We start from the raw sequence: 57,671 nt of genomic DNA, 5'->3' as shown, positions 1-57,671 counted from the left end.
GGCAACGCCGCTGCGGCAATGAAGGACGATGTCGTGCCCGGCTTGCGCCAGGCGCAACGCAATGGCGCGGCCGATGCCACGGCTGGAGCCGGTGACCAGTACGGATTCAGTCATCGTTCGACGCCTTTTTCTGTTCAAGATAATCAGCCGCCGCAGGTGGGCGGAATACATTCAGCCGGGCGCTGGCGTGGATGCCGTCAGCGTTGATATGGCATTCGAACACGCCCATGCCGTTGTCGTCTTCCAGCGAGCGGATGCCGTGAACGGTCAACTCGCTGCCAGCGGCGAACGCGGCGACGTTGCACTCGAACTTGCGCGTGCCGAGCAGGAAGCCCAGTTCCACCGGATTGCCTTTCAATCGTGCATGGCAACCGGCGAAGGCAGCGACGCTTTGCGCCATCAGTTCGATGCCCACCCACGCGGGCAGGCTACCGTCGGGCAGGCTGAACAGGCTGTCAGGTTTGACCGTGAGCCGGGTGTAAATCTGCTCTTCATCGAAGCTGATGATTTGGTCGATCAGGATCATGTCGCCGGCGTGCGGCAGTAATTCGGCGAGCGGCCAGTCGGTCATGGGGCGTCTCCGATAATCAGGCTGACGTTGTTGCCCCCGAAGGCAAACGAGTTGCTCATCAGGTAGCGCGGTGCAATGGACGTCAGGCGTGCGTTCGCAGTCACCCATTTGAGCGGCGGCAGCGCGGGATCGGCCTGGCCATCCCAGACGTGCGGTGGTAGTGCGTGTTCGTGATTGTCGGCACTCAGGCTCAGCCAGCAGAAAGCGGCTTCCAGCGCACCGGCCGCACCAAGGGTGTGACCGGTCATCGGTTTGGTCGATGAGCAGGCCACGCCGTCGGGAAACAGCGTGGCGACGGCCAGGCTTTCCATGGCGTCGTTGTGTTGGGTCGCGGTGCCGTGCAGGTTCAGATAGTTGATCTGCGCGGCTTGCAGGTGGGCGCGACTCAAGGCTTTGTGCATCGCTTGCAGTGCACCGCGGCCGCTCGGTTCCGGGGCGGAAATGTGATGCGCGTCAGAGCTGGCACCCGCCCCGAGCAAGGCGATGGCCGGGCCGTCGCCCCGTTGCTTGCTCATGACGAACAGCACCGCTGCTTCACCGATGTTGATGCCGTTGCGGTTGGCCGAGAACGGATTGCAGCGCTCGTCGGACATGGCTTCCAGCGACGAGAAACCGTTGAGGGTCAGTTTGCACAGGCTGTCGACACCGCCGCACAGCACCGCGTCGCACAGGCCCAGATCAAGCAGGCGCTGTGCGCTCATCAAGGCGCGGGCGCTGGAGGTGCAGGCGGTCGAAATCACATAAGCCGGGCCGCTCAATTGCAGCCAGTCGGCGAGGAAGTTGGCCGGGGCGCCGAGTTCCTGTTGCCGATAGTCATACTCGACCGGGAACTGCTGCTCGCGAATGAAGTGCGCCAGGCCACGACTGGCCTCGTCGATGCCCGAGGTGCTGGTGCCGAGCACCACGCCGATGCGCTCGCGGCCAAAGGTCTGGATCGCCTGATCGATGTCTTCGCGGATCTGCAGCGCGGCTTCCAGCAACAGTTGATTGTTGCGGCTGCTCTGGTCATGAAGCGCTGCGGGAATCGGCGCCAGTTCACCGTGTACCGCCGCTACCGGCAACACACGCTCGGGCACCCAGCCGGATTCACTGCACATGCCCGAGCAATCGCCGGCAAACAGCTTGCGGGCCACTTCTTGCTTGTCGCGACCCAGGGCGCAGATCACGCCGAGGGCATTCAGGTAGGCAGTCATGGCGTCGGTTCACCGAGTGGGGACACGCGATAGTGCGGGCCTTGAGGCAGGTTCACATCGAAGCTCAACGGTTGTGAATAACGAATGTTCCAGCGCGGCGCCAGGGAACGTTGCCCGTCGTGCTGCAGCGCGGCGGGGTAATTGCGTAGCAGTTCGCCGGACGGGGTCAGGGCAAACAACAGCGCGGCGAACAGCTCCCGGGCCTGCGGGTTGGGCGGCAGCAGACCATCGGGCTGCCAATGACCGTCGATCAATTGCTGGCGCGCCTGAGGAATGCCCAGCGGGTCCATCATCGACCAGCGAATGCCGGGGCCCTCGCGCTGGATCACCAAGAGCCAGTCTTGACGCTGATCGCCCTGGAGTTGCTCGATGTGCAATTGCAGCGGCAGTGGCAAAGCAGGGTTGCCCGCCGGCAGTGGCGCCTGGCTGGCGCAACCACTCAACAGGGCCGATACCAACAATACCAGCCACACCACAACCCCTGTGGGAGCGGGCTTGCTCGCGAAGGCGTCGGCACATCCGGCATCAATGCAAGCTGATCCACCGCTTTCGCGAGCAAGCCCGCTCCCACAGGTCAGGTGTTGCATCAGCACGCCCCTGCTAATGGTTTTCGGGCGACAACGTTCACCAACGTTTCCTCCCGCTGGCCAAACGGCTTGGGCTTGCGCAATCCAAACCGTTCCAGCAAGCCAAAATCTTTCGAGCGGCTCCACCACAAATACGGGTACGAAACATTGCGCTCGCCAAACTCGAAACCTTGTTCACGAATCATCTGCAGATACTGCGCTGCACTCTTCTGCACATGCATCGGATGGCGGAACAGCCAACGAATCACCCACGTATCAATGTAGGCCTCGGTTGACTCGGCGAACAGCAGATAGCCACCCGGTTTGAGCACGCGATAGAACTCGGCCAGGGCTTTTTCCTGTTCGACCAGGTGATGGAACGTCTGGTGACAGAACAGCAGATCAACGCTGGCATCCGGCACGTTGAGGGTTGCGCAATCACTGCCGATCAACTCGACGTCCAAACCCTGCCGCGCCGCTTCTTCACCGCTCAATTGAAGGCTGTGCGGATCGGCGTCGATACCGATCAAACGTTGCGGGGCGAAGGTCTGGCTCAGGTGGCGGAACGACTTGCCCTGGCCGCAGCCGGCGTCCAGCAGCACCGGGTTCGCGGGCAGCGTTTCGCTGAACAGGCTGCGTAGATCGTTGATCGCTACACGTAACACATGGTGCTGCCAGGTGTGGCTGCGCAGGAACCAGAAACCGAAGCGGGTTTCTTCGACATAGTTGTCGCTCAGGTAACTCATGGGGCGTCCTTTGCACAAAGTTCGGAAATCATCTTCAACCGGCGGCGCGCTTCGCTGACGAACGGGTTGCGCTCATCCCAGGCGTAGCCGGCGAGGATCGAGCAGATCATCCGGCGAATCTCCGCCTGACTGTCTTCATAGAAAATCACGTCCTGAAAGGTGCCGGCGTACCAGCCCTCGACGTAGCAGCGGAAGGTGTCGACGCCGCGTTTGAGCGGCTCGGCGAATTCGCGCTGCCAATCGACGGTTTCGCCTTGCAACTGACGGTGCAGCACGGCGGCGGCCATGCTCGCCGAACGCATGGCGATGGTCACGCCGGAAGAGAACACCGGGTCGAGAAACTCAGCGGCATTACCGAGCAACGCGAAGCCCGGCCCGTGCAGGGTTTTGACGTTGGCCGCATAACCACCGAGGGTTCGCGCCGGGGTGTCCCACACCGCGTTGTTCAGCACACGGGCGAGGCTGGGCGTTTCGGCGATGAAACCGCGCAGGCAGGCATCGAGATCTGCATCGCGACCCGCGAAATGTTCTGCGGCGGCGACCACGCCCACCGAGCAACGGCCGTGGCTGAACGGGATCGTCCAGAACCAGATATCGCGATGTTGCGGGTGGGTGGTGACGAGAATTTTTTCGCGGTCGAAGGCCGGGTGGTCGATGTGGTCTTCGACGTGGGTGAACACCGCTTGGCGCACCGGGAAATTCGACGGCGCTTCGAGATCGAGCAAACGTGACAGCACGCGCCCGTAACCACTGGCATCGAGCACGAAATCCGCCTCGAGGCGGTACTCACTGCCGTCTTCGCGGCGCACATCGAGCTGCGGTTTCGCCCGGTCGAAATCGACGCCGACGATGGCATCGCCATAGCGGATTTCAGCACCTTGCAGCGCCGCTTGGTCGGCCAGCAGTTTGTCGAAATCGGCGCGTTGCACCTGGAATGTCGTCGGTTTTCCGTCGGTGAAGGTGTCGCTGAAATCGAACGCGCTGTAGCGCTCGCCCCAGGCAAACGCCGCGCCGGTCTTGCGCTGGAAGCCAGCGGCGTTGACGGCGTCGAGCATGCCAGCCTCTTCGACGAAATCCAGGCAATGACTGAGCAGGCTTTCACCGATGGAAAAGCGTGGGAAGTGCTGGCGCTCGATCACCAGCACATCGTGGCCCTTGCGCTTGAGCAGCGCGGCGGCGATGGCGCCGGAGGGGCCAGCGCCGATAATGACGACCTGGCGACGCTGCGTTTCAATGATGGGCATGTGAACTCTCGGGCGCGATGGCGGTGGTATTCAGGGGCGTGTGGACATGACGCCCGGCCCAAGGGGCAAGAATGAAGCTGAAGGCCAGTCCGAGGCTCACTGACAGACCGAAGTTGCTCACCGCCGGTGTACTCGACACCGCCAGCAGACCGAACGACAGCCACGTCGTCACGGCGGCCAGCAACGTGCCGAGCAGGCTGACCGCCGCGCCGCCAACCTGCTCACGCATGAGGATCGCGTAATCGACGCTGATGGCCGTGACCAGCAACAAGCCGAACAGACTGAACAGGGTCAGCGGCTGGCCGAGCCAGCCAAGGCTGGCCAGGCTGCACAGCGCCGCGAGCAATGGCAGGGCCACGATGCGCAATGCGCCGCCTAAACCGAACGGCACGATCAGCACCAGTACGATCAACACGCAGGAGGCGAGTTTCAGTTCGGCGGCGCTGATCTGGGTCGCGGCGAAAACATCATTGAGCTTGCCGAGACGATCCACCAGGACAACGCCCGGCAGGTCTTGCGTCTGCACCCGCAACAGCGCCGGGTTGTTCAGGCCTTGCAGGCTGGTCATTGCCGCAACGCCGTGCTCGGTCGGACCGAGCCACAGCGTGCGATAGGGTTCGCCAAGCGGGCCGGCCAGCGCGGCGTCGATGTCCTTGGCGGGTAGATTTTTTAGCTGTTGCAGCTCGTTTTGCAGCGCGGCGAGGGGCACGCCGAGGTCGAGCAGTGGTTGCCAGTGCTGCGACAGTTTGCTCAACGCATCACGCACTGTCTGCTGCTGACCTGGCGGGCTGACCAGTTGATCGAGCGCCAGATACCCTTGCAGCTTGTCGAGGTTGACCAGTTGTTGCAGGCGCCCGCTCAGTGCGGCCTGACGTTCGAGCAATTGCTGCTGATTGGCGGCGCGAATCAGGAAGAACTGGCTGGTCGGTTGATAGCCGGTGATGCGTGCAATGGTCTGCGCTTCATCGGTCAGGCGTTGTGGCGTGCCGACCCATTGGCGGATGTCGTTTTTGCTTTGCAGTTGCACCAGGCCGCCGATGCAGAAGGCGATCAGCAGTGCCAACAGTACCGGTGTGCAGATGTGTTCAAGCAGTCGTTCTCGCAGATTCACCAGACGCTCGGCCAGATGCAGTGGCCATTGTGCCGGGCGCAGTTCGACATTGCGCAACAGCGCCGGCAGCAGGCACACCGCCGAGAGGTAGGCACCGAGCAACCCGGCGGCGGAGAACACGGCAATTTGCGTCAGCGCCGGGAAGGGCGTCCACGCCAGTGCCAGATAACCGATGACGCTGGTGATCAGGCTCAATGTCAGCCCAGGCAGGGTCAGACGCAAGGCCGGCCAACTGCGCCAGGGCTTGAAACTCCAGCTCTTGGACAGGTAGTGCAGCGGGTAATCCACCGCCACGCCAATCAGGCTGGAGCCCAATACCAGGGTCATCACATGCATATGGCCGAACAGCGCCACACACGTCACCGCACCAAACAACATGCCGACCAGCACCGGCATAAATGCCAGCAACACCTGCCATCGGCGGAAGGCGAGCAATAGCAGCAACAGAATACCGAGGGTGGCACCGCCGCCGACCCAGGTCATCTCGCGAGTGGCTTGCTGTTGACCATTGGCCGCGTACAGCAGACCGCTGGCGGCCAGCAGTTGCACACCTGATTCAGCCGCTTGCTCGCGGCTGTTTTGCAGCAGGGCGGCGACTTGCAGCGGCAGGTTCATGTCGAAGGCGTTGCCGGTGGTGCGCGCGCGCAGCATGACCCAGTTCTTGCCGTCGGCATCAGCGACCAATGCACCGCTGCCGATGTCCAGTTGCACTGCGCCGTGCTTGGGCTGGCTGTTCTGGATGCGCCCGGTCAGGCCCAGCCAGTCATCCTGACTGGGGACCAGACTGAAGCCGGTAAAGGGGTCGTACAGCGCCTGCACCCGTTGCTGGATGAAGGCGTCGGGATGTTCACTCAGCAATTGCCGATCATCCGCCGAGAGCATCGCCAGCCGACCGTCCAGCAGTTGTTTGCGCAGGGCCGGCAGGTCTGCTTGCAGGTTCCACTGCACGGTTTCAAACAGTCCGCTGGCTTGCCACTGCTCGCCCAGGGTCTGGGCCATGGCCAACGCCTTCTGACGATCAGTGTGGCCGACCAGCACCAGCATTTCGCGGTTGAGCGGTTCCTGCATGCGTTGTTCGGCGCGCAATTGGAGGGCGTCCGGGTTTGTGCCCGGCACCAGTTCCATCAGGTTGGCCGACAACGGCGCACCGTCGCGCCACTGCCAACCGGCCAGTGCGATCACCGCCAGCAGCAGGATCAGAAACAGCCACGGCAGCTTGCGTTCACTCGGCAAAGTCATGTTGCTCCGCGTCGCTCAGCGGTTGGTCGGCGGTGCTGTCCTGCATGCGCAGTACAGTGCTGTCGCCCTGGGTTTCCAGCAGTTCGATGGTTTGCACCAGTGCGCCGCCGTTGATGTTGATCTGGTTGAACACTTGCTTGAGCAATAACGAGCGCGGGGTCAGGGTCAGTGTCCACTTCTGCGCATCGCCGCTCAGGGCCAGTTCGAAATCCCGTTGCAGACCACTGCTATCACCTTGCAATACAGCGAGGAACAAACGGTTCTGTTCGGCCCCGGCGCTTTTGTTCGGCAGCCATTGCCAGCCACTGGCGTCACGCCGGGCAATGCCTTTGGCGCTGATGCGGTAGTCCTGCTGCAGCGGGGTTTTCAGTCGCCAGAGCAGGCCAAGGTTTTTGGCGAGGACGAAACGGCCCTTGCTGACCAGCGGCTGAGGCAGGGCGCGCAGGTGTTTTTCCTGAATGAACTGGCCGTGGATTACGTCCGGTTTGGCCAGTTGCTCGCTGAGCTGTTGCAGGTCGAAGGCGTTGGCCAACGTCGACACGGCCAGCAGCGCCAGCGCGCCGAGACTTCCAAGAAGCAGGTTCATCGCAGCATCCTTTCCACGGCATCGGTGAAGACTTTCGGCGAGGCCAGTTGCATCTCGCGACTGCAGACCTCGACCGCGACCTGCACCGAGCTGGCGCGGGTCAGGCGTTCGCCGGTTTGCAGATCGGTGATCAGGTAGTTGATCTTCAGACGGTTTTCCCACTCGACCAGGCTGGCGCGCACGTTCAGCTTCTGGCCGAACACCGCGCCACGCACATAGCGCAGTTGCAGGTCGATGATCGGCCAGGCGTAACCGGACTCGACCATGTGTGTGTAGTTGTGGCCGATCTTGTCCAGCAGCGCGCAACGCGCCACTTCGAGGTATTTGACGTAATGGCCGTGCCAGACCACGTGCAGGGTATCGACGTCAAAGAACGGTACGAGGATTTCCGTATCGGCGTGAAGCACTCCGGCACTACGCATGCAACCTCCAGTGTTGCGCGGCGATGCGTTGCAGGCACAGGCGCAGTTCGCCTTCCAGTGCACGGTCTTCGATGACCGGCGGGAAGTCATGGGCAAGTTCCTCGTGCATCGCGGCCAGTGCGGGTGGCAGTGGCCGAGCGTCTGCGGCCTGACCTCGCAGCCACACGCCTTGGTTCGCGGCCAGCAGCGTGGCGGCGGCAACCTGTTCGGTCAGTTCCAGCACGCGGATCGCGTCGCGGGCAGCGATGGTGCCCATGCTCACCTTGTCCTGGTTGTGGCACTCGGTGGAGCGCGAGAAGACGCTGGCCGGCATGGTGTTTTTCAACGCTTCGGCGGTCCAGGCGCTGGTGCCGATCTGCACAGCCTTGAAGCCATGGTTGAGCATCGCCCGATCAGCCGTAGCGCCGGACAGGTTGCTCGGCAAACCGTGGTTGTAACGCTCGTCCACCAGCAACGCCAGTTGACGGTCGAGCAGGTCGGCCACGTTGGCCACGAGGTTTTTCAGGCTGTCCATGGCGAACGCAATGTGCCCGCCGTAGAAGTGCCCACCGTGCAAGACACGTTCGGCTTCGGCGTCGATGATCGGGTTGTCGTTGGCGCTGTTGAGTTCGGTCTCGATGAACGAACGCAGCCAGTTCAGGCTGTCGGCCAGTACGCCGAGCACGTGCGGGGCGCAGCGCAGCGAATAGCGATCCTGCAAGCGATGCAGCGGCGCAGTCGGCGCGTCGATGGCCAGATCCTTGCGCAGCCACGCGGCGACCTGCATTTGCCCCGGATGCGGCTTGGCGGCGAACAGACGCTCGTCGAAGTGTTCCGGATTGCCTTGCAGCGCCACCACGTTGAGCGCGGTGATGCGCGTGGCCAGTTGCAGCAGGTAATTGGCGCGGGCGTAGGCCAGGCAGGCGAGGCCTGTCATCACAGCGGTGCCGTTCATCAATGCCAGCGCTTCTTTGGGGCGCAACACCAGCGGCGTCCAGCCGAGTTCGCGATGCACATCGGCAGCCTGACGGCGCTCGCCACGAAACATCACTTCGCGCTCGCCGGACAGCGTTGCCGCGACGTAGGACAGCGGCGTCAGGTCGCCGCTGGCGCCGACGGAACCCTCTTCGGGGATCAGCGGCAGGATGTCGTATTCGAGGAAGGCGTGCAGACGCTCCAGCAGTTCAATCCGCACCCCGGAAACACCGTGGCACAGCGACTGCAAACGCGCCGCCAGCACGGCGCGGGTGGCCTGGGCGTCGAGCAGTTTGCCGAGGCCGCAACCGTGGAAGGTGTAGAGATGACGCGGCAACGCTTCGACGTGATGCAGCGGCACCGCGACCACGCAGGAATCGCCGTAACCGGTGGTTACGCCGTAGATCACGCCTTCCTTGTCCAGCAGCGAATCGAGGAACCGTGCGCCTTTGGCGATGCGTTCACGGTAAACCGCGTCGCTCTGCAACTGCACGGGCGCCTGACGGTTGGCCAGGGCCAGCACGTCTTCGATGCGCAAAGGGCGTTCGCCGAAGGTTACCGGCTCATGGGTTGGCGTCGTCATCGGTCTTCCAGAAAGGGTAAAAGTTGAACCATTGTTGCGGCGCTTCGAGGCAATAGTGACTCAGGCGCTGCGCATAGCGGGTCGCCCACTGATGAATGACCTGCTCGCGCTCGCTGCGCTTCCACACTACGGCGTCGGCGAACGGTTCGAGGGTCAGGCGGTAGTGGCCGTCGGGTTGTTTGAGGCACATCAGCAGGTTGACCGGGCATTTGAGCAGACCGGCCAGCAGCCATGGCCCTTGCGGGAACGGCGCCGGGTGGCCAAGGAAATCGACGGTCACGCTGCGCCCGCCATGCAGCGGCACGCGGTCGCCGGCAATCGCCAGCCACTCACCGCGCTCCAGGCGTTCGTGCAGTTGCAGCATGATCACCGGGTCGAGTTCGCTGACCTGAATCAGGCGCAGATTGGTCGCCCCGGCCTCGCCGAGCAAACGGTTGAACTGCTCGGCGTGCTTGGTGTGTACCAGCACATTCATGGTGACTTTTTCGCCGATCTCCGCCAGTGCGCGGCACACTTCGAGATTGCCCAGGTGCGCGCCGACCAGCAGTTGCCCGCGACTGCCGCGCAACTGATTGCGCAGCAGCGCCGGGTCGATGATTTCGATCTGCTCGATTTTGAGTTTGCCGTTCCACACGTCGAGCTTGTCGAGCATCGAATCGGCGAAGGCCATGAACTGGCCGAACACCTGCCAATGGTTCGGCTGCAAGTCTTCGCGCTGGCTCCAGTCGGCCAGGCGTTGCTGGTATTGCCAGGCACTGCGCCGCGCGACTCGCCCAAACAGGAAAAAGTACAGGACGATGCCGTACAGCAATGGGCTCAGCAGCCGACGTCCAAGGACTTTGGCGGCGAGCGCGGTGAATTTCATCAACAGGAAACTGCCGCGTTCCTCGCGGTCGGCCCAGTGTTTTTTGTCGGTCTCGGTATTCATGCGCGCCACCGCCGCCAGAGGATCAGCGGAAAGCGCAGCAACATGCCGAAGAACAACCGGGTGTGCATGCTGGAAATCAGTGCGTTGTCGTGGAACAGACGGAAGTGCGAGACTCCATCCAACGGGTAATGCACGCTGGTTTGCAGCCAGCGCATCGGCTGATTGCGCCACGACAGGCGTACCAGAATGTCCGAGTCGAAATCCATGCGTTTGCCGACTTTCGCCGAGTTGATCAACGCCAGCGTCGAGGCCAGCGGGTACACCCGAAAACCGCACATCGAATCGCGGATCTGCAGCGACAGCGTGTTGATCCACACCATCACGTGGGTCAGGTAGCGGGCATACAAACGGCCCTTGGGCACGCTTTCATCGAACAGCGGATAACCGCAGATCATCGCGTGTGGATGCGCTCGGGATTCTTCGACGAAACGAGCGACGTCGTGCAAGTCATGCTGGCCGTCGGCATCGACCTGCAGTGCATGGCTGAAACCCAGTCTTGCGGCTTCGCGCAGGCCGGTCATCACCGCGCCGCCCTTGCCCTGATTGGCGGTCAGGCGCACCAGAAAAACGTTGTCGCGTTCGGCCAGCCCCTCAAGTACGCGCGCGCAGGATTGCGTGCTGGCGTCGTCCACCAGAATGCACGGCAGGCCTTGGGCGAGCAGGGCGTCGACCACGGTGGTGATCGCGGTTTCGTGGTTGTAGACCGGGATCACAGCGCAAGGGTTATGCATGAGCGGTCTCCAGCAAGATCCGGCCGCTGGAGCAGGTGGCGGTGTCGTTGCGATAGGCGAAATACAGCTTGTTGCGTTCGGGATCGAAGCGCAGGTGCAGTTGAATTTCATCGCCAGGGCGCACCAGTTGCTGAAACTTCAACACTTCCATGCCGGCAAACGTACCGCGCAGGTTCAGCCGTTGGCGGCCGAGGTTCAGCGCCCATTCCACTTGCACCACGCCCGGCAACACCGGGGCTTTGGGGAAGTGGCCGCTGAAATAGGCCAGGTCCGGTGGAACACTGAGTTGCAGGCTCCATTCACCGTCGGTTTCAAGCTGATCCAGCACATCGGGGGCTTTCGGCCGGGGCGCCAGCAGTAGCGCTTCGACATCGGCCTGCGGCAGCTTGCCTTGGCTGTTCAGCGGTAATTGACGCAGCAGACGCCAGCGACGCGGCAGCGCGAGGGCTTCGCAATGCTCGCTGAGGTGCTTGCGCAGGGCTTCGGTGAGGCTGCGGCGGCCATGTTCACGCAGGGCAAACAGGCCCGACTCGCTGAGCACCAGCAAGGCGCCCAACGACGCACGGTTTTCCTGCACCACACCCAGACGCGCTTCCGCGACCCAATCATGGGCGATCAGGGCGTGCTCGAGCATTGGCAGCGAGATGCGTTTTTCTTCCAGTTTGACGATCCGGTCCAGTCGCCCGAGCAGTTCGAAACGACCATCGGCGCCGATGCGCGCAGCGTCGGCGGTGTGTTCGACATGCCCGGCGGGCAGATAGGGTGAGGCAATCAGCAGTGCGCCGTCGTTGTCCTGAGTCAGTTCGACGTCGGCGAAGGGTTGCCACAGCGTTGCGCCCTGACGCCAGGCGATGCCACCGGTTTCGGAGCTGCCGAGGATTTCCGTCGGCCACTGTTGCAGGCGTTGATGCAGGCTCTGTGCGGCTTCTGCCGGCAGCGCGCCACCGGAGGAAAATACCCGGCGCACTGCGCTCAGGGCCGGCCAGTCGAGGTTGTCACCCATGCGCTTGAGCAGCGCCGGGCTGGCGACCCAGGCAAAGGTCGAGTGCTCGCGGCTGGCGCGTTGCAAATCTTCGGAGAAGGCCAGTTGCTTGCGCACGAACGTTCGACCGGCGCACAGCGGCCAGAGCACACGGAACAGCAAACCGTAGATGTGCTGAGTCGCGACACTGCCGATGATGCAGGCTTCACCGAGATCCGCCCCCCAGAGCTGCTCCAGCGCGTGGACTTCATTGGCCAGTTGGCGCAGGGATTTGTCGATGCGCTTGGGCTCGCCGCTGGAACCGGAAGTACACAGGCTCAAGCGGCACTCATCCAGATCCAGTTCCGCGCCGGGCAATGGCGGCTGATCGAAGTCCCCTAAATGGCTGTCACCGCTTTGATCGGTCAGCCACAGGTCGACTTCATCTGACCAGCGCTGACGGGTCTGCGCTTGCAGATCCGAGGGCAGCAACACTTGGACACCTGCGCGCCAGGCGCCTAACAGGGCGATGGCCAGATCGGCGGCGTCTTCCAGATGCACGGCCAAGCGCCGTACACCCTGAGCTTGCAGGCCGGCGGCAACGCGTAGCGCTTGCTCGCGCAGTTGCGCGTGATCGAGTGCAGGTGCGTGGCTGATCGCCCGCGTCGGCAGCGCCTTGAGCAATAACTGCTCAAGTTTTATCCAGTTCATGTACGGCCTCTTACCCGTTGTCGTATCAGCCATTCAATGGCAAACATCAGGCCGATCAATCCGTAGGAAATCAGGCCGGTGTACAACATCCACCAATTCAGCGGCGCCCACAGGGTGAGGAGGGCGGCGCACAAACCGTTGCAGAAGAAAAAGATGCTCCACGCTACGGTGACCTTGCGGGTGTAGCGAATCGCGTTGGCGGGCAACTGCGGCTCACGCAGCCGCGCCAGCCGTTCGACCATCGGTGGGCCGAATTTCAGGCTCAGGCTGAACAGCGCCAGCATGAAACCGCTGATCAGCACGGGGTACCAGCGCAGCAGCATTGGGCTATCGAACACCGCCAGCAGCAGGCAGAACACGATGGCCACGCTGGCCATCCACAGGCTGCCTGGCTTGCGCTCGCCGGTCAGTGCCCGCGCCAGCCACAGGCTGCCCAGCAGCAGTCCGAACTGCCACGGGGCGAAGTGCTCCATGCCGAAATACACCGCAAAGGGGTACAGCAGGCCGGCCAGTAACAGGCCGAGGCCGATCAATCGGCTCATGCGGCCGGTTGAACCAGACGGTAGACCGCCTCGACCACGTCACCCACGGTACGCACCGATTTGAACTCTTCAGCGGCGATTTTCTTGCCGGTCTGGCGTTTGATGTGATCGATCAGATCGACCGCATCGATGCTGTCGATTTCCAGATCCTGATACAGGTTGGAGTCCAGGCTCACACGGGCCGGGTCCAGTTCGAACAGCTCGACCAGGGCATCGCGCAGGGTGTTGAAAATGTCATCACGAGTTTGCATGGTCCGGTCTCAAGCTGCCTGTTTTGCCGTGACGAATGCCGCAAGGCTCGCCACGTTGGAGAAATGGTTACGGGTGTCTTTGGCATCAGCATCGATCTTGATGCCGTATTTTTTCTGGATCGCCAGGCCCAGTTCCAGTGCGTCGACGGAGTCCAGGCCCAGGCCTTCGCCGAACAGTGTCTGATCGTCGTCAATGTCTTCAACGCTGATGTCTTCGAGGCCGAGGGCGTCGATGATCAGCTCTTTAATGTCCCGATGCAGATCGCTCATCTTGGGCGAGCTCCTTAATAAAGTAAGAGTGCAAATAATCGTTGAGCTTGCGTGAGGCCTGCGGTGCAGGCCCTTGCGCTGCGAATGTCTGTGGGTCTATATCGGCGCCGACACGAAAACTGAAGTGCACACGGCGACTGGGGATCCGATACCAGGGTTCGGCTTTGGTCAAAGTGGTCGGGCTGACGGTGATGATCACCGGCGTTAGGATCTTCGCACCCCGCAGGGCAATGGCTGCGGCGCCCCGATGAAAGGCGGGTGCCTGTCCCGGTTGAGTGCGCGTGCCTTCGGGGAAAATGATCAGGGTCTGGCCGTTTTGCAGAGACTCGGCGGCGGCATCGAGCATGTCCATGCTGCCGTCGTTGCTGATGTATTCGGTGCTGCGCAGCGGACCCCGGGTGAAGGGGTTTTCCCACAGGCTTTTCTTCACCACGCAATTGGCTTGACGCACGAGGCCGATGAGAAACACCACATCGATCAGCGACGGGTGGTTGGCGATGATCATTTGCCCCGGTCGGCCCAAACGTTCGGCACCTTGAATGTCGTAGGTCAGCACGCCGGAGCGGGCCATGAACCGTACGAAAAACCAGAACAGCCGACTGACGGTCTGCCTCGCACGCTGGCGGTGGGCCAAGGCATCGCCGGGCAGGCAGGCGAGCAGCGGAAACACCAGTACGCGCAGGCACAGTCCACCGAGACCGAACAGCGCGAAACTGGCGGCGGTGGCGAGCAGGCGCCAGTAATAGGCGTCACGTTTTTTCTCGGTCATGGGTTGCGTTGCCAGGTCCATAGACGATTTTTCCAGGCATGCTGGCAAAGGGGTTGCTGGCCGAGCAGGGTGCGCAACAGACTCAGTGCGTGGGGCCATTGTGCTTTGGACAGTGCTTGCGAGGTGCTGTTCAGGCTCAGCCGCCAGTCGGTACCGGGGGTCAGCAACAGACCGAGTGCGTACGGAAACGGCACATCGTCGATCCACTGCCAATAGGCTTCGGGCGGCTGTTCTTCGGTGATCACCAGCAACACCGCCGGGGCGCCTTCGTTCAGCAGAGCGGCGGCTTCAAGCATGCCGTGTTCGAGGCCGTCGCCCGCAGCGGCGAGGGCCGTCATTTCGCTGGTTTCGCCACGCATGATCGACCACAGGCCGATGATCGCGTTGTGCACCGACAGGCTGAACTGGGTCGGTGACAGCGGTTCGTCTTTGGCAAGATCACTGAGAATTTCGTAGGTGCGCGGGGTTTCGCCGTGGCGGGAGACGAACACCAGTGGCAGGTGTTCCCGTCCGTCGGCCAGCGGCCAGCCAACACTGAAGGCCATTCGGGCGAGGCGACTGAGTCGGCGCCGCTGCATGGCCGGCAAGAACGATACATCGGGCGCGGCATCACTGCTCTGGAGCTCGACCGGTTGTCGGCTCCAGGCCTGCCAGGCGTCCACGCTGTCGAGCCCCGGGGCCCACGCGCGCCATTGGGCGATGTTGAAGTTGATCACGGACGCTCATCCCGCCCCTGCGGGCTTCTGTTGACGCATTTTGAGTCGCCAAAGCCGCGGCGCAGATGAACCGACTGCGCTGGAGGTGGCGTGGCGCTTGGCGCCGGGTGGCGCGCATTATCCCGGTGCAAGGAGTGTGTAGCAAATGTTGGTTACATTTTGTGCAATGAAATGTACCGAGTGGTTCGCGACAAAACTGTCACTTGGCCATTATTCACATTGAATGCAGTCTGTCTGTCGGACATGTTGGTGTTTGATGGCGGTTTTTACTCTGCCTGTCGCCGGATATTGATGTATGACCTTGTAGTCCGTGTCGGTGAAGGTAGCGAAGCACGGTCGCCCGCATCTACACTCGGTCATTCTTTGATACACGGAGGTTTTGTCATGCGGCGCGTGGTGTTCAATCAGAAAGGTGGTGTAGGCAAATCCAGCATTGCCTGCAATCTGGCGGCGGTCAGCGCCAGCGAGGGTTATCGCACGCTGTTGGTGGATCTCGATGCCCAGGCCAACTCCACTCAGTATCTGACGGGGCTCACTGGCAACGACATCCCGATGGGTATTGCCGATTTCTTCAAGCAGACCCTGTCCTCGGGGCCCTTCTCGAAAAAGAATCAGGCGGATATCTACGAAACGCCGTTCGACAACCTGCACATCATCACCGCGACCGCCGAACTCGCGGACTTGCAGCCCAAGCTCGAAGCCAAACACAAGATCAACAAACTGCGTAAGTTGCTCGATGAGCTGTCGGAAGATTACGACCGGATCTACCTCGATACGCCGCCGGCGCTGAATTTTTATGCGGTATCGGCGCTGATTGCCGCAGATCGCGTACTGATTCCCTTCGATTGCGACAGCTTCTCGCGTCAGGCCCTGTACGGCTTGCTCGCGGAAATCCAGGAGTTGAAGGAAGACCACAACGAAGGGCTGGAAGTCGAGGGCATCGTGGTCAATCAGTTCCAGGCCCGGGCGAGTCTGCCGCAGCAGATGCTTGATGAACTGATCGCAGAAGGATTGCCGGTGCTGCCGGTGTATCTGAGCAGTTCGGTGCGCATGCGCGAGTCGCATCAGGCCAGCACACCGCTGATCCACCTCGATCCGCGACACAAGCTGACCCAGCAATTTGTTGAACTGCACAACCTGCTCGAAGACGCCTGAGGTTCTGAGACACACTTAGTCCCTGGTGCGGGCGAGCTTGCTCGCGAAAGGGCCGTCACATTCAATACTTTAGTTGACGGATCCGACGCCTTCGCGAGCAAACCCGCTCCCACATGGGGTGTTGGGGTGTGTCAGATCCCTTGGCTGCGCAGCCAGCTCATCAACTGCGGCAGCGCAAACGCGCCACTCTGACGCGCCACTTCCCGGCCGTTCCTGAACAGAATCAGACTCGGAATCGAGCGAATCCCCAACTGCGCCGACAACTGCTGATTCGCCTCGCTATCAAGCTTGGCCAGCCGGCACTTGCCCGCCAACTGCGCCGCCGCCTGCTCGAACACCGGCGCAAACGACTTGCACGGCCCGCACCAGTCGGCCCATACGTCAACCAATAGCGGCAGATCGCCCTTGATCTGGCTGGCGTAGTCGCCTTGCTTGAGTTCGAACGGTTTGCTCAACAGCACCGCGGATTTGCAGCGGCCGCACTTCGGCTGGTCGGCGAGGCGCTCGGCGGGGATGCGGTTAAGGCCGTTGCAGGAGGGGCAGGGGATCAGGAGTGGGTTGGTCATGTTCGGCTCGGAGAAGGTTTACGATGCGTACGCCTTATCTGGAGACGCACGAATCGCTTATCAAGATGGAGTCCAGCCCTTTAAGAAGAACAACTGATCTCCAAATGCTTGCCCCACTCCGGCGGCCGCTCTGCATAACTCTCCATCCCCGGCTGCTCCTCGAACGGCTTGCTCAGCACCGCATGCAAACGGCGCACCTCTGAGTAATCCCCTTGCTCAGCCGCATCGATGGCTTTCTGCGCCAGATAATTGCGCAGGATGTACAGCGGATTCACCGCGTGCATCCGCGCCCGGCGCTGTTCCTGATCACGCGTGCCTTCGCGGGCAACCCGCGCCACGTAACGCTCGCCCCAGGCATCGAAACCCTTGATATCGACGAAGTCGTCACGCAAGCGGGCGAGGGCCTGTTCCGGTGAGGTTTCACCCAAATGGCGGAAGAACAGCGTGTAATCGACGCCGCTGTTCTGCATCAGTTGCAGCAGGTTTTCCAGCAGCAATTGATCGTCATCTTCAGCGGTGGTGAAACCGAGTCGACGGCGCATCAGGTCCAGGTAATGCGCTTGAAACAGCGGCAGGTACAGGCCCAGGGTTTCGCGCAGGGCTTCGACGCTGATGAACGGCGTCAGCGCCTGAGCCAGTGCGCTGAGGTTCCACTGGCCGACGGGCACTTGATTGCTGAACGAGTAGCGGCCCTGATCGTCGGAGTGGTTGCAGATGAAGTTGGCGTCGAAATCATCAAGGAAGGCGAACGGGCCGAAGTCGAAGGTGATGCCAAGGATCGACATGTTGTCGGTGTTCATCACGCCGTGGCAGAAGCCGTAGGCCTGCCATTGGGCGATCAGTTCGGCGTTGCGCTCGACGATTTCGCGGAACATCGCCAGATACGGTTCCGGTTGTTCCAGGCATTCGGGGAAATGCATCGCCAGTACGTGCTCGCCGAGTTGCTTCTGCTGCTCGGGGCGCTTGGTGTAGTAGAAATATTCGAAGTGGCCAAAGCGGATGTGGCTCGGCGCCAGACGCAGCACCATCGCCGCGCGCTCCTGCTTTTCGCGCCAGACCGGTGTGTCGGAACCGATCACGCAGGCTGCCCGCGACGAAGGAATGTTCAATGCGTACAGCGCTTCGGAAGCGAGGAACTCACGGATCGACGAACGCAGTACCGCACGGCCATCGCCCATGCGCGAAAACGGCGTCTGCCCGGCGCCCTTGAGGTGCAGGTCCCAGTGTTCGCCCGCCGCGTTGCAGACCTCGCCCAACAGCAAACCGCGCCCATCGCCCAGTTGCGGCGTATAGCCGCCGAACTGATGCCCGGAATAGATCATCGCCCGAGGTTCAGCGTCGGCCCACAGTTTGTGGCCGCCAAACAATTGGGCGAATTCCTCGGTTTCAGCCGTTGCCGGGTCGAGGTCCAGCAATGCCATGGCCGCGGCACTGGCGACGACCAGACGCGGATTGTCGATCGGCTCAGGCAGCACGTGGGCTGAGAACGCATCGCCCAGGCGGGCGAAGCGATTGTCGAAGGTCAGTTCGTCGAGGGCTTTCAAGGGCCGGCTCCAGCAGAATGTCCGAGCATTCTGCTGGGATTAGACCGGTTAGTCGAGTTTGGCCGGCGGCGGCTCTTGCAGTGGTTTTTCCCCGCCGACACCCGGCAAGGCGGTTTTGGTTTCCGGCTCGGCCGGCACCAGCTTGTATTCCTGGCCCTGGAGATTCTTCAGGTAAATCTCCATCTGGCGGAACGAGATGTTGATGTGATGCGTCTTGAACTCGCGGTTGATGAAGCGGTTGACCTCATCGATCACCGGGTTGCGGTCACCGAGATCGCGCACATGCATGCGCAGTTCATGGTCGAGGGTGCTTTCACCGAAGTTGAGGAAGTACACGTGCGGCTCGGGTTCTTTGAGCACTCGCGGGTTTTCCCGGGCGGCCTTGAGGAGCAGTTCCTTGACCAGGTCCAGGTCCGAACCGTAATCCACCCCCAGCTTGAGTGTGACCCGGGTAATGGTGTCGGTCAGCGACCAGTTGATCAGTTGCCCGGTGATGAACGTCTTGTTCGGGACAATGATGTCCTTGCGGTCGAAGTCGGTGATGGTCGTGGCGCGGATGCGGATTTTGCTCACCGTGCCCGACAGGTTGCCGATGGTGATGGTGTCGCCGATCCGGACCGGTCGTTCGAACAGGATCATGATGCCGGAGATGAAGTTGGCGAAGATCTCCTGCATGCCGAAACCGAGGCCGACCGACAGCGCCGCCACCAGCCACTGCAACTTGTCCCAGCTCACGCCGAGGGTCGACAGGGTCGAGACGAAGCCGACACCCGCGATCACATACGACAGCAGCGTCGTCGTCGCGTAGGCGCTGCCCTGGGCCAGATTGAGTTTCGACAGCACGAACACTTCAAGCAGGCCCGGCAGGTTGCGCGCCAGCGCGAAAGTGATGCCGATGATGATCAGTGCGCCGAGCATGTCGCCGATGCTGATCGGCACCATGCTCATGTTCGAGCCGGTGCCGCTGGTGTATTCGTAGAGGGTGATGTTGTCCAGGTACGAGAACACCGAGATCAGGTCCGACCAGACCCAGTACAGCGCGGCGATGAAACCGCCCAGCAGCGCCAGACGGATCAGGCGCAGCGACTGTTCGTTGACCTTTTCGATGTCCAGGGTCGGCTCTTCGATCACCGCTTCGCCTTCGCCGGCTTCTTTTGCGGCCTGGCGTTTGGCCAAGGCGCGCTGGTAAGCCAGACGCCTTGCTGCAACCGCCAGGCCACGGACGAAGGTGGCTTCGATCACCAGCCAGAACATCAGCAGATAGAGGGTGTTGATCAGGCGATCACTGAGTTTCAGGGCGGTGTAGTAGTAGCCGAAGCACACGGCGGTGAACAGGGCGATCGGCAGCAGGGTGAACATCACGCCGAGGGCTTTGCGAAACAGCGAGGTGTTTTCGTGGGCCGGGCTGCTGATCAGCAGACGACTGAGCAGCCATGCCATCAGGGCGTAGCAAATCAACACCACCGGCATGCCGAGTACGTCGTCGGCCAATGCTGCCGGTTGCAATTCGGCCACGGCGACCACCGCGACCAGCGCCAGGACCACCAGCCCCAGTCGCCGTACCCAGCCTTGAAGGAATTCGACCTGCGGTTTTTCCCAGCGAAAGTGCAGCTCCGCCACGCCGCCCGGCGCAAGAATCCGGTAAGCGGTGTAGAACACCAGCCACGCCTGCCCCATTTGTATCAACGCCGCGCCCATGTTGGTGTTCTGTCCGCGTGCATCGATCTGCAAGGCCAGACCGCACAGTGCCAGACCGAGCGCCACCGGCATCGCCAGCAGAATATTGATCAGAATCGCCTGCGGGGTATGCCATTGGCTGTCGCGTTTGAAGTGACCGATGTCCTGGTGAACCTTGTTCAGGCGCGCATACAGGTTTTTGCGGCGCAACAGCAGCGCGCCGATCAGCAGCGCCAGCGGCAGGAACAGCAACGGTCGCTGGGTCAGGCCGTCGGCCAGTTCGCTCAGGCTGGAAGCCCACGGCAGGGTGTCGACCTGACGCTTGAGGCGCTCCGGCACGCCGCGCATCCATTCCAGATCCAGCGGTTTGTTGCTCGGGATCCAGAACATCTGCTCGTCGAGCGTCGCGCGCAGGCTTTGCGCGGTGCTCAGCAGTTGCTTCTGATTGAGTTGCAGGGTGATCGATTCGTTGAGCACCGCGCTCAGTTCACGGTTCAGGCGCTCCAGCAAGTCGGCGCGGGTGTTGGCCAGATCCAGCAGGCTTTTGCGCAGTTGCGGGGTGACTTGTTCCGGCGGCTGGGTGGACAGCAGGTTATCGACGTAGGTCGACGGATTGCTCAGCAGCTCACGCTGTTGGCTGACTTCGAACTGATACAGGCGAATGTCGGCAATCTGGTCCGCCAGATCGCGGTCGACCTTCAAACGCGGCAGCGCCTGTTTCTGCTTGTAGAGAATCTTCGACAGCAACAGGCTGCCCTTGAGCACGTTGATCTGCTCGTCCAGAGCCGAATCGCTTTGGGTAAGGGTGTCGAGTTGCTGTTTGGTTTGCAGGTTCTGCTGGGTGACTTCGTTGAGGCGGTCGGTGCTTTTGAGCAAGTAGTCCGAGAGCTTCAGGTTGGCCGTGCTTTCGCTGGCGAGCAGGCTGCTGCCACCGGCCTTCTGCGCTTCGATCGACTGCTGGGTGACGGTTTCCTGAGACTGCGCCAGACGTTTCTGGTTGATCAGGGTTTGCAGTTCCTGAATCTCGTGGTCCAGGCGGTCGGATTTCTCCGAGAGCAGGTCGTGCCGGGAATTGCCCAGATCCTGCAACTGGCTGTTGCCGGCCAGTTCCTGACGGCGCAGCGGGATCAGCGCGTTCAGCGCCGCCAACTCAGCGTTCAATTGGTCGCGTTGCTCGCCGCTGATGGTTTTACCGCTGTCCTTGCCGGACTTGAGGATGTTGTTGATCTGCTGAATGCGCGTCTGGCTGGCGGAGATTTCCGCCTGGGCGCGCTCGGGACGAGTCTGCGCAGTGATGATCAGGCTGTTGGCGTCGGCCAGGGCTTTTTGCAGATCGCTCTGCTGGGTGGAGCGATCGGTGAGGATCTGTTCCAGTTGCTGAATCGACTCCTTGGGGAAACGCTGCGCCACCGGCACCACGCTACTGGCCTTGAGGCGCGTCAGTTCACGGGCGTTTTCGATGGTCTGTTTTGGCGCGGTCGCTAGTTGTTGCTTGAGGTCGATCAGTTTCTGTTCGTAATCACTTTTGTTGTTGAGTTGGTTGAGCGTGTTCTGCAGAACGGTTTGCAGGGTCTTTTTATCGGCATCCGGCAGTTTGCTGTCGGCGAGTTTATCCAGGCTGGCCTGCACGGCGTCGCTGGACGGCGGTTCGGCGGCGTAAAGCGGGCCGACAGTAAGACTCAGGCCCAGCAGGGCCGCGATAAACAAGGAGCGCAGGGTAGGCATAGAGACCGGTCAAGCAAGTGATAGTGGGCGCAGTTTAGAGGAAGAGTCCGGGACCCGGGCGACTTCCTTCGGGGAATCTGACGCCCACTTTGCCAATCTTGTTCCCGTCCATGACCGCGACGGTCCAGTGGGTGTTGTTCCACTCCACCTGGTCGCCCACGATGGGCGCGCCGCCGACCTTGTGGGCAATGAAGGCACCCAGGGTCATGTCGGGATCGATGCCCTCGGCCGGCAAGCCGTAGAGGGCTGCAACCGCTTTAAGCTGGGCGTCTCCTTCGAGCACGAAGTCGCCGAAGAAACGCAGGTCGAGGCCGCGTTGCGGTGCCTGACTGAAGAGTTTTCCGAGGGCCGGCAAGTTGTGTTCATGGCCGATAACACAGAGCAAATCATCGACCTCCAGCACCGTACTACCCGACGGATGGAGCAGTTGCTGACCACGGAAAAGGGCGGCAATACGCGTGCCTTCGGGCATTTTCAGTTCACGCAGGGGCGAACCGATGCACCATTTCTCCGCACCGAGCTTATAAACGAACAGCTCCCACTCACTGGTGATATGCACTTCCAGCGCGGACCGAGAGATCGGCGCGGGCTCGGGCGGCACCGTGACCTTGAGCCATTTGGCGACCCACGGCAGGCTCGTGCCCTGCACCAGCAGCGACACCAGCACGATGAAAAACGCGAGGTTGAAGTACAACTGCGCATGGGGCAGCCCGGCCATCAGCGGGAACACCGCCAGAATGATCGGCACCGCACCGCGCAGACCAACCCAGGAAATGAACGCTTTTTCGCGGCCATGGAACGCCTTGAACGGCAGCAGACCCACGATCACTGACAGCGGCCGCGCGAACAGAATCATCCACAGCGCCAGGCCCAGCGCGGGCAGGGCAATCGGCAGCAAATCGTGCGGCGTCACCAGCAAACCCAGTACCAGGAACATACCGATCTGTGCCAGCCACGCCATGCCGTCGAGCATGTGCAGGATGCCGTGGCGACTGCGCACCGGACGGTTACCGAGCACCAGGCCGCACAGGTAAACCGCGAGGAAGCCACTGCCGTGCAGCGCGTTGGTCAGGGCGAACACCGCCAGACCACCGGCGATCACCAGAATCGGATACAAGCCGGCGGCGAGGTTGATCCGGTTGACCAGTTGCAGCATCAGCCAGCCACCGCCCAGACCGATCACGCCACCGATGCCGAATTCGCGGATCAGGTGGGTCAGCAGGCTCCAGTGCAAGCCCGTCTGGCCGCTGGCGAGCATGTCGATCAGGGTCACGGTGAGAAACACCGCCATCGGGTCGTTGCTACCGGATTCGATTTCCAGGCTGGCCGACACCCGTTCGTTCAGGCCTTTGCCGCCGAGCAGCGAGAACACGGCGGCGGCGTCGGTTGAGCCGACGATGGCGCCGATCAGCAAGCCCTGGATCAGGTTCAGATCGAACAGCCATGCAGCCGCCATGCCGGTCAGCCCGGTGGTGATCAGCACCCCGACCGTGGCCAGTGACAGCGCCGGCCATAACGCCACGCGGAAACTTGAAACCCGCGTGCGCAAGCCACCGTCGAGCAGGATCACCGCCAGTGCGAGGTTGCCGACCAGATAGGCCGTCGGGTAGTTATCGAAAATGATCCCGGCGCCATCCACCCCGGCGGTCATGCCGACCGCGAGAATAATGACCAGAATCGGGATGCCGAGACGGGATGAAAGTGAGCTGACGAGAATGCTCGCACCTACCAGCAACGCGCCGATCAAGAACAGGCTGTTGATGGTCGTCGCATTCAAAGGCAGTACTCCAGAAGCGTGAAAACGGGCACAAACTGACCATGCAGTCTGCGTGCCAGCGATTCTAACCTGTTGAAATGTGATGCTGTCAAAAAGGTTTTTACACCGAGGATGCCAGATCGTTCCCACGCTCCGCGTGGGGATGCCTCAATGGCCGCTCTGCGTGCGCGTTGGGGCGCGGAGCGTCCCGGGCTGCGTTCCCGCGCAGAGCGTGGGAACGATCAGTGCAGTGACGGCCATTGGCGCCGATCTTGCCGTTAGAGGCTGAAGCGCCCAACCATGTTGTTCAGATCCAGCGCCAATCGCGACAGCTCGTTGCTCGCCGCACTGGTCTGATTCGCCCCGGTGGCCGATTGCACCGACAGATCGCGGATGTTCACCAGGTTGCGATCCACTTCCCGTGCCACTTGCGCCTGTTCTTCGGCGGCGCTGGCGATCACCAGGTTGCGCTCGTTGATCTCGACGATGGCGGTGTTGATGGTGTCCAGCGACATTCCGGCACCACGGGCAATGTTCAGGGTCGATTCGGCGCGTTCAGTGCTGTTACGCATCGAGTCCACGGCGTGTTCGGTACCGCTTTGAATGCTGGCGATCATGCGTTCGATTTCGCTGGTCGACTGCTGAGTGCGATGGGCCAGGGCGCGAACTTCATCAGCCACTACCGCAAAACCACGCCCCGCCTCACCGGCACGCGCCGCTTCAATCGCCGCGTTCAGGGCCAGCAGGTTGGTCTGGTCAGCCAGACCACGGATCACGTCCAGCACTTTGCCGATGTCGCGGGATTCGTTGGCCAGGTCGCCGATCAACGTCGCGGTGCTCTGCACGTCGGCGCTCATGCGTTCGATGGCGCTGACGGTTTCCTGCACCAGGTCACGACCGTCGCCGGCCGAGGTAGTGGCGTTCTTCGAGGCTTCCGAGGTGCTGACCGCGTTGCGGGCAACTTCTTCAACCGCGCTGGTCATCTCGTTGACCGCGGTGGCGGCTTGTTCGATTTCATTGTTCTGCTGAGTCAGGCCACGGGCGCTTTCGTCGGTGACACTGTTGAGCTCTTCAGCGGCGGAGGCCAACTGCGTGGCCGAACCGGAAATCCGCTGCAGGGTGTCGCGCAGCTTGGACTGCATCTTGGCCATGGCCGCCAGCAGGCGCCCGGCTTCGTCGGAGCCGTCAACGTGGATCGGCTGGGTCAGGTTGCCTTCGGCGATGGTTTGCGCCGCTTCCAGAACCTTGGCAATGGGCTTGGTGATGCTGGTGGTCAGCAACCAGGCGAACAGCAAGGTCAGACCGGTAGCGATTACCAGCAGGGCGACCACCAGGTCGAACGCTGTAGCGTACTGCTCGGCCGCTTGCTCGTTGGTGTCGCGCACCTGTTTGTCGTTGATCTGCATCAACGTGTTAAGGGCGGTGTTCATCGCTTCGGAGTTGTTCAGCAACTCGGTGTTGAGCAAGTTGCGCAACTCATCCACCTGATTGTTGCGCGACAGGTTTTTCATCCGCTCTTCGATCTGGCGGTATTGCCCCTGCAACTGCACGTATTGATCATAGGTCGCACGCTCCTGAGCGCTGCCGATCAACGGCTCGTAAGCTGCCTGGGCCTTGCGGATCTGCGCGTTGCGCGTGTCCAGCAACTCCATGGTTTTCTGCTGAACGTCCGGTTCGCGATTCACCAGCAAACGGTACGAGAGCACGCGCAGACGCAGCGTCAGTTGCGTGAACTCATCGAGGTTCTTGATGCTTGGCACGCTGTTGGAGGTGATGTCCTCGGCGGCGCCGCGGATTTTGCTCATCTGGTTCAGGGCGAACACGCCCAGGATCAGCATCAGGCCGCCGATCAAGGCAAAACCGGTGAAGGCCCGAGGGGCGATATTCATATTGCGAAGGGACATGTGCGGATACCGAAAAGGGCCGCATCCATGCGGGCTGAAACTGCTGTATGGATGACTTATCGGTCATGCGACTAAAGTCTTGAACCGGTGTGCGTATTTGTCGCACAGCCCCTCTGGCGACGAAGTGCAGGAACCAGATCGGCAGATCACAGTCTTTTAAACTCGCAGGAACGGTCGCCCACCAGGAAAATCAAGGCTTTGCGCCGGTTTAACCCTGGCATCTGTGGTGACTTTTCTTTATCGTACGCGCCCTTTGAAAAACGCTTGGAAGATCAAAATGTTGGAAGCATCCCTCAGCCAATTGGAACAGCTCGTCAGCGAACTGGTGCAACAGAACCAGACCCTTGCGCAAACCAACCAGACCCTGGCTACGGAACTGGCCCAGGCCAAGGATGAAAACGAGAGCCTGCAACTGAACCTGATGGAGCAGGAAGAGAAGCACGGCGCCACCGCCGCGCGCATCCAGGCACTGGTTGATCGCGTCAACGCAGGTCCCGTCAGCGCATGAACCACCAGACAGCAGGGGTAAAAGTCATCTCCATTCTTGGGGAGGACTATTCGATCAAGGCACCGGCCGGGGAAGAACAGACCCTGCTGGACGCGGCCATGATGCTCAAGGCTGCGCTGGAAGACACCAAACGCAAATACCCGACCCTGATCGGTGATCGTTTGCTGGTGCTGGCGGCAATGAATCTGTGCTCGCAGCAGATTGAAATGAAGAAGCAGCACCAGGAAGAACTCGACCGTTACCAAGAGCAAGTCAGCGCCACGGTCGACACCATCGCCAAGACCATCAATCAGGGCTGATGGCGTTGCGCACAACCAAAGAATAGATTGTCGGTTTAGTTGTATACAATCGGCACGGCTGTTGCATTGTTTCGGCCACTTATTCTTTGGGGGTGCTCCATGCAGTTGTGGCGACGCAGTATTCAATGGCAGCTGATTCTCAGCATGGGCACCGCCCTGCTGGTCAGTATCCTGATCGTGGTTGGCATTTATACCCTGGTTGTCAACCGCCTCGCCCAGAGCTATCTGGTCGAACAAGCGTTGCCGTCGAGCATCGAAGCGACGCGCAACGACATCGAACGTATCCTCGTTCAGCCCCTCACCGCCGCTAAAGACATCGCCAGCAATTCCATGGTCCGCGACTGGCTGGCCAATGGCGAAGACAGCAGCAAAACAGCGGCCTTCGCGCAGTATCTGGAGGGCATCCGCGCCGAACACAAGGCATTTACCGCTTTGATCATCGGCACCGACTCCAATCATTACATCACCGAAAAAGGCCTGGATCGCACCCTCAGTCGCGCCAAACCGGCCGATGCCTGGTTCTATTCCTTCCTCGACAGCACTCAGCCGCGCACCCTGAATATCGACAACGATGGCGCCACCGGAGAGCTGGCACTGTTCATCGATTTGAAGGTCGAGCAGGCCGGCAAAGTGGTCGGCGTCGCCGGACTTGGACTGAGCATGAAAGAGCTGTCGCAGCTGATCCACAACTTCAGCTTTGGTGAGCGCGGCAAGGTCTATCTCGTGCGTTCCGACGGTTTGATCCAGGTCCATCCCGAGGCGCAGTTCAGTGGCAAACGCACCCTCACGGAGCAGATCGGTGCGGCGGCGGCGCAGTCAGTTCTCGGTCAAAAAAATGCGGTCAGCAGCAGCTTCCAGCGCGATGGCGAGGACTTCCTGGCGTTCAGCCTGCCTTTGCGCGATCTGGGCTGGACGTTGGTGGCCGAAGTGCCGCAGTCGCAGATCTACGCTGAAGCCCGGCGGGCGATGTGGCTCAGTGGCGGCATCGGGCTGGCGGTAGCGCTGGTGTGCCTGGCGCTGGTGGTGTGGTTGGCCCAGGGCTTGGTGCGACCGATTCGTCAGGTAACAGCCGCGCTGGTAGCCATCGGTAGCGGTGGTGGAGATTTGACCCACCGGTTAGATTCCAGTCGCGCCGATGAGCTGGGCGATCTTGCTCGCGGTTTCAACCGCTTCCTCGACAGTCAGCGAGGGATGATTGGCGAAGTGCTGGCCACCAGTGAGCGTTTGCGCACCGCCGTCGGCCAAGTAGCCAAGGTTGTGGATAACACCGCCGAGCGCTCTGGTCGTCAGCAGGAGATGACCGACATGGTCGCCACCGCCGTCCATGAAATGGGCCTGACCGTACAGGAAATCGCGCAAAACGCTGGCAACGCAGCGCTCGCCTCGCAAACGGCGCGCGATGAAGCCATGCAAGCGCGAGAAGTGGTCGGCGGCTCCATCCGGCATATAGAAAGCATGTCTGACGAGATCGGCGTGGCAGCGGGCGCTGTGGGAGAACTGGCGCATCAAGTGGCGTCGATCGACTCGGTGCTGGCGGTGATTCGCGGGGTCTCCGAACAGACCAACCTGCTGGCCCTCAACGCCGCCATTGAAGCGGCGCGTGCAGGGGACATGGGCCGTGGCTTTGCGGTGGTGGCGGACGAAGTGCGTACCTTGGCGCGCCGCACGCAGGCATCCACCGACGAGATTCAGCAGATGATCGGCAACCTCAAGCAGGGCGCAGAAAACGCCGTGTCATCGATGCGCACCGGGCAGTCCGCGACCGGCACCGGGGTTGAGTCGAGCCAGCGTACCGGGGCCTCGCTGACCGCGATTACCGGTCAGGTCGAGCGCATCAGCGACATGAACCATCAGGTGGCGACAGCGACGGAAGAGCAATCGACGGTGACCGAAGAGATCAACCGAAACGTACAGGGCATTTCCGATCTGGCCCGGGCCACGGCGGGGGAGGTTCGGGCGTGTCGTGAGGATTGTCAGATGCTGCAGAAGCTGGCGGATGATCTGGCGCGGCAGATGGGTGGGTTCAAGTTGAGCTGAGTTCAGCCTTTTTTCAAAAGGACCGGCGCGCCTGGTATGGCGCGTCGGCGTGACCTTGGATCAGTTGTTTCACGCCAGAAGAATTTCCCGTCCGTAAAAGTCGATGCCACCAATAGTCTCCATGTAGAAAACGCGTTTCTCTTTGACTGTCCGCATGGCTTGATTGACGACATAGCTATCACCCACCGCCAGGGTCCTGAACATGTCGTCCTTGCTGAAGTCCGTCACGCTGACATAGCTGTTGTTCGGAGCGATGACGGTAACTTGATACCGCTCGCCTCTGAGGGTGTAACGTTTTCCGGTGATTCGCACTGCCTGGGGATCTTTCACAACATCATTGATTCTGGCGGAAAGCAGAAACTGGTCTTCAGTGAGATTCACATAAGGATCGATTTCGGTGACGGCCGTTTCATCGTTCAGCCCCGCACCGCCATAGACCACCGACCGCCATTGGTTGGCACTGAGCCGGGTGTAGTCTTTGTAAGAAACCCGGTTGGTGGTTTCGTACCGGTCTTCAGCACAAATGATCTCAAACATTCCTGCCGCCGTTGTTTCAACGCTCGGCGCGCCATTGTCGGGCGAGGTCGTGAGACTGATCTGCGACTTTTCATCCGAGAGGCGGTGATGGTTTTTGCTGATGACAATGGACTCGCTAGAATCCTTGTTCGTCCACACCGTACCGCTGCGCGCAGGCGCTTGGGAGATAGCGGCAAGGACGCAATAGTCCAGTGTCACAAGACCTGAGAGTTTGACGGTTTGGTCTACGAGAACATGTTCGCTCATGGTGTTTACTCGGATGAGGTAAGGGAAGCGGACGTTGATGTCCGTACCTGCCGGGCAACTGCAAACTACATGTCGGGCGAAAACAGCCTATCTCCAGTTCCCGGTCTTCACACCTGTAAAACCTGACAGGTGTGAAGACCGTTGAAGTGTGTTTGGGACATCGCATGGGCGATGATTCAGAACCAGGCGTCCTGCATGCCCAGACACGTTTCATCCCGCGCCTCGAGCAACGTCAGCTCATGGTGGCAGCCCGGCACTTCCCACGTCAGGAAATACCGCGCCGCCTGTAACTTGCCCTTATAAAAATCAGCATCCGCCGCCTGACCTTTGGCCAGGCCTTCCTCGGCGCGAATCGCCTGCTCCAGCCAGCGCCAGCCAATCACCGTGTGCCCGAACACTTTCAGGTACAGCGCCGAATTCGCCAGGCTGCTGTTGACCTTGCCTTGCGCCAGATCGGTCAGCAAGCCAATGGTCACCACTTGCAGGCGCGCGACCAGTTTCTCCAGCGGCTCACGCAATGCGGTTAACGATTCGTACGCGGTGGCGCGTTCGGCGGTGTCGGCGATCAACCGGATCAATTGCTTGAGCCCTGCGCCACCGTTCTGCGCCAGTTTGCGCCCGAGCAAGTCCAGCGACTGAATGCCGTGGGTGCCTTCGTGGATCGGGTTCAAACGGTTGTCGCGGTAGTACTGCTCCACCGGATATTCGCGGGTGTAACCGTGACCGCCGAGGATCTGGATCGCCAGTTCATTGGCCTTCAGGCAGAACTCCGACGGCCAGGATTTGACGATCGGCGTCAGCAAATCCAGTAGCTCATGGGCCTGTTTGCGCTCGGTTTCGGTTTCCAGTGTTGTGGTGTCATCGAACAACCGCGCGGCGTACAGGCCGAGGTCAAAAGCCCCCTCAACGTAGGATTTTTGCGTCAACAGCATGCGTCTGACATCGGCGTGCTGAATGATCGCCACCGGCGCCGTGGTCGGGTCTTTGCTGTCCGGGACGCGACCTTGCGGGCGTTCGCGCGCGTACTCCAGCGAGTAGAGATAGCCGGCGTATCCGAGCATCACTGCGCCCATGCCGACGCCGATCCGCGCTTCGTTCATCATCTGGAACATGTAACTCAAACCGTGATGCGGTTTGCCCACCAGATAGCCGACACACTCCCCGTTATCGCCGAAGTTCAGCGCGGTGGACGTCGTGCCGCGCCAGCCCATCTTGTGAAACAGCCCGGCCAGCAATACGTCGTTGCGTTTACCCAGGCTGCCATCATCGTTGACCAGAAACTTGGGCACGATAAACAGCGAGATGCCTTTCACGCCCGCCGGTGCGTCCGGCAGTTTGGCCAGCACCATGTGCACGATGTTTTCCGACAGCGGGTGGTCGCCGCCAGAAATGAAGATCTTGTTGCCCTTGAGGCGATAAGTGCCGTCGGACGAAGGTTCGGCACGGGTACGAATATCCGACAGCGATGAGCCCGCATGCGGCTCGGTGAGGGCCATGGTGCCGAAGAAACGGCCGTCGATCATTGGCTGCAGGAAGCGCTGTTTCTGTTCTTCGGTGCCGAAGCTCTCGATCAGATTCGCCGCGCCCATGGTCAGGAACGGGTACGAAGTCGAAGCCGCGTTGGCCGACTGGAAGTGCGCAAAGCAGGCTTGGGAAAGCAGGGTCGGCAGTTGCATGCCACCGGCATCGAAACTGCGCGCGGCGTTGAGGAAACCCGCTTCAAGGAAGGCATCCACCGCCGGTTTCACCTCGGGAATCAGAATCGCCTGGCCGTTCTCGTAGCGCGGTTCGTTCTCGTCGCCCTTGCGGTTGTGCGGCGCGAAGTATTTCTCGGCGATGTTGCGAGCCGTACCGATGGCGGCATCGAAGGTCTCGCGGTTGTGCTCGGCAAAACGCTCGCGCCGGGTCAGGCCCTCGGCATCGAGGACTTCGTACAGCTCGAAAGCCAGATTGCGGGAACTGAGCAGCGACTCGGACATGGCGGCCTACCTGAAATTGGGGTTGGGCCGAGTCTAGGCTGGGGAATAAAGGCTGAACAGGATGATTGATGGCAGTGATGCAGGAATGAGGGCAACACTAATCAAATGTGGGAGCGGGCTTGCTCACGAATGCGGTGGGTCAGGCAACATTGATGTCGACTGATCCTCCGCATCCGCGAGCAAGCCCGCTCCCACAGGGGAATGACATTCCAGGCAAGCATTGCAGTTGCCTGGAGTGACAGCGTGTTAACCGATCGTCATCAGGCTGGCGTTACCACCCGCCGCCGCCGTGTTGACGCTCAACGCCCGTTCAATCACCAGACGCTCCAGCGCAATGTTGGTCTCGCCCTGGGACAAGCCCTGAACCCCGACAATCGCGCCGGCGCGCTTGGCGATTTGCTGGCAAACGCCGCGCAACTGATCGGAATGGCCGTGATGCAGAACCGCATCAAACACCACCTCGTCCTTGTTCCAGTCAGCAACCCGGTTGATTCGCGCCTGAATCTCCTTGGGCAGACGTGCGTACAACGCCTTGCTGAAGTCGGATTCCGGCCAAACCGCCGAACCGCCCACCGCCAATACCGCCGCCAGTTGCGTCAGCAGATCGCCTTCGACGTCCGCCAGGCACAGCACGTGCTCGCGTGGCAGGATCGCGTAGCTGTTCTTCTCGCCGGTCGGGCCCGCGAGAGCGCGGGTGATGCCGCTCTGCGATTGTGCGGCGTACTGCGCGCACAGCGTGCTCAGTTGCGCGTACTTGTTGCTTTCAGCCCAGGTTTTAAGGGCGGCCAGCGGCTTGCTCATGGCGTCGCGCAAACGAACGTCCGGCGCGACGACCGCATCACCGCGAGCGAAGGATTGCTCGATGGCGTCGGTAGGACGCGTCGACAGCAAGCGGTACAGATACAGCGGGCCACCAGCCTTCGGACCGGTACCCGACAAGCCTTCGCCGCCGAACGGCTGCACGCCGACCACGGCACCGACAATGTTGCGGTTGACGTAGACGTTACCGGCGTTGACGTTGTCGATCACCTTGGCGATGGTCTCGTCGATGCGGGTGTGCACGCCGAGGGTCAGGCCGTAGCCGGAAGCGTTGATCTGACCGATCAACTGGTCGATCTCTTTACGCTTGTAGCGAACCACGTGCAGCACCGGACCGAAGATCTCGCGCTGCAGTTCGTCGAAGCTTTCCAGTTCGATCAAGGTCGGCATGACGAAGGTGCCGCGTTTGACTTCTTCGGTGTCGGCGATCGCCACCTGGTAAACGTTACGACCTTTGTCGCGCATGCCCTGGATGTGCTTGTCGATGCCAGCCTTGGCTTCGGCGTCGATCACCGGGCCGATGTCCACGGACAGGCGCTCAGGGTTGCCGAGTCGAGCCTCGGCCATCGCGCCTTTGAGCATTTCGATGACACGATCGGCGGAATCTTCCTGCAAGCACAGCACACGCAGGGCCGAGCAACGCTGACCGGCGCTATCGAAGGCCGAGGACACCACATCAATGACGACTTGTTCGGTGAGTGCCGAGGAGTCGACGATCATCGCGTTCTGGCCGCCGGTTTCAGCGATCAGCGGAATCGGGCGGCCCTGGCTGTCGAGACGGCCAGCGATGTTGCGTTGCAGCAGGCGCGCCACTTCGGTGGAGCCAGTGAACATCACGCCTTTGACGCGCTCGTCACCGACCAGACCGGCACCGACGGTTTCACCGCGGCCCGGCAGCAGTTGCAGCACGCCTTCCGGAATACCGGCTTCGAGCAGCAAACGCACGGCTTGCGCGGCGACCAGCGGGGTTTGCTCCGCAGGTTTGGCCAAGACCGGGTTACCCGCAGCCAGTGCCGCAGCGACCTGACCGCTGAAGATCGCCAGCGGGAAGTTCCAAGGGCTGATGCACACCACCGGGCCCAGTGGACGGTGGGCGTCGTTGCTGAAATCGTTGCGCGCCTGCACCGCGTAATAACGCAGGAAGTCGACCGCTTCACGGACTTCGGCGATGGCGTTGGCGAAGGTCTTGCCGGCTTCACGGGCCAGCAGGCCCATCAGCGGCTGAATCTCGCCTTCCATCAGGTCAGCGGCACGTTCCAGAATCGCGGCGCGTTCGGCGGGCGGGGTAGCCTGCCAGATCGGCGCAGCGTTCAGGGCGCATTGAATCGAGTTGTCGACGTCTTCGACGGTGGCTTCCTGCACATGACCGACCACATCGCGGTGATCCGACGGGTTCAGCACCGCTGCCGGCGTTTCGTTGCTGGAAGCGCAGCCGAGCATCGGCGCCGCTTTCCAGTCGTTGTGCGCGGTCGCGAGCAGGGCGCAGGACAGCGACGCCAGACGATGTTCGTTGGCCATGTCGATGCCGCTGGAGTTGGCGCGCTCGGCGCCATACAAGTCACGCGGCAGTGGAATGCGCGGATGCGGCAGGCCGAAACCACCTTCCACGGTTGCCATTTGCTCGATCTGAGCCACTGGATCGGCCACCAGCTCCTGAATCGAGATCGACTGGTCGGCGATGCGGTTGACGAACGAAGTGTTCGCGCCGTTTTCCAGCAGACGACGGACCAGATAAGCCAGCAGCGTTTCGTGGGTACCGACCGGCGCGTACACGCGGCACGGACGGTTCAGCTTGCCGTCGGAAACTTTGCCGACAACCTGCTCGTAGAGCGGTTCGCCCATGCCGTGCAGGCACTGGAACTCGTACTGCCCCGGGTAATAGTTCTGACCGGCAATGTGGTAAATGGCCGACAGGGTGTGGGCGTTGTGCGTGGCGAACTGCGGGTAGATGACTTCCGGCACCGACAGCAGTTTGCGTGCGCAGGCGATGTAGGAAACGTCGGTGTACACCTTGCGGGTGTAGACCGGATAGCCTTCCAGACCTTCGACCTGGGCACGCTTGATTTCGCTGTCCCAGTACGCGCCTTTCACCAGGCGGATCATCAGGCGGTGACGGCTGCGGCGCGCCAGATCGATCACGTAATCAATCACGTACGGGCAACGCTTCTGATACGCCTGGATGACGAAACCGATACCGTTCCAGCCCGTCAGTTGCGGTTCGAAGCACAGGCGCTCGAGCAGATCCAGCGACAGTTCCAGACGGTCGGCTTCTTCGGCGTCGATGTTCAGGCCGATGTCGTATTGCTTGGCCAGCAGGGTCAGCGACAGCAGGCGTGGGTACAACTCTTCCATCACGCGCTCGTACTGCGCACGGCTGTAACGCGGGTGCAGTGCCGACAGCTTGATGGAAATGCCCGGGCCTTCATAAATCCCACGACCGTGGGAGGCTTTGCCGATCGAGTGAATGGCTTGTTCGTACGACGCAAGGTACTTCTGCGCGTCGTGTTCGGTGAGTGCGGCTTCACCGAGCATGTCGTAGGAATAACGGAAGCCCTTGGCTTCGAACTTGCTCGCGTTGGCCAAGGCTTCGGCGATGGTTTCGCCGGTCACGAACTGCTCGCCCATCAGGCGCATGGCCATGTCGACGCCCTTGCGGATCATCGGCTCGCCGCTCTTGCCGATGATGCGGCTCAGGGACGACGTCAGGCCGGCTTCGTTGTGCGTGGACACCAGCTTGCCGGTCAGCAGCAGGCCCCAAGTGGCCGCGTTGACGAACAGCGAAGGGCTGTTGCCCAGATGCGGATGCCAGTTGCCGGTGCTGATCTTGTCGCGGATCAACGCGTCGCGAGTGCCTTTGTCCGGGATGCGCAGCAGCGCTTCGGCCAGGCACATCAGCGCCACGCCTTCCTGGGAGGACAGGGAGAATTCCTGCAGCAGGCCCTGAACAATGCCTGCACGACCGCCGGCACTCTTCTGGTTACGCAGTTTTTCCGCGATGGTCGCGGCGAGCTTATTGGTGGCCTCGGCCATCGTTGCCGGCAGGCGTGCCTGCTCGATCAGCATCGGCACCACTTCCGGCTCAGGGCGACGGTAAGCGGCGGTGATCGAAGCACGCAGTACCGATTGCGGCAGGATGCTTTCAGCGAATTCGAGGAAGCACTGGTGGGCGTGATCGGTGTGGACTTCGCCCGCGTCATCGGCGTCCTTGGCGCTCAGGCCGTTCAGCTCGGTCAGGGTTGCACCACCCTCGAGTTTTTCCAGGTAATTGAAAATTGCCTGCTTGATCAGCCAGTGCGGCGTGCGATCAATCGAGGTTGCGGCCGCCTTCAGGCGCTCGCGGGTTGGGTCATCGAGTTTGACCCCAAGGGTGGTGGTAGCCATATTTTTATCCTCATGGTTGCCACAGTTGCGTGGCATCAGCTGGCGGCAAGATTAGCCGCGCGTTGAAAGAGGTGCAACCGGGTGCAACCCTTTTTTGTCGGAAAAACAGGCAGTTCGTCAGGAATTGGTTTCTGGCACGAAAGGGCTGCCCCTGCTTGGTGCTTTTGCTTCTAGCCAAGCGCCATGACTGCCACAAAAGGGAGCAGAAACGGGGCGATTGTCGATAAATCCGACTAGGTGCAACTTATTCGGTCGAAACTGGTTGCACCTTATTTGATTTGTTGCATAGCATTCGCGCCCAAGGTGCAACCGGGATACCCGGTGTACCGGCTGGTGGCTTTCCTGGGGAAACATCAGTCCTAAATGCGCGGGATACGGAATCGTCTGCCAAACTTAGTCGTTTGCGCACGATTCACCACCGCTGCTACATAAAAACAAAGCCAGGGCGTAACTCAATGAGCGTAAGCAATCCAACCCTGATCACGTTCGTGATCTACATCGCAGCAATGGTGCTGATCGGCTTGATGGCCTATCGCTCCACCAACAACCTTTCTGACTATATTCTTGGCGGCCGCAGCCTGGGCAGTGTCGTAACGGCTCTGTCTGCCGGTGCTTCCGACATGAGTGGCTGGTTGCTGATGGGCCTGCCGGGCGCCATCTACATGTCCGGTCTGTCTGAAGGCTGGATCGCCATCGGTCTGGTGATCGGTGCCTACCTGAACTGGCTGTTCGTCGCCGGCCGTCTGCGTGTGCAGACCGAGCACAACGGCGATGCCTTGACCCTGCCGGACTACTTCGCCAGCCGTTTCGAAGACAAAAGCGGCCTGCTGCGGATCATCTCGGCGATCGTGATTCTGGTGTTCTTCACCATCTACTGCGCTTCCGGCATCGTGGCCGGCGCCCGTCTGTTTGAAAGCACCTTCGGCATGTCCTACGAGACGGCGCTGTGGGCCGGTGCTGCGGCGACGATTGCCTACACCTTTATTGGCGGTTTCCTCGCGGTGAGCTGGACTGACACCGTGCAAGCCACGCTGATGATCTTCGCTCTGATCCTCACGCCGATCATCGTGCTGCTGGCGACCGGTGGCGTCGACACCACGTTCCTGGCCATCGAAGCCAAGGACCCAAGCAACTTCGATATGCTCAAGGGCACCACTTTCATCGGCATCATCTCGTTGATGGGCTGGGGTCTGGGCTACTTCGGTCAGCCTCACATCCTCGCGCGTTTCATGGCCGCTGATTCGGTGAAATCGATTGCCAAGGCTCGCCGCATCTCCATGACCTGGATGATCCTGTGCCTGGCCGGCACCGTGGCGGTTGGCTTCTTCGGTATCGCTTACTTCTCGGCGCACCCGGAAGTGGCGGGCGCCGTCACCGAGAACCCTGAGCGTGTGTTCATCGAACTGACCAAAATCCTGTTCAACCCATGGGTTGCCGGTGTCCTGTTGTCGGCGATCCTGGCGGCAGTGATGAGTACCCTGAGCTGCCAGTTGCTGGTGTGCTCCAGTTCTTTGACTGAAGACTTCTACAAAACCTTCTTGCGTAAATCCGCTTCGCAGAAGGAACTGGTCTGGGTCGGTCGCACCATGGTGCTGCTGGTCGCACTGATCGCTATCGGTCTGGCGTCCAATCCGGATAACCGTGTACTGGGTCTGGTGTCCTACGCCTGGGCCGGTTTCGGTGCCGCGTTTGGTCCGGTTGTACTGATCTCGGTGATCTGGAAAGGCATGACCCGTGACGGCGCACTGGCCGGTATCCTGGTCGGCGCGATCACCGTGGTGGTCTGGAAGCATTTCGAGCTGATGGGTCTGTACGAAATCATCCCGGGCTTCATCTTCGCCAGCCTGGCGATCTACATCGTCAGCAAACTGGGCGAGCCAACCAAAGGCATGGTGCAGCGCTTCGAAGCGGCGGAAAAAGATTTCCACCTGAACAAGTGATTGCACTGAGCTGAGGCTCACAGAAAACGGCCCGACTCCTACAAGAGGCGGGCCGTTTTTTTGTGCCTGCAATTTCTCAAGACCATTGGATAACCCAGTGTTTGAGGGATGAGTCTGTAGTCGGATGCGCCGATATTCGAAGGCTTTTTCGACAAAAAAGGTAGGGTAAATCTGATTTTTCCGTCACCCAGTCCACACCCCTAGCCCCTCATGCAGAATCGCCCGCCCTCATTCTGCAGAGAGACATTGGATGTTCGCGCCTGCCAATCAACCGCGTTTCACGTTGACCCTCGAAGGCGCCCAGCATGACCTCAAGGTTCTTGAGTTCACGGGCAAGGAGGCCATCAGCCAACCCTTTCGTTTTGAGCTGGAACTGGTCAGCGAGCGGCCGGATCTGGACCTGGAAAGCCTGCTGCACTGTCAGGCGTTTCTGAGCTTTGATGCAGACGGTTCCGGCGTCCATGGTCAGATTTATCAGGTCGGGCAGGGCGACTCCGGGAAACGTCTGACGCGCTATCACGTAAGCCTTGTCCCGCGTCTGACATACCTTGGGCAGCGGATCAATCAGCGGATATTCCAGCATCAGAGCGTGCCGCAGATCGTGGCGCAGATCCTCAAGGATCACGCGATCCTGCGCGATGCCTTTGAGTTTCACCTCGGCAGCGACTACCCGCAGCGTGAATATTGCGTGCAATACGCCGAGAGCGATCTGGCGTTCATCCAGCGTCTGTGTGCTGAAGTCGGTATTCATTACCACTTTCAGCACAGTCCCGAAGGCCACTTGCTGGTGTTCGGCGATGATCAAACCGTGTTCCCGCGATTGGCCCGACCGAATCTGTATTTGCCGGGCAGTGGCATGGCGGGCGGAGCGCCAGCGATCAAGCGTTTCAACGTTCGCGTGCAAACCCGCACCAGCGTAGTCACCCGGCGCGACTACAACTTTGAAAAGCCGCGCCTGCAACTGGAAAGCCGCATCGACGGTGAGCAGCGCCCGGTGCTGGAGGACTATCACTTTCCCGGACAATTCGATAATCGTGAAACCGGTAAACACCTGGTTCAGCGGGCACTTGAGCGCCATGCCGCCGATTACCGTCAGGCCGAAGGCATCAGCGATGAGTCGGCACTGGTTAGCGGACATTTCCTGCAACTCACCGAGCATCCGCGTCAGGACTGGAACGATCTCTGGTTGCTGACAGCCATTGAACACCGTGGCCGACAGCCGCAAGTGCTGGAGGAATCGGTGACCGGTGATGGGGAAGAGTTCCAGGGGTACCGTAATACCTTTCTCGCCACACCGTGGGACGCGTTCTTTCGCCCAGCCTTGGGGGCGAAGCCGCAGGTGCGCGGGTATCAACCCGCCGTCGTCACCGGGCCTCAGGACAGCGAAATACATTGCGACGAATACGGTCGGGTCAAGGTGCAACTGGCCTGGGACCGTGACGGCGAGTTCAACGAACATTCCAGTTGCTGGCTGCGGGTCGCCACGGGGTGGGCGCATGACGGCTACGGCAGCGTGCTGATCCCAAGAGTCGGCATGGAAGTGCTGGTCGGTTTCATCGACGCCGATGCCGATAAACCGTTGGTCATGGGCTGCCTGCCCAACGCTGCAACCCCAGTGCCGCTGGAACTGCCGGCCGAGAAAACCCGCAGCCTCTTCCGCAGCCAGAGCAGCCCCGGTGGCGGGGGCTACAACGAGCTGCGCATCGAGGATAAAAAAGGCGCCGAGGAGATCTACCTGCGCGCCCAGCGCAACTGGACGCAGCATGTGCTGCACGATCAACAGGTGCAGGTCGACAACCAGCGCAGCATCGTCGTCACCGGCACCGCCAAACATGAATTGAAGGCCGACGAACAACGCATCACCCACGGCCAGCGCAAGGCCGAAGTGAAGCAGGACGATCATCTGACGGTTGTCGGCGATCGGCATATCCGCGTGAGCAATCAGGCGACCAGCGCCAGCGCGCAATTCCACGTCAGCGCCGGCCAGCAAGTGGTGATCGACGGCGGCGCGAGCGCGACGATTCAGGCGGGCGGGCAGTGGATCAACATCGGCCCCGGCGGGATCTTCAGCAGCGTGCCGATTGTTGTGGGTGGGGCGCCAATGGCGGCGATGAGCGCGGCGCCGAGTGTGCCGGGGTTGCCGGATACATTGGCGGCGGCGCCGGCGGCAATGCTGACGGCCGCGCAAATCATGAGTTTTAAAGGCGATGCGCCGTTCTGCGAAGAGTGCGAGCGCTGCAAGGACGGTGCCTGTGCAGCTTGACTTTCTTGAGCCCCGCGCATGGCTGGCGCATCAGTTGCTGAAGCCGTCGGAGCAGTTGTTCGCGATCTTCAGTAACGCCAGCGATGCCAAACCGCCTCTGGTGAGGTCGAATCCGGTCTGGGCGGACACGATTTACGCCGAGTGGGACGCGGTGATGCCCTATGTGGGAATTGTCGCGGCGGACAGTGAGTTTCTGGATTGGGTGGCGACTACCGAGTCCCGTGACTGGGGCTGGTTGGCGGTGTCTTCGGCGAGCCTGGAAGTGGTGGTCGAGCATTTTCGCAGCCTGACTCAGGTGCTGATGCCGAGCGGTAAAACGGTGTTTTTTCGGTTTTGGGATGGGCGGTTTTTGTTGCCGATCTTGAAGTCCGATGCAGTGGATGCGGCGCAGCTTTTGCCGATGATTTCACGCGGACTGATCAATGGTCAGGCCTTGGAAATCGGGGGGCGGGCGCAGGTTTCGGGGCGTGTGTTTCCTTGGTGGGCGGTGCCTGACTCGGTGTTGGCTTCGGCGGGGGATGAAGTCCGCGTAGGCAACGCGGTGCAATGGCTGAGCGAGGAGCATCCCGCATTGTTCGAGGCGTTTCCCGAGGCGGTTTTGCGTTGCAAGGTCAGGCGGTTTTTTCAGGTTTCAATGTCGGAAGAATCGTCGCAATCGGCGTTGTTGGCGTATTTGCTGGCAGAGCTGGAGTGACATTTCCGGGCGAAGGCTTCGGACGTTTCCTTCGAGTTGCGGCGTTTTTCATGAACTGGTGGGCGGCGGGTTGCAGGGATAGTCTTTTCGTTGTCACTGCGAGAGTGGTGACAGGGTGTAGGAACCCTCGCTTTCATGAGGTTACAGCTCGTTGGATTTCTGCGGCACTTGATTCAAGTCCATAAGATCGTTCACGGCGGCTGTGCGTGGGACACGCTTCGGCGTGACCGAGGTCCATGATTGCTCGGTTCCTACTCTTGCGCACAGCTGCCACCCAAACCTGTAGGAAGGTGCGTTGGCGGCTAACGTTTATCAATCATGGAGATAACAAAATGACGAACATGCACCCCGATCCACCCTACGAAAAAATCATCCCCCATCCCGACAACCGCTTCATGGCCCTCACCGGCAACTGCAGCGACATGCCCACCCTGTTCATCGACACCCACGTCCCCTCCGACATCCTGATGGACGCTGCCAACCACCGCATCCGAACCGTCGTCCAGGTGCTGGAAAACCTGTGCATGCGCGGCTCGATCGAGTGCGACTCGATGATCCTCAGCGACTTCGCCCAGCTCTGCGTGATCCCGTTGCGCGAAGGCTGCGATCTTTTGACGTTGAGGCAACGCTGAGCGCGTAATCAGTCTGAGATATACGCATCCTGCGACTTGATAAATGCTTCGAAGGCAGGTGAGTTGTAAATTTCGAGGCAAGAATAAAACACAACATTTTTGCCCGATTGCTTGCTGGTAGAAGAAGCCTTCGCATATGCGTCAGTCATGAATTTTTCGGTTTCCGCATAAGGGTCATGGATGACTTCAAGCGTATCTTCATTCTGCGATATTGCGTGTTGCCCTTTACCCATTGCGGAGTAGGCGCCAATAGCTAGTCCGATATCCGACTTGATGTCGGACTGATTTTTGAACTGATTCGATATGCAGTTGGCGAGACCGTAATTTTTCAGTGATGTCCTCGCACTGTTCACGTCTACTTCGCTTGCCAGGGCATTGCCAGATGCACCCAAAATGCTGAATGCGATGATTAGCTGGAACTTCATCCCTTTAACTCCCAAAAGTTGATCTTTTCCAGCGTTACGCCTGCCCGGTCGTAAGTGTGGCTATCTGGACGATGGTAGTCACTGTTGTCTCCGGTTGTGCTGCCATTCCACAAAGTCGCATGACCTGTAGCATCGAGCCATCCGGTGATCTCCATGATAATCACGCCTTTCTTGCCATTGATGAAATCCGCCTCACTCATTTTTAGCTCGCGATCCGGAGCGCCCCAGTTGTGTTTCAGGAACGTCAAAAAATCTGCGACTTTCATGATGTAGGGGAGTTGGTCTGCGCCGGCCAGACGATAAATGGACTTGCTCGGAATGATCGTTCCTTTCGGAATTTTGTATCCACCATAATTAAATCCCCTGCTTATCCTCAGTGCGCAAGCGTTCGCGTAAGCGTCAGGCTTTTCTGCTCGGGCTGCCTCAACGTTACCCCCAACAAGCGCATAAACATCAATCGAGCTTTTCAGGCCAACTTCTGCGTAAGCAGTCCACAGAGTGCTGAATTTTGGACGCTTTACGACGATGTTAGTGTTTACGCCACCTGAGCTGATATTGAGCTGAGCCATTAGACCTCACCTTCCATGTCGAAGACTTCACCTTGAAAAGCGTTTGGAATAATCGCTATACCTTTCGCCCCCACGGTGCCGGACAGAGTTTTTTCTGCTGCACCCGTGATCGTCACACTAACGATCTCGCCGGGTGAGTAACCCGAAGTTTTTACATGAATATTCAGGTCGGTGTAGAAGCGAGAAACCGAGTCGACCGGAATCTGGCTCTCCCCATATGAAAGCGTAATGCGTTGAATACTCTTTGGTTTGGGTATCAAAGGGATGATGGCTGAGAAGCTCGCAGCGCTGTGTTCGCCGCCGCCAAAGACGGATGATTGACCAGAGAGAACAGTGTTGGATTTCGGTGGACAACCACACGCTACATAATCGCCCTCTAGCGCAACCGGCCCTGCAGGTAGAGTGACTGTTCTTGGTCCGACAGCGACGATGGGGCCTTTGCCAGGAGGGCATACAGGGCAACTGGCTATGTGGCCGATGGACGAAGTGCTCACGGCGTAATCAATGTTAATTCCGACGTTTCCTTCCAGTACCGAGCCTCCTGTTGAAGTTGGAGCACCGATTCCGATCACCTTTCTACCCATGTAAATTTCCCTCTTTACAGGTTTTAAGTGAGACGGATCTTCGCATTCCCTCTGCGATTGGAACGACGTGAATTCAGTAGGAAGATGTTTCTTTATGTTGCTTTTGTCGCGATGTGGCGTGGACGGTCGCCGCCAACTACCGCATACGCACGGTCGTCCAGGTGCTGGAAAACCTGTGCATGCGCGGCTCGATCGAATGCGATTCCCTCATCCTTAGCGACTTCGCCAAACTCTGCGCCATTCCCTTGCGCGACGGCTGTGATTTGCTCGACGTCATCGGTCGACGCTTGGGCGCCACGCCTTCCTGATACCGCGAGATCAAAAGATCGCATTTGCAAGCATGTTTGTTGGCATGGTTATTTTTGCTGTTAGATCTTTTCCACATTCCCCAGGAGTCTTCCCGCCGGGCCCTCAGATACGGTAAAGCTGACCCTATCGCCCTTTTTCAGATTCGGGTTGGCTGGAGTTGTTACGCTAAGCTCTCCGCTGTTGTCATCGGGCTGAACAGACACAGAATACGTTGGATAAACTCCGTTCGGATCTACGGTATAGGTTCCGCTGACGGTGCCCTTGCCCGGTGTAACTACAATATCCTTTGCCATTTCCAGCCTCCTTCCATCAATAAAAAATACTCGGCAATCGATTCATTCGTGCCTTGGTAACTATCAGTCAGCATTGCTGGCGGCGCTACTGTCAGACCTGACAGGTAGTTGACGGAATAATGACCGTTTGTCTGAGTCGGTCGTACTCTCCACGAAAAATCGCAGCCTTGATACAGACTGCTCGGGATCATCTGTAGTGTCGAAGGCTGCGATCTTTTGACGTTGAGGCCCTCTCGGCTGCCAACCCCTGACTTGCCGCCCGGTAAAAGGTAAACTTTGCGCCCTTCGCAGGAGCAGCCATGAATTATCGTCACGCCTTCCATGCCGGCAATCACGCCGATGTGTTCAAACACCTGACCTTGACCCGCATCATCGCCTTGATGTCGCGCAAGGAGCAGCCGTTTGCCTATCTCGACACGCACGCCGGCATCGGTCTGTATGACTTGCAGGGCGATCAGGCCAACCGTACCGGTGAGTACCTGGAAGGTATCGCGCGCTTATGGGATCAGCCGGATCTGCCGGCGCTGACCGCCGACTATATGAAGGTGCTGCACGAGATGAACCCGGATGGCCAACTGCGCTACTACCCGGGTTCGCCGGAGCTGGCGCGGCGCCTGACCCGGCCGCAGGACCGGGTGATGCTCAACGAGAAACACCCGGAAGACGGCGTGCTGCTCAAGGACAACATGGCCGGTGATCGCCGGGTAAAAGTGCATCTGGGCGAGGGCTGGCACGTTGCGCGGGCGATGTTGCCTGTGCAGGAGAAGCGTGCGGTGATGTTGATTGACCCGCCGTTCGAACAGCTCGATGAAATGCAGCGGTGTGCGGCATCGATGAAAGAGGCGATTGGCCGGATGCGCCAAACCGTGGCGGCGATCTGGTATCCGGTGAAGGATCAGCGTGCATTGCGGCGTTTCTATCAGGACTTGGCTGGCACCGGTGCGCCGAAGTTGTTGCGCGTAGAACTGCTGGTGCATCCGCTGGACACGCCGAACAGCCTGAACGGTTCGGGCATGGCGATCGCCAATCCGCCGTGGGGGCTGGAGGAAGAATTACGTGAGCTGCTGCCGTGGTTGTCGAAGAAGCTGGGGCAGACCCAGGGCGGGTGGCAGATGGACTGGTTGATTGCCGAGAGTTGATCAACGGCAAGATTAAAAGATCGCAGCCTTCGGCAACTCCTACCCAGTTCGGCGTCGTCCACCAATGTGCGTACGACCTTTGATCTCCTGTAGGAGCTGCCGAAGGCTGCGATCTTTTGCTTTAAAGGGTCAGTTACCCGCCAGGCTCGGTGGCATGCACACGCCGGTGCCGCCAATCCCGCAATAACCCTCAGGGTTCTTCGCCAGATACTGCTGGTGATACGCCTCGGCGAAGTACACGGTTGGTGCCTGCTCGATCTCGGTGCTGATCTCACCCAGGCCCGCCTTCGACAACTCGGCCTGGTAGGTCGCTTTGCTCTTCAGCGCCGCGTCCAGTTGTTCAGGTGTGGTCGCGTAGATCACCGAGCGGTACTGGGTGCCGATATCGTTACCCTGGCGCATGCCTTGTGTCGGGTTATGCAGTTCCCAGAACATCGCGAGCAGTGCTTCGTAGCTGACTTGCGCTTTGTCATACACCACCAGCACCACTTCAGCATGGCCGGTCAGGCCTGAGCAGACTTCTTCGTAAGTCGGGTTCGGTGTGAAACCGCCGGCGTAACCGACCACGGTGCTGACCACGCCTTCACGCTGCCAGAAGCGGCGTTCGGCGCCCCAAAAACAGCCCAGACCGAAAATCGCAAAATCGACGTCCTGGAAAAACGGGCCAAGCAGCGGGGTTTCTTCGAAGACGAAGTGTTTTTCCGGCAGGGTCATCGCAGTTTCGCGGCCGGGCAGAGCTTGATCTTTAGTGGGGAGCACGTTTTTGTTCACCAGAATTTCCGAGCGCAGAACCATGATCGTTCCTCTCAGTCAGGATGGGATGTAAAAAATCAGACCGCCAGTGTGCCCAATGATGCCCGATTTCGCACTATTCAAATGTGGGAGCGACGGTGCGACGATTCCACAGGGGAAATTCATCGACAGGGGAGATCTGTGGTGCTCAGAGGCAGAGCGGGCCGCGTGGGTAGCGTTTGAGGGCCTGGATCAGCTCGGCGCCCGGGATTGGCCGATCGAACAGGTAGCCTTGGCCGACATCGCAGCGATGACGACGCAGGAACGCCAGTTGCTCGGCAGTCTCGATACCTTCGGCCACGACTTTGAGTTTCAGGTTGTGGGCCATGGCGATCACCGCGGAGGTGATTTCCATGTCGTCCTGGTTGTCGGGGATTTCGTGGATGAAACTGCGATCGATCTTGATGACGTCGATCGGGAATTTTTTCAGGTAGCTGAGCGATGAATAACCGGTGCCGAAGTCGTCCATGGCCAGGGTCAGGCCCAGGCGCTTGAGCTGATCGAGCTGCAGGTGCGTGTCTTCGGTGGCTTCGAGCAGCAGGCCTTCGGTCAGTTCCAGTTCGAGCAGATTGGCCGGCAACGCTTCTTCCTTGAGGATGTTGGCGATGGAGGAGACCAGGTCCGGATCGGAGAATTGCTTGGGCGACAGGTTGATCGCCACTTGCAGATTGCCCATCCCGGCGGCGGTCAGGGCTTTGCTCATGCGGCAGGCCTGACGGGCGATCCACTTACCGATCGGAATGATCAGACCGGTTTCTTCGGCGACGCTGATGAACTGGTCCGGGCGAATCATCCCGCGTTCCGGATGATTCCAGCGCAAAAGTGCTTCCATGCCCAGCAGGCGACCGCTGCGCAGGCATAGTTTTGGCTGGTAGAACACGTCCAGTTCATTCTGGGTCAGGGCGCGGCGCAGGTTGTTCTCAACGAACAGTTTGTAACTGGCCTCGGCATTCAGCGCTTCGGTAAAGACTTGCACCTGATGTTTGCCGTTGGCCTTGGCCTTGTGCAGGGCCAAACCGGCGTTACGCATCAGGGTTTGTGGATCACGGCCGTGCAGCGGCGCGCAGGCCAGGCCTACGGAGCCGGTGACGCTGATCAGTTGGTTGTCGACGAACATCGGTTTGTCGAGGGTCATCAGCAACTGGCTGGCGATCTGTTGGCCGGCCTCAAGGTCGGTGTTGTCGAGCAACACAGCGAATTCGTTACTGGCGAAACGGGCGAGGCTGCCGCTCGGGCTCAGGCTGTTGCGCAGACGGCGGGCGAGGCTGATCAACAGTTTGTCGCCGGTCTGATGGCCGAGGCTGTCGTTGATCCGTTTGAAATTGTCGATGTCCACCAGCAGCAGGCTGATCGGGGTATCGCTATCCCGGGCGAAGCGTTCGTCCAGATTACGGATAAATGCAGGCCGGTTGCCGAGGTTGGTCAGGTTGTCGGTGTACGCCAAACGCTCGATGCGTTGCTGCGCCAGTTTGGTCTGGGTGATGTCTTCGTAGATGCCGATGTAATGCGTCAGCTCACGGTTGTCGCCGTACACCTTGGAGATCGACAACTGGCCCCAGTACGGTTCGAGGTTTTTGCGGCGGCTCTTGAATTCGCCCTGCCAACTGTTGCTCTTGGCCAGCGCCGAGGGCGCGTCGAACAGCAGTTCGCTGAGGTTTTCCAGGGCCGGCAGTTCCGACAGGCGCTGGCCGTGGACTTCCTCGGTGGTGTACTGGGTGATGGCGGTGAAGCTGGGGTTGACGTACTCGACCACGCCGTCGCAGTTGACCAGCAAAAACGCGTTGGCACTTTGCTCGACCGCACGCTGGAACAGATGCAGGGCGCTGGTGGCGGTGCGGCGATTGTGGTTGTTGATCACTTGTGCGAACTGGTCGGCCAGTTCGCCGGCAAAGGCGATTTCATCGGACTGCCAGGCGCGGGTGACGCCGGTCTGTTCCAGGCACAACACGCCGACTACGTGGCCGTCGACGCGGATGCTGGCGTCGAGCATGGCATTGACGTCACGCGGGCGCAGGGCCTCGGCCATTTCGCGGGTACGCGGGTCACGCATCGCGTTGTGGGCGTCAATGGCGCGGCTACTGTGCAGCGCCTCCATATAGTCGGGGAAGCTGCTCACGTCGATCACGTCGGGCAGGATGTACTCCTGCGTTGCGCGGTGGTAAGCCGAGATCGGCACCAGTTGCTGGCCGTCGAGGTTCCACAGGCTGGCGCAGTCGATTTCGTAGATGTCGCAGGCACTGCGGGTGATCAGTTCGGCGGCTTCTTGCAGCGAGTTGTGCGTGCTGTAGCGCTGACGGGCGAGCAGCAGAATCAAATCTTGCTGGGCACGCACGCGTTCGAGGTGTTGCAGTTGTTCCTGCTGGGCGCGCTGGTTCAGTTCAAGGGCGATTTGCAGTCGGGAATTCTGGGTTTCGAGGTCAACGGAGGGCAGTGCTTGCGCATCGTCAAAGACCTTGTCAACCGCCAGCAGATAGCCGCGCAGCAGATGGCGGTTGTGCTGTTTATACGCCTCGCCGAGTTCGAGGATACTCAACATGCCTGCCATGGTGTGCAACGTATAGCGCACCAGATAGTACGGGCCCACGCTGAGCTGCTGCTGGATCGCGTCGTGCAGTTGATAACGCGCTTCGGGTTCCATCAGGCTGGCGTAAGGCGAGCCGACCAGCGCGCAGAGCTCGACGGCCGGTTGACCGAACTGGCGTTCGCAGTTGGGATCAAGAAACAGCATCGCCCAGCTGGCTTCATTCAAGCGCTCGAAACGCAGCATGCCGAGCCGCGAGGGCACAGGCAACTGCGTCACTACCTCGGCCGCCGTACGGCTGGCGGCATCGGGTTGGCTCTTCATGAAGGAAACTCGCTTGGAAATATGCTGAACGCGCCGGGCTCTCGCCCTCTTTACTGTTGCCTGCGGCAAGGTTGCATCATTGCGGCACTGACTGACAAGAGTGATGAAGGCCAAGTGCTATAAGAATGTGTCGGCTGCTCGGAGCATTTCTGCAGTGGGGGCGATAAAAGAGCCAAAGATCGCAGCTTGCGGCAGTGCCTGCGGGGGGTTGCAACCTATGCAGGCGCCGCCGAAGACTGCGATTTTTTGCGTTTCAGCGCAATTTCAGGCTGATGGTTTGCAGCTTTTTCCCGTTCTGATCGTGGTAATTGACCAAGATTTGATCAGTCTCGACCACAAGGTGGGCGAAGTTGTCCTCGCCGACCACCTCGCTGGTCAATTCATGCACATAGTCGCCCGCCGCCGTGCGCACCAACGGCTGATCAAGGATGAAGGTGGACGCCTTGGCGTACGGCAAGAGTTTGCTGTTGCACAGCGGCGAGGAAACGATGGTGTGGACTTCAAAGTCCGGATCCTGGCTGTGTGTCAGGCGCGACGTCAGCGAGCCGTGTACGTCGCCAGAAACGAACACGACATTTTTGATCTGTCGGGTGCGGATGGTTTCGAGCAGGCGCAGACGCTGTTCCGGAAAGGCTTTCCAGGCGTCATCGCCGTGAAACTTGCGATCCGGGTAAAACATGACACTGGTGACCACGAACTTGACCCGTGCCGGGCTGTTGATCAGCCATTTAAGCAATGCTTGCTCTTGCGCCTCATCGAGAATGCGTCGGTCACTGGCTGACAAGTTGCGGCGAGTGCGACTGTCGGTCACAAACCACTCGATATCGCCGTCACTGAATTGGTACCAATAGTGCTTAAGCGTTGAACGATCAACTTGACCACTCGTTGTCAGTGCGTGTGCCGGGCTGTGACTGACTTGATACAACTCATACGCGGCCATGGCATTGCGATACAACTCATGATCGGATTTACCGGCGTTTGCCGGCCAGTTGTCTTCGATTTCATGATCATCAAGAATCATGTAGGTCGACGTCGTTGACATCAGTCGTTGTATGTTGGGTTGTGAAAACGCTGCGCGGTACTTTGCAAGAATATCTTTATATTCCCGATCCGGTGCAATCAGGTTCAGGTCATCGACATAGATTTGATCTCCGGTCATGAGTGTTGCACTGATCGGCGGCTGTGCGCCTTCGATCAACTGGTTGATAGATGCAAAGATCCGGTCGCCTAAATGGGGCAGCGACGCGATACCTGCCGTCATGCGCAGGTAGCGGCATGAGCCGACGATGTATGCACGAGGTTGCAAGGCTTTGCTGGAGCGGGTGCGAAACCGGTAAATCTCCCTCGGCCACTGCAGCGGCAACTCCGCCACACTGTGAACGGTATGCACGGGATTCATCGGGCTGAACCATACTGCCTGGTACTCATACTCGGTATCAGTGCTCAAGTTGTTGAGTGTCAGTACTTCCGTCATGTCGCGTAGCGCGCTTAACTTGGCGAACGTACCTTTTGACCAGTGTTGTGATCCGGAACTGCGGTAACGGATTGCAGCAAATACTGCTGCATTGCTTTGATAATCGCCGCGAATAAGAACTCGCGCATGGTTAGTTGTGATGTGACCTATGAGTGGGCCAATAGTCGGTTTGAACATGTTCGAATCCATTCGAATTAACGTTTGATTGGGAATAACTAAGGCAAGAATTTTTAGTTAACTTTGCTGTGTCAAGACTAGTTATGTAGGGAATAAAAATATCGTCGCGAAGTGGACGGTGGTCGTAGCTGATGTCAGTACAACCTGTGGGAAAAAACCGCAGCTTGGTTTTCGCGAGACAAAAAAAAGCCCCGTCAAACTGACGGGGTTGAGGTACGAGCGTGTGGCGCTCGAAAACGTGAAACGCAAGCGGCCCTCCATTGCCGGAGGGCCGCTTGGGATTACAGCAGGATGGTGCGGATGTCCGCCAGCAGGCTGCCCAGACGCTGGGTGAAGCGTGCAGCGGCGGCGCCGTTGATCACTCGGTGATCGTAGGACAGCGACAGTGGCAGCATCAGTTTCGGCTGGAAGGCTTTGCCGTCCCAGACTGGCTGGATGGTTGCCTTGGAAACACCGAGAATCGCCACTTCCGGCGCGTTGACGATCGGCGTGAAGCCGGTGCCGCCAATGTGGCCGAGGCTGGAAATGGTGAAGCAGGCGCCTTGCATGTCGTCAGCGGTGAGCTTCTTGTCGCGGGCTTTGGCGGCCAGCGCAGCGGCTTCGGCTGCCAGTTGCAACAGGCTCTTCTGGTCGACGTTCTTGATGACCGGTACCAGCAGGCCATCCGGGGTGTCGACGGCGAAGCCGATGTTCACGTATTTCTTGCGGATGATCGCTTTGCCGCTTGGCGCCAGCGAACTGTTGAAATCCGGCAGTTCCTTGAGCATGTGCGCGCACGACTTGAGCAGCAGCGGCAGGATGGTCAGCTTGACGCCAGCCTTCTCTGCAACGGCTTTCTGGGCAACGCGGAACGCTTCCAGCTCGGTGATATCAGCCGAATCGAACTGGGTCACGTGCGGGATGTTCAGCCAGCTGCGGTGCAGGCTCGACGCGCCGATCTGCATCAGGCGAGTCATCGGCACTTCTTCGATTTCGCCGAAACGGCTGAAGTCGACGACCGGAATCGGCGGGATGCCCGCGCCACCGGTTGCGCCAGCAGCAGCGGCCGGTGCTTCCTTGGCCTTCTGCATCATCGCTTTGACGTAAACCTGAACGTCTTCCTTGAGGATGCGACCGTGTGGGCCGCTGGCGCCGACCGCATTAAGTTCAACACCGAACTCACGGGCCAGTTGACGCACGGCAGGGCCGGCGTGCACTTTGGCGCCCGGTTTGGCCGGCGCCGCAACCGGCGCGGCGGCAGCAGGTGCAGCGACTGCCGGAGCAGCGGCAGGCGCTGGAGCACTTGGCGCAGCAGCGGCTGGAGCCGGGGCTGCCGCAGGGGCCGCGCCTTTGACTTTCAGCTTGAGGATCAGGTCGCCGGTGCCGACTTCGTCGTCCAGCTTGATGGAAACGCTTTCCACCACGCCAGCGGCAGGCGATGGAATTTCCATGCTCGCCTTGTCGGATTCCAGGGTGATCAGCGATTGATCAGCCTCGACGGTGTCACCAGCCTTGACCAACACTTCGATGATCTTGGCCTTGCCGGCCGAACCGATGTCCGGGACATGGATGTCCTGAACGCTGTCGGCCACTGGGGCTGCCGGGGCTGCCGCAGGAGCAGGTGCAGCAGCAGCGGCTGGCGCAGCAGCCTGAGCCGGAGCGGCTGCAGCCGGTGCCGCAGCACCTGCCACTTCCAGGTCCAGAATCAGGTCGCCCGTGCCGACTTCGTCGTTGAGCTTGACGCTGATGGCCTTGACCACGCCCGCAGCAGGCGACGGGATTTCCATGCTCGCCTTGTCGGACTCCAGAGTGATCAGCGATTGATCAGCCTCGACGGTGTCGCCGACCTTGACCTGAATCTCGATGATCTGGGCCTTGCCCGACGAGCCGATGTCCGGCACGTGCACTTGCTGAACCGAAGCGGCAGCCGGGGCCGCGGCTGGTGCGGCAGCAGCAGGTGCGGCGGCCGGTTTTTCTTCGGCTTTGGCGGCAGGCGCGGCGGCAGGCGCAGGGGCCGCTTGCGCAGCGCCCTCGACTTCCAGCTCAAGCAGTTCGTCGCCTTCTTTCAGGCGGTCGCCCAGCTTCACTTTCAGGCTTTTGATGACGCCGGCCTTCGGGGCCGGCACTTCCATGCTGGCCTTGTCCGATTCCAGAGTCAGGATGCTCTGGTCGGCTTCGATGCGGTCGCCGACCTTCACAAACAGTTCAATTACTTCACCTTCACCGCTGCCGATGTCAGGTACGCGAATGAGTTCGCTCACAGGGTTTCTCCTCAGCAGTCCAGTGGGTTGCGTTTTTCCGGGTCGATGCCGAACTTGGTGATGGCTTCAGCCACGACCTTAGGTTCGATATCGCCACGGTCAGCCAGTGCTTCCAGGGCTGCCAGCACCACGAAATGACGGTCGACTTCGAAGAAATGACGCAGTTTCTTGCGGCTGTCGCTGCGGCCGAAACCGTCGGTGCCCAGGACTTTGAATTCCTTGGACGGTACCCACTGACGGATCTGCTCGGCGAACAGCTTCATGTAGTCGGTGGATGCAATGACCGGACCTTTACGGCCGCTCAGGCATTCTTCGACGTAGCTCTGCTTAGGCTTCTGGCCAGGTTTCAGACGGTTGCTGCGCTCTACGGCCAGGCCGTCGCGACGCAGTTCGTTGAAGCTGGTGACGCTCCATACGTCAGCGCCGATGTTGAACTCTTCACGCAGGATCTTCGCCGCTTCACGCACTTCACGCAGGATGGTGCCGGAGCCCATCAGCTGTACGTGGTGGGCTGCTTCGCGGGTGTCTTCTTCAAGCAGGTACATGCCTTTCTTGATGCCTTCTTCGGCACCGGCCGGCATGGCTGGCTGCTGGTACGACTCGTTCATCACGGTGATGTAGTAGAAGATGTCCTGTTGCTCTTCGGTCATCTTCTTCATGCCGTCCTGAATGATCACCGCCAGCTCGTAGCCGTAGGTCGGATCGTAGGTGCGGCAGTTCGGGATGGTGGCAGCCAGCAGGTGGCTGTGACCGTCTTCGTGCTGCAGACCTTCACCGTTCAGGGTGGTACGGCCGGCGGTGCCGCCGATCAGGAAGCCACGGGTACGGCTGTCGCCAGCGGCCCAGGCCAGATCGCCAATACGCTGGAAGCCGAACATCGAGTAGAAGATGTAGAACGGCAGCATCGGCTGGTTGTGGCTGGAGTACGAAGTACCGGCGGCGATGAAGGAACTCATGGCGCCCGCTTCGTTGATGCCTTCCTCAAGGATCTGACCTTTCTGGTCTTCCTTGTAGAACATCACCTGGTCTTTATCGACTGGCTCGTAGAGCTGGCCAACGGACGAGTAGATGCCCAGTTGACGGAACATGCCTTCCATACCGAAGGTACGGGCTTCGTCCGGGATGATCGGTACGATGCGCGGGCCGATTTCCTTGTCCTTGACCAGTTGCGCGAGGATCCGCACGAACGCCATGGTGGTGGAAATTTCGCGGTCGCCGGAACCGTCGAGGATGGCCTTGAGGGTGTCCAGGTCCGGCGTCGGTACGCTGAAGCTCTTTGCGCGGCGCTGAGGCACGAAACCGCCCAGTGCAGTGCGACGCTCGCTCAGGTAGCGGGCTTCGGCGCTGTTTGGCTCTGGCTTGAAGAACGGCAGGTTCTCCAGCTCTTCGTCCTTGACCGGAATGTCGAAGCGGTCGCGGAACAGCTTCAGGCTTTCGACATCGACTTTCTTGGTGTTGTGCGCGGTGTTTTTCGCTTCGCCGGCACCGGTGCCATAACCCTTGATGGTCTTGGCCAGGATGACGGTCGGTTGTTCTTTGTGGTTGACCGCTTCGTGGTACGCCGCGTAGACCTTGTACGGGTCGTGGCCGCCACGGTTGAGTTTCCAGATCTCGTCGTCGGACAGGTCTGCAACCATCGCCTTGAGTTCTGGCGTGTTGAAGAAGTGTTCACGGACGAACGCGCCGTCTTTGGCTTTGTAGTTCTGGTACTCGCCGTCAATGACTTCGTCCATGCGACGTTGCAGGATGCCGTCGACGTCTTTGGCCAGCAGTGGGTCCCAGAAACGGCCCCAGATGACTTTGGTCACGTTCCACTGAGCACCGCGGAACACGCCTTCGAGTTCCTGGATGATCTTGCCGTTGCCGCGAACCGGGCCGTCCAGGCGCTGCAGGTTGCAGTTGATGACGAAGATCAGGTTGTCCAGTTTCTCGCGGCCGGCCAGGGAGATCGCGCCCAGGGATTCGGGCTCGTCGCACTCGCCGTCGCCCAGGAAGCACCAGACTTTCTGTTTGCCCGGCTGGATGAAACCGCGATGTTCCAGGTACTTCATGAAGCGTGCCTGGTAGATCGCCTGGATCGGGCCCAGACCCATCGATACGGTCGGGAACTGCCAGAAGTCAGGCATCAGCCAAGGGTGCGGGTAGGACGACAGGCCCTGACCGTCGACTTCCTGGCGGAAGTTGTTCATCTGGTCTTCGGTAATGCGGCCTTCCATGAACGCACGGGCATATACGCCTGGCGAGGTGTGGCCCTGGAAGTAGATCAGGTCGCCGCCGTGTTCGTCGGTCGGGGCCTGGAAGAAATAGTTGAAGCCGATGTCATACAGGGTCGCGCTGGAAGCGAAGCTGGAGATGTGACCACCCAGGTCAGAATCTTTCAGGTTCGTACGCATTACCATGGCCATCGCGTTCCAGCGTACCAACGAGCGAATGCGGCGTTCCATGAACAGGTCGCCAGGCATGCGTGCTTCGTGGGTTACCGGGATGGTGTTGCGGTAAGGCGTGGTGATGGCGTAAGGGAGCTGCGAGCCGCTGCGGGTCGCGAGTTCACCCATACGGGTCATCAGATAGTGAGCACGGTCTTCGCCTTCTTTGTCGAGAACCGATTCCAGGGCGTCCAGCCATTCCTGGGTTTCGACGGGATCGAGGTCTTGCATGGCTTGCTCCAGGGCGGAAAGGCTTCCAGAATCGGTTGCCTGAGTTTGCGACTGGCCTTGTGGGCAGACGATTTAAAATTCTTGGATTGCCGACAGGTTGTTCCGGCGGCGTGTAGTTTTACTACAAATCTTCCGGCATTTCAGCCTTTCGGATGTATAGACGAGTAGTAAAACTACAGATGAAAGGCTTGTGGCCTCTGACTGCGTTGTGAGAATAATCGTTAAGGTTGGTCGATTACCATCCAAAAAAGGTGAAAGTTTGATGTTGGCTGCCAAAGAAAAAGAAATATCAGCTATTTCTAACTTTTGTTCGACAGTCCTTCGCGTAGCGGGTTTTCATCATTCACTACAAGCGGCCATTTCCACGCCGATCAAGGATAGACCATGACCCTGCCCGTGCTTGCCGAACTGCCCGCCATTCTCCTGCCGTTGGTCAGCCGATCCGAGCAGTCGTTCCGTACGGCCGTCGCTTCGCTGGAAGACGATCACGGCTTCTCGACCTGGACGCCGGAGCGCTGGGCGCAATTCGCCCGCGTCACCGCGGCCAGCGAGTTCGTCATTGAACAGAGCGTTCGTGACCCTTTGATGTTGCTGTCGCTGGTGCAATCCGGCGAACTCGAGCGCTCCTATGCCCCCGGTGAACTGTGTGCGCAGATTGCCACTGCCGTAAATGCTGCGCAGACCGAAGATGAACTCGGGCGCGTATTGCGCCGTCAGCGTGCGCGCCATCAGGTGCGGATCATCTGGCGTGACCTGACCCGGCAGGCCAGCCTGGTGCAGACCTGTCGCGACCTCTCGGACATGGCCGACGCCAGCATCGACCAAGCTTATCAATGGCTGTACAGCCGCCATTGCCAGCAATTTGGCACGCCGACCGGGCGTCGCAGCGGCGAGCCGCAGCAAATGGTCATCCTCGGCATGGGCAAGCTCGGCGCGGTCGAGCTTAACCTGTCCTCGGACATCGACCTGATCTTCGCCTACCCCGAGGGCGGCGAAACCGTCGGCGTGAAGCGCGCGCTGGATAACCAGGAATTTTTCATCCGCCTCGGTCAGCGTCTGATCAAGGCCCTCGATCCGATGACCGTCGATGGCTTCGTGTTCCGTGTCGACATGCGCCTGCGCCCTTACGGTTCGTCCGGCGCGCTGGTGCTGAGCTTCAATGCACTGGAGCAGTATTACCAGGATCAGGGCCGCGACTGGGAACGCTACGCGATGATCAAGGCGCGGGTGGTGGCCGGTGATCAAGTGGCCGGTGAGCAGTTGCTCGACATGCTGCGGCCGTTCGTTTACCGGCGTTATCTGGACTTCTCGGCGATCGAAGCACTGCGCACCATGAAGCAGTTGATTCAGCAGGAAGTGCGGCGCAAAGGCATGGCCGACAACATCAAACTGGGCTCGGGTGGCATCCGCGAGGTCGAGTTCATCGCCCAGGCCTTTCAACTGATTCACGGTGGCCGCGATCTGAGTCTGCAACAGCGTCCTCTATTAAAGGTGCTGAGCACGCTGGAAGGGCAGGGGTACTTGCCGCCAGCGGTGATCAGCGAGTTGCGCGAAGGTTACGAATTCTTGCGTTACACCGAGCACGCGATTCAGGCGATTGCCGACCGCCAGACCCAGATGCTGCCGGACGGCGCTCAGGATCAGGCGCGAATTGCTTTCATGCTCGGGTTTGCTGACTGGGCGTCTTTCCACGAAAAACTGATGTTCTGGCGCGGCCGCGTGGCCTGGCACTTTGCGCAGGTGATCGCCGATCCCGATGAGGAAGAGGGCGCCGAAAGCGAAGTGGTGGTGGGCGGTGAATGGCTGCCGCTGTGGGAAGAGGCGCAGGACGAAGAGGCGGCGTGCCGTCAGTTGCAAGAGGGTGGGTTTGGCGATGCGAGCAAAGCGCTGAAGGCACTGGCGAGTCTGCGCGGCAGTCCGCAATTGCGTGCGATGCAGCGATTGGGGCGTGAGCGTCTCGATGCGTTTATCCCGCGTTTGCTTGCCCAAGCGGTCGAGCATGACAACCCGGATCTGGTACTTGAACGTGTGCTGCCACTGGTGGAAGCGGTTGCCCGGCGTTCGGCTTATTTAGTGTTGCTGACCGAAAACCCTGGTGCGCTGCGCCGTTTGCTGACGCTGTGTGCGGCGAGCCCGTGGATTGCCGAGCAGATCACCCGCTTCCCGCTGCTGCTCGACGAGTTGCTCAACGAAGGTCGACTGTTCAAGCCGCCGCTGGCACCGGAATTGGCCGCTGAGTTGCGCGAGCGTCTGACGCGCATTCCCGAAGACGACCTAGAGCAACAAATGGAAGCCCTGCGCCACTTCAAACTGGCGCACCGCTTGCGCGTCGCGGCTTCGGAAATCGCCGGCAGTTTGCCGCTGATGAAAGTCAGCGATTACCTGACCTGGTTGGCCGAGGCCATTCTCGAACAAGTGCTGGCCCTGGCCTGGCGTCAAACGATCGCCAAATACGGCACGCCGCTGCGCACCGACGGCACCTTGTGTGATCCCGGCTTCATCATTGTCGGTTATGGCAAAGTCGGCGGTCTGGAGTTGGGGCATGGTTCCGATCTGGATCTGGTGTTCATCCATGACGGCGATCCGCAGGCGGAAACCGATGGCCCGAAACCGATCGATGGGGCGCAGTTCTTCACCCGGCTCGGCCAGCGGATCATTCACTTGCTGACGGCGCAGACCAACTCCGGCCAGCTCTATGAAGTGGATATGCGTCTGCGTCCGTCCGGTGCGTCCGGGCTGTTGGTCAGTTCGCTCGGCGCGTTTGCCCGCTATCAGGAAAATGAAGCATGGACGTGGGAGCATCAGGCTTTGGTGCGCGCTCGGGTGTTGGTCGGCAGCCAGGATGTCGGTCAGGCCTTCGAGAAAGTCCGCGCTCAAGTGTTGGGCAAAGCGCGGGATCTGGCGAAGCTGCAACAGGAAGTCAGCGAAATGCGTGCGAAGATGCGCGACAACCTCGGCAGCAAGAGCACTGCGGCCGGTACAGCGGCAAATGCCTTCGAGGCCACGGCGCCGTTCGACCTCAAGCAGGACGCCGGAGGTATCGTCGATATTGAATTTATGGTGCAATACGCGGCCCTGGCGTGGTCGCAAAGCCATCCGCCATTGCTGCGCTGGACCGATAACATCCGCATTCTGGAAGAGCTGGAGCGCGAAGGGCTGATGCCTGCCGAAGAGGCCAGCCTGTTGCGTGAGGCGTATAAAGCCTACCGCTCCGCCGCCCACCGGCAGGCGTTGCAGAAGGATGCCGGGGTGATCCCGGGTGACCAGTTTGCCGATGAGCGTCGGCAGGTAGTGCGGATCTGGCGCGAGTTGGGGCTAAGCTGAAGTGCGCCAATGAAGGTAATGAGATTCAGAAGTGGGAGCGAGCCCGCTCCCACAGTGATCTGCGGTGAGTCGCAGATATGTGAACAG

44 protein-coding genes and 3 pseudogenes (1 of these 47 only partly in view) are annotated in these 57,671 nt (G+C 60.2%); 11 read left to right on the top strand and 36 right to left on the bottom strand.

Going from position 1 to position 57,671, the window contains the following annotated elements:
* The 18 genes in view from fabG to AACY11_RS14560 are tightly spaced (at most 9 nt apart) and all read right to left on the bottom strand, a layout consistent with a single transcriptional unit that may run on beyond the window.
* Positions 1–114: the beginning of a 3-oxoacyl-ACP reductase FabG gene (gene fabG / locus AACY11_RS14645; RefSeq protein ID WP_221731292.1), read on the bottom strand. It extends 615 nt beyond the left edge of the window; only the first 114 of its 729 coding nucleotides appear in the window; the start codon lies at positions 112–114; its stop codon lies beyond the left edge, outside the window.
* The gene (locus AACY11_RS14640) at positions 107–571 is read right to left on the bottom strand and encodes a hotdog family protein (protein ID WP_339432227.1); all 465 of its coding nucleotides are present in this window, start codon (positions 569–571) and stop codon (positions 107–109) included. The genes fabG and AACY11_RS14640 overlap by 8 nt, the downstream gene beginning before the upstream one ends.
* Positions 568–1,764: a beta-ketoacyl-[acyl-carrier-protein] synthase family protein gene (locus tag AACY11_RS14635; RefSeq protein WP_339432228.1), complete on the bottom strand. Its 1,197-nt coding sequence runs from the start codon at positions 1,762–1,764 to the stop codon at positions 568–570. The genes AACY11_RS14640 and AACY11_RS14635 overlap by 4 nt, the downstream gene beginning before the upstream one ends.
* The gene (locus AACY11_RS14630; protein WP_339495059.1) at positions 1,761–2,351 is read right to left on the bottom strand and encodes a hypothetical protein; all 591 of its coding nucleotides are present in this window, start codon (positions 2,349–2,351) and stop codon (positions 1,761–1,763) included. The genes AACY11_RS14635 and AACY11_RS14630 overlap by 4 nt, the downstream gene beginning before the upstream one ends.
* On the bottom strand, positions 2,351–3,076 hold the full coding sequence (locus AACY11_RS14625) for a class I SAM-dependent methyltransferase (protein WP_339432230.1): 726 nt from the start codon (positions 3,074–3,076) through the stop codon (positions 2,351–2,353). Before AACY11_RS14625 ends, AACY11_RS14630 begins: the two co-directional genes overlap by 1 nt.
* Entirely contained in the window at positions 3,073–4,320 is a 1,248-nt protein-coding gene (locus tag AACY11_RS14620; RefSeq protein WP_339495057.1) for an NAD(P)/FAD-dependent oxidoreductase, read from the bottom strand. Before AACY11_RS14620 ends, AACY11_RS14625 begins: the two co-directional genes overlap by 4 nt.
* Complete coding sequence (locus AACY11_RS14615; protein WP_339495056.1) at positions 4,307–6,670, bottom strand: MMPL family transporter; 2,364 nt, start codon at positions 6,668–6,670, stop codon at positions 4,307–4,309. The genes AACY11_RS14620 and AACY11_RS14615 overlap by 14 nt, the downstream gene beginning before the upstream one ends.
* Positions 6,654–7,256, bottom strand: a complete 603-nt coding sequence (locus tag AACY11_RS14610) for an outer membrane lipoprotein carrier protein LolA (RefSeq protein WP_339465383.1) — start codon at positions 7,254–7,256, stop codon at positions 6,654–6,656. The genes AACY11_RS14615 and AACY11_RS14610 overlap by 17 nt, the downstream gene beginning before the upstream one ends.
* Positions 7,253–7,678: an acyl-CoA thioesterase gene (locus AACY11_RS14605; protein WP_339432234.1), complete on the bottom strand. Its 426-nt coding sequence runs from the start codon at positions 7,676–7,678 to the stop codon at positions 7,253–7,255. The genes AACY11_RS14610 and AACY11_RS14605 overlap by 4 nt, the downstream gene beginning before the upstream one ends.
* Complete coding sequence (locus tag AACY11_RS14600; protein WP_339495054.1) at positions 7,671–9,215, bottom strand: HAL/PAL/TAL family ammonia-lyase; 1,545 nt, start codon at positions 9,213–9,215, stop codon at positions 7,671–7,673. The genes AACY11_RS14605 and AACY11_RS14600 overlap by 8 nt, the downstream gene beginning before the upstream one ends.
* Positions 9,196–10,143 (bottom strand): LpxL/LpxP family acyltransferase, encoded by a 948-nt coding sequence (locus AACY11_RS14595; RefSeq protein ID WP_339465381.1) that lies wholly within the window; start codon positions 10,141–10,143, stop codon positions 9,196–9,198. The genes AACY11_RS14600 and AACY11_RS14595 overlap by 20 nt, the downstream gene beginning before the upstream one ends.
* Positions 10,140–10,874 carry a glycosyltransferase family 2 protein gene (locus AACY11_RS14590; RefSeq protein WP_339432237.1) on the bottom strand — a complete coding sequence of 245 codons (735 nt, stop codon included), beginning with the start codon at positions 10,872–10,874 and terminating at the stop codon, positions 10,140–10,142. The genes AACY11_RS14595 and AACY11_RS14590 overlap by 4 nt, the downstream gene beginning before the upstream one ends.
* Positions 10,867–12,546: an AMP-binding protein gene (locus tag AACY11_RS14585; protein WP_339432238.1), complete on the bottom strand. Its 1,680-nt coding sequence runs from the start codon at positions 12,544–12,546 to the stop codon at positions 10,867–10,869. Before AACY11_RS14585 ends, AACY11_RS14590 begins: the two co-directional genes overlap by 8 nt.
* Entirely contained in the window at positions 12,543–13,088 is a 546-nt protein-coding gene (locus AACY11_RS14580) for a hypothetical protein (RefSeq protein WP_339495052.1), read from the bottom strand. The genes AACY11_RS14585 and AACY11_RS14580 overlap by 4 nt, the downstream gene beginning before the upstream one ends.
* Entirely contained in the window at positions 13,085–13,339 is a 255-nt protein-coding gene (locus AACY11_RS14575; protein WP_064388843.1) for an acyl carrier protein, read from the bottom strand. Before AACY11_RS14575 ends, AACY11_RS14580 begins: the two co-directional genes overlap by 4 nt.
* Positions 13,340–13,348: 9 nt before the next feature.
* Entirely contained in the window at positions 13,349–13,609 is a 261-nt protein-coding gene (locus AACY11_RS14570; protein WP_339432240.1) for a phosphopantetheine-binding protein, read from the bottom strand.
* On the bottom strand, positions 13,584–14,399 hold the full coding sequence (locus tag AACY11_RS14565) for a lysophospholipid acyltransferase family protein (protein WP_339495051.1): 816 nt from the start codon (positions 14,397–14,399) through the stop codon (positions 13,584–13,586). Before AACY11_RS14565 ends, AACY11_RS14570 begins: the two co-directional genes overlap by 26 nt.
* Positions 14,375–15,094 carry a beta-ketoacyl synthase chain length factor gene (locus AACY11_RS14560; protein ID WP_339465379.1) on the bottom strand — a complete coding sequence of 240 codons (720 nt, stop codon included), beginning with the start codon at positions 15,092–15,094 and terminating at the stop codon, positions 14,375–14,377. Before AACY11_RS14560 ends, AACY11_RS14565 begins: the two co-directional genes overlap by 25 nt.
* A gap of 384 nt (positions 15,095–15,478) precedes the next feature.
* Between AACY11_RS14560 and AACY11_RS14555 the strand changes: the two genes are divergently transcribed.
* Positions 15,479–16,249 (top strand): ParA family protein, encoded by a 771-nt coding sequence (locus tag AACY11_RS14555; RefSeq protein WP_339432243.1) that lies wholly within the window; start codon positions 15,479–15,481, stop codon positions 16,247–16,249.
* 131 nt (positions 16,250–16,380) lie between these two features.
* On the opposite strand, the gene trxC is transcribed toward AACY11_RS14555, so the two are convergent.
* From trxC to AACY11_RS28410, 6 genes and pseudogenes are all read right to left on the bottom strand, one after another.
* Positions 16,381–16,815 carry a thioredoxin TrxC gene (gene trxC / locus AACY11_RS14550; protein WP_339465377.1) on the bottom strand — a complete coding sequence of 145 codons (435 nt, stop codon included), beginning with the start codon at positions 16,813–16,815 and terminating at the stop codon, positions 16,381–16,383.
* An 80-nt stretch (positions 16,816–16,895) separates the two neighbouring features.
* Positions 16,896–18,359 (bottom strand): protein adenylyltransferase SelO, encoded by a 1,464-nt coding sequence (gene selO, locus AACY11_RS14545; protein ID WP_339465376.1) that lies wholly within the window; start codon positions 18,357–18,359, stop codon positions 16,896–16,898.
* Positions 18,360–18,407: 48 nt separating this feature from the next.
* Positions 18,408–21,761, bottom strand: coding sequence for a mechanosensitive channel MscK (gene mscK, locus AACY11_RS14540; RefSeq protein WP_339432246.1), 3,354 nt, complete (start codon positions 21,759–21,761; stop codon positions 18,408–18,410).
* A 34-nt stretch (positions 21,762–21,795) separates the two neighbouring features.
* Positions 21,796–23,538, bottom strand: a complete 1,743-nt coding sequence (locus tag AACY11_RS14535) for a potassium/proton antiporter (protein ID WP_339432247.1) — start codon at positions 23,536–23,538, stop codon at positions 21,796–21,798.
* A 257-nt stretch (positions 23,539–23,795) separates the two neighbouring features.
* Positions 23,796–24,395, bottom strand: a pseudogene (locus AACY11_RS28415) (methyl-accepting chemotaxis protein); the annotation flags it as partial.
* Positions 24,396–24,698: 303 nt separating this feature from the next.
* A pseudogene (locus tag AACY11_RS28410) lies at positions 24,699–25,355 on the bottom strand (MCP four helix bundle domain-containing protein); the annotation flags it as partial.
* A gap of 343 nt (positions 25,356–25,698) precedes the next feature.
* On the opposite strand from AACY11_RS28410, the gene AACY11_RS14525 reads away from it, so the two are divergent.
* The 3 genes from AACY11_RS14525 (at position 25,699) to AACY11_RS14515 (ending at position 28,265) form a co-directional block, all read left to right on the top strand.
* Entirely contained in the window at positions 25,699–25,929 is a 231-nt protein-coding gene (locus AACY11_RS14525) for a hypothetical protein (RefSeq protein ID WP_339432249.1), read from the top strand.
* Positions 25,926–26,228, top strand: coding sequence for a cell division protein ZapA (locus AACY11_RS14520; RefSeq protein ID WP_339432250.1), 303 nt, complete (start codon positions 25,926–25,928; stop codon positions 26,226–26,228). The genes AACY11_RS14525 and AACY11_RS14520 overlap by 4 nt, the downstream gene beginning before the upstream one ends.
* A gap of 99 nt (positions 26,229–26,327) precedes the next feature.
* Positions 26,328–28,265: a methyl-accepting chemotaxis protein gene (locus AACY11_RS14515; protein ID WP_339495050.1), complete on the top strand. Its 1,938-nt coding sequence runs from the start codon at positions 26,328–26,330 to the stop codon at positions 28,263–28,265.
* Between the two features lie 69 nt (positions 28,266–28,334).
* Here the strand turns inward: AACY11_RS14515 and AACY11_RS14510 are convergent, their stop codons facing one another.
* The 3 genes from AACY11_RS14510 to putA form a co-directional block, all read right to left on the bottom strand.
* Entirely contained in the window at positions 28,335–29,048 is a 714-nt protein-coding gene (locus AACY11_RS14510; protein ID WP_339432252.1) for a hypothetical protein, read from the bottom strand.
* Between the two features lie 176 nt (positions 29,049–29,224).
* On the bottom strand, positions 29,225–31,027 hold the full coding sequence (locus AACY11_RS14505; RefSeq protein WP_339432253.1) for an acyl-CoA dehydrogenase: 1,803 nt from the start codon (positions 31,025–31,027) through the stop codon (positions 29,225–29,227).
* 246 nt (positions 31,028–31,273) lie between these two features.
* On the bottom strand, positions 31,274–35,227 hold the full coding sequence (gene putA, locus AACY11_RS14500) for a trifunctional transcriptional regulator/proline dehydrogenase/L-glutamate gamma-semialdehyde dehydrogenase (protein WP_339495048.1): 3,954 nt from the start codon (positions 35,225–35,227) through the stop codon (positions 31,274–31,276).
* 455 nt (positions 35,228–35,682) lie between these two features.
* On the opposite strand from putA, the gene putP reads away from it, so the two are divergent.
* The 4 genes from putP to AACY11_RS14480 all read left to right on the top strand — a co-directional run bounded on the left by putP (position 35,683) and on the right by AACY11_RS14480 (position 40,756).
* Entirely contained in the window at positions 35,683–37,167 is a 1,485-nt protein-coding gene (gene putP, locus AACY11_RS14495) for a sodium/proline symporter PutP (protein WP_339432255.1), read from the top strand.
* Positions 37,168–37,417: 250 nt separating this feature from the next.
* A complete protein-coding gene (locus AACY11_RS14490; protein WP_339495046.1) occupies positions 37,418–39,430 on the top strand; it encodes a type VI secretion system Vgr family protein in 2,013 nt (670 codons plus the stop codon).
* Positions 39,420–40,124 (top strand): DUF4123 domain-containing protein, encoded by a 705-nt coding sequence (locus AACY11_RS14485; protein ID WP_339495044.1) that lies wholly within the window; start codon positions 39,420–39,422, stop codon positions 40,122–40,124. The genes AACY11_RS14490 and AACY11_RS14485 overlap by 11 nt, the downstream gene beginning before the upstream one ends.
* Before the next feature lie 332 nt (positions 40,125–40,456).
* Positions 40,457–40,756 (top strand): hypothetical protein, encoded by a 300-nt coding sequence (locus AACY11_RS14480; protein ID WP_339465370.1) that lies wholly within the window; start codon positions 40,457–40,459, stop codon positions 40,754–40,756.
* An 8-nt stretch (positions 40,757–40,764) separates the two neighbouring features.
* Here the strand turns inward: AACY11_RS14480 and AACY11_RS14475 are convergent, their stop codons facing one another.
* Genes AACY11_RS14475 through AACY11_RS14465 form a run of 3 tightly spaced genes read right to left on the bottom strand, consistent with a single transcriptional unit; the run spans position 40,765 to position 42,334 of the window.
* Positions 40,765–41,181 (bottom strand): hypothetical protein, encoded by a 417-nt coding sequence (locus AACY11_RS14475; RefSeq protein ID WP_267798225.1) that lies wholly within the window; start codon positions 41,179–41,181, stop codon positions 40,765–40,767.
* Positions 41,178–41,750, bottom strand: a complete 573-nt coding sequence (locus AACY11_RS14470) for a type VI secretion system amidase effector protein Tae4 (protein ID WP_339432259.1) — start codon at positions 41,748–41,750, stop codon at positions 41,178–41,180. The genes AACY11_RS14475 and AACY11_RS14470 overlap by 4 nt, the downstream gene beginning before the upstream one ends.
* Positions 41,750–42,334, bottom strand: coding sequence for a PAAR domain-containing protein (locus AACY11_RS14465; protein ID WP_339432260.1), 585 nt, complete (start codon positions 42,332–42,334; stop codon positions 41,750–41,752). The genes AACY11_RS14470 and AACY11_RS14465 overlap by 1 nt, the downstream gene beginning before the upstream one ends.
* A 128-nt stretch (positions 42,335–42,462) precedes the next feature.
* Here AACY11_RS14465 and AACY11_RS14460 point away from each other — a divergent pair.
* Positions 42,463–42,642, top strand: a pseudogene (locus tag AACY11_RS14460) (hypothetical protein); the annotation flags it as partial.
* Between the two features lie 60 nt (positions 42,643–42,702).
* Here AACY11_RS14460 and AACY11_RS14455 read toward each other — a convergent pair.
* Positions 42,703–42,936 carry a hypothetical protein gene (locus tag AACY11_RS14455; RefSeq protein ID WP_339495042.1) on the bottom strand — a complete coding sequence of 78 codons (234 nt, stop codon included), beginning with the start codon at positions 42,934–42,936 and terminating at the stop codon, positions 42,703–42,705.
* Positions 42,937–43,235: 299 nt separating this feature from the next.
* Between AACY11_RS14455 and AACY11_RS14450 the strand changes: the two genes are divergently transcribed.
* Entirely contained in the window at positions 43,236–44,075 is an 840-nt protein-coding gene (locus AACY11_RS14450; protein WP_339495040.1) for a 23S rRNA (adenine(2030)-N(6))-methyltransferase RlmJ, read from the top strand.
* Between the two features lie 129 nt (positions 44,076–44,204).
* On the opposite strand, the gene msrA is transcribed toward AACY11_RS14450, so the two are convergent.
* From msrA to aceE, 5 genes are all read right to left on the bottom strand, one after another.
* The gene (gene msrA, locus AACY11_RS14445) at positions 44,205–44,870 is read right to left on the bottom strand and encodes a peptide-methionine (S)-S-oxide reductase MsrA (RefSeq protein WP_339432263.1); all 666 of its coding nucleotides are present in this window, start codon (positions 44,868–44,870) and stop codon (positions 44,205–44,207) included.
* Positions 44,871–45,015: 145 nt separating this feature from the next.
* The gene (locus tag AACY11_RS14440; RefSeq protein WP_339432264.1) at positions 45,016–47,712 is read right to left on the bottom strand and encodes a putative bifunctional diguanylate cyclase/phosphodiesterase; all 2,697 of its coding nucleotides are present in this window, start codon (positions 47,710–47,712) and stop codon (positions 45,016–45,018) included.
* A gap of 253 nt (positions 47,713–47,965) precedes the next feature.
* Positions 47,966–49,363, bottom strand: a complete 1,398-nt coding sequence (locus AACY11_RS14435; protein ID WP_339495038.1) for an alkaline phosphatase D family protein — start codon at positions 49,361–49,363, stop codon at positions 47,966–47,968.
* 281 nt (positions 49,364–49,644) lie between these two features.
* Positions 49,645–51,603: a dihydrolipoyllysine-residue acetyltransferase gene (gene aceF, locus AACY11_RS14430; protein WP_339495037.1), complete on the bottom strand. Its 1,959-nt coding sequence runs from the start codon at positions 51,601–51,603 to the stop codon at positions 49,645–49,647.
* Positions 51,604–51,614: 11 nt separating this feature from the next.
* Entirely contained in the window at positions 51,615–54,260 is a 2,646-nt protein-coding gene (gene aceE, locus AACY11_RS14425) for a pyruvate dehydrogenase (acetyl-transferring), homodimeric type (RefSeq protein WP_339432267.1), read from the bottom strand.
* Between the two features lie 384 nt (positions 54,261–54,644).
* Here aceE and glnE point away from each other — a divergent pair, with 384 nt between their 5' ends.
* On the top strand, positions 54,645–57,584 hold the full coding sequence (gene glnE / locus AACY11_RS14420) for a bifunctional [glutamate--ammonia ligase]-adenylyl-L-tyrosine phosphorylase/[glutamate--ammonia-ligase] adenylyltransferase (protein WP_339495036.1): 2,940 nt from the start codon (positions 54,645–54,647) through the stop codon (positions 57,582–57,584).
* The last annotated feature ends 87 nt before the right edge of the window (positions 57,585–57,671 follow it).

This window comes from Pseudomonas sp. RA_105y_Pfl2_P56 (genome assembly GCF_963970845.1).
Taxonomy (GTDB): Bacteria; Pseudomonadota; Gammaproteobacteria; order Pseudomonadales; family Pseudomonadaceae; genus Aquipseudomonas; species Aquipseudomonas baetica_A.
Note: the sequence above shows the minus strand (reverse complement) of the source record. Positions and strands in the feature narration are given on the sequence as shown.

Excerpts from the sequence above, each read along its gene's own strand:
- AACY11_RS14470 (WP_339432259.1), bottom strand. The coding sequence starts at position 41,750 with ATGGCTCAGCTCAATATCAGCTCAGGTGGCGTAAACACTAACATCGTC.
- AACY11_RS14565 (WP_339495051.1), bottom strand. The coding sequence starts at position 14,399 with ATGGACCTGGCAACGCAACCCATGACCGAGAAAAAACGTGACGCCTAT.
- AACY11_RS14490 (WP_339495046.1), top strand. The coding sequence starts at position 37,418 with ATGTTCGCGCCTGCCAATCAACCGCGTTTCACGTTGACCCTCGAAGGC.
- AACY11_RS14505 (WP_339432253.1), bottom strand. The coding sequence starts at position 31,027 with ATGTCCGAGTCGCTGCTCAGTTCCCGCAATCTGGCTTTCGAGCTGTAC.
- AACY11_RS14450 (WP_339495040.1), top strand. The coding sequence starts at position 43,236 with ATGAATTATCGTCACGCCTTCCATGCCGGCAATCACGCCGATGTGTTC.
- putA (WP_339495048.1), bottom strand. The coding sequence starts at position 35,227 with ATGGCTACCACCACCCTTGGGGTCAAACTCGATGACCCAACCCGCGAG.
- AACY11_RS14575 (WP_064388843.1), bottom strand. The coding sequence starts at position 13,339 with ATGCAAACTCGTGATGACATTTTCAACACCCTGCGCGATGCCCTGGTC.
- AACY11_RS14585 (WP_339432238.1), bottom strand. The coding sequence starts at position 12,546 with ATGAACTGGATAAAACTTGAGCAGTTATTGCTCAAGGCGCTGCCGACG.
- AACY11_RS14615 (WP_339495056.1), bottom strand. The coding sequence starts at position 6,670 with ATGACTTTGCCGAGTGAACGCAAGCTGCCGTGGCTGTTTCTGATCCTG.
- AACY11_RS14525 (WP_339432249.1), top strand. The coding sequence starts at position 25,699 with ATGTTGGAAGCATCCCTCAGCCAATTGGAACAGCTCGTCAGCGAACTG.
- AACY11_RS14520 (WP_339432250.1), top strand. The coding sequence starts at position 25,926 with ATGAACCACCAGACAGCAGGGGTAAAAGTCATCTCCATTCTTGGGGAG.
- AACY11_RS14475 (WP_267798225.1), bottom strand. The coding sequence starts at position 41,181 with ATGAAGTTCCAGCTAATCATCGCATTCAGCATTTTGGGTGCATCTGGC.
- AACY11_RS14555 (WP_339432243.1), top strand. The coding sequence starts at position 15,479 with ATGCGGCGCGTGGTGTTCAATCAGAAAGGTGGTGTAGGCAAATCCAGC.
- AACY11_RS14595 (WP_339465381.1), bottom strand. The coding sequence starts at position 10,143 with ATGAATACCGAGACCGACAAAAAACACTGGGCCGACCGCGAGGAACGC.
- AACY11_RS14515 (WP_339495050.1), top strand. The coding sequence starts at position 26,328 with ATGCAGTTGTGGCGACGCAGTATTCAATGGCAGCTGATTCTCAGCATG.
- AACY11_RS14605 (WP_339432234.1), bottom strand. The coding sequence starts at position 7,678 with ATGCGTAGTGCCGGAGTGCTTCACGCCGATACGGAAATCCTCGTACCG.
- AACY11_RS14590 (WP_339432237.1), bottom strand. The coding sequence starts at position 10,874 with ATGCATAACCCTTGCGCTGTGATCCCGGTCTACAACCACGAAACCGCG.
- AACY11_RS14440 (WP_339432264.1), bottom strand. The coding sequence starts at position 47,712 with ATGAAGAGCCAACCCGATGCCGCCAGCCGTACGGCGGCCGAGGTAGTG.
- AACY11_RS14640 (WP_339432227.1), bottom strand. The coding sequence starts at position 571 with ATGACCGACTGGCCGCTCGCCGAATTACTGCCGCACGCCGGCGACATG.
- mscK (WP_339432246.1), bottom strand. The coding sequence starts at position 21,761 with ATGCCTACCCTGCGCTCCTTGTTTATCGCGGCCCTGCTGGGCCTGAGT.
- AACY11_RS14610 (WP_339465383.1), bottom strand. The coding sequence starts at position 7,256 with ATGAACCTGCTTCTTGGAAGTCTCGGCGCGCTGGCGCTGCTGGCCGTG.
- trxC (WP_339465377.1), bottom strand. The coding sequence starts at position 16,815 with ATGACCAACCCACTCCTGATCCCCTGCCCCTCCTGCAACGGCCTTAAC.
- putP (WP_339432255.1), top strand. The coding sequence starts at position 35,683 with ATGAGCGTAAGCAATCCAACCCTGATCACGTTCGTGATCTACATCGCA.
- AACY11_RS14455 (WP_339495042.1), bottom strand. The coding sequence starts at position 42,936 with ATGGCAAAGGATATTGTAGTTACACCGGGCAAGGGCACCGTCAGCGGA.
- AACY11_RS14600 (WP_339495054.1), bottom strand. The coding sequence starts at position 9,215 with ATGACGACGCCAACCCATGAGCCGGTAACCTTCGGCGAACGCCCTTTG.
- AACY11_RS14580 (WP_339495052.1), bottom strand. The coding sequence starts at position 13,088 with ATGAGCCGATTGATCGGCCTCGGCCTGTTACTGGCCGGCCTGCTGTAC.
- aceE (WP_339432267.1), bottom strand. The coding sequence starts at position 54,260 with ATGCAAGACCTCGATCCCGTCGAAACCCAGGAATGGCTGGACGCCCTG.
- AACY11_RS14510 (WP_339432252.1), bottom strand. The coding sequence starts at position 29,048 with ATGAGCGAACATGTTCTCGTAGACCAAACCGTCAAACTCTCAGGTCTT.
- AACY11_RS14625 (WP_339432230.1), bottom strand. The coding sequence starts at position 3,076 with ATGAGTTACCTGAGCGACAACTATGTCGAAGAAACCCGCTTCGGTTTC.
- glnE (WP_339495036.1), top strand. The coding sequence starts at position 54,645 with ATGACCCTGCCCGTGCTTGCCGAACTGCCCGCCATTCTCCTGCCGTTG.
- AACY11_RS14630 (WP_339495059.1), bottom strand. The coding sequence starts at position 2,351 with ATGCAACACCTGACCTGTGGGAGCGGGCTTGCTCGCGAAAGCGGTGGA.
- AACY11_RS14635 (WP_339432228.1), bottom strand. The coding sequence starts at position 1,764 with ATGACTGCCTACCTGAATGCCCTCGGCGTGATCTGCGCCCTGGGTCGC.
- AACY11_RS14480 (WP_339465370.1), top strand. The coding sequence starts at position 40,457 with ATGACGAACATGCACCCCGATCCACCCTACGAAAAAATCATCCCCCAT.
- AACY11_RS14465 (WP_339432260.1), bottom strand. The coding sequence starts at position 42,334 with ATGGGTAGAAAGGTGATCGGAATCGGTGCTCCAACTTCAACAGGAGGC.
- AACY11_RS14620 (WP_339495057.1), bottom strand. The coding sequence starts at position 4,320 with ATGCCCATCATTGAAACGCAGCGTCGCCAGGTCGTCATTATCGGCGCT.
- AACY11_RS14570 (WP_339432240.1), bottom strand. The coding sequence starts at position 13,609 with ATGAGCGATCTGCATCGGGACATTAAAGAGCTGATCATCGACGCCCTC.
- msrA (WP_339432263.1), bottom strand. The coding sequence starts at position 44,870 with ATGGTTCTGCGCTCGGAAATTCTGGTGAACAAAAACGTGCTCCCCACT.
- AACY11_RS14435 (WP_339495038.1), bottom strand. The coding sequence starts at position 49,363 with ATGTTCAAACCGACTATTGGCCCACTCATAGGTCACATCACAACTAAC.